General features: G+C 72.6%; 41 protein-coding genes, 3 tRNA genes and 1 pseudogene. 23 read left to right on the top strand and 22 right to left on the bottom strand.

What is annotated here, in order from left to right; genetic code table 11:
• Nucleotides 1-138: 138 nt before the first annotated feature.
• The 5 genes and pseudogenes from ACFYM6_RS00225 to ACFYM6_RS00205 form a co-directional block, all read right to left on the bottom strand.
• Nucleotides 139-321: pseudogene (locus ACFYM6_RS00225) on the bottom strand (DUF5701 family protein); the annotation flags it as partial.
• Between the two features lie 19 nt (nt 322-340).
• Nucleotides 341-1,102: a LytR/AlgR family response regulator transcription factor gene (locus tag ACFYM6_RS00220; RefSeq protein WP_387270803.1), complete on the bottom strand. Its 762-nt coding sequence runs from the start codon at nt 1,100-1,102 to the stop codon at nt 341-343.
• A 34-nt stretch (nt 1,103-1,136) separates the two neighbouring features.
• The gene (locus ACFYM6_RS00215) at nt 1,137-2,360 is read right to left on the bottom strand and encodes a sensor histidine kinase (protein WP_387270801.1); all 1,224 of its coding nucleotides are present in this window, start codon (nt 2,358-2,360) and stop codon (nt 1,137-1,139) included.
• Nucleotides 2,361-2,400: 40 nt separating this feature from the next.
• Nucleotides 2,401-3,915: a sugar transferase gene (locus ACFYM6_RS00210; RefSeq protein WP_387270799.1), complete on the bottom strand. Its 1,515-nt coding sequence runs from the start codon at nt 3,913-3,915 to the stop codon at nt 2,401-2,403.
• A gap of 324 nt (nt 3,916-4,239) precedes the next feature.
• On the bottom strand, nt 4,240-5,100 hold the full coding sequence (locus ACFYM6_RS00205; protein ID WP_387270797.1) for an Fpg/Nei family DNA glycosylase: 861 nt from the start codon (nt 5,098-5,100) through the stop codon (nt 4,240-4,242).
• 24 nt (nt 5,101-5,124) lie between these two features.
• On the opposite strand from ACFYM6_RS00205, the gene ACFYM6_RS00200 reads away from it, so the two are divergent.
• Nucleotides 5,125-6,408, top strand: a complete 1,284-nt coding sequence (locus ACFYM6_RS00200; protein WP_387270795.1) for a glycosyltransferase — start codon at nt 5,125-5,127, stop codon at nt 6,406-6,408.
• Between the two features lie 107 nt (nt 6,409-6,515).
• On the opposite strand, the gene ACFYM6_RS00195 is transcribed toward ACFYM6_RS00200, so the two are convergent.
• From ACFYM6_RS00195 to ACFYM6_RS00185, 3 genes are read right to left on the bottom strand one after another with little or no spacing between them, the layout of a single operon-like run.
• The gene (locus tag ACFYM6_RS00195; RefSeq protein ID WP_387270793.1) at nt 6,516-7,241 is read right to left on the bottom strand and encodes a CDP-alcohol phosphatidyltransferase family protein; all 726 of its coding nucleotides are present in this window, start codon (nt 7,239-7,241) and stop codon (nt 6,516-6,518) included.
• The gene (locus ACFYM6_RS00190; protein WP_073837057.1) at nt 7,216-8,283 is read right to left on the bottom strand and encodes an iron-containing alcohol dehydrogenase family protein; all 1,068 of its coding nucleotides are present in this window, start codon (nt 8,281-8,283) and stop codon (nt 7,216-7,218) included. Before ACFYM6_RS00190 ends, ACFYM6_RS00195 begins: the two co-directional genes overlap by 26 nt.
• Nucleotides 8,271-9,002 (bottom strand): sugar phosphate nucleotidyltransferase, encoded by a 732-nt coding sequence (locus tag ACFYM6_RS00185; RefSeq protein WP_073837058.1) that lies wholly within the window; start codon nt 9,000-9,002, stop codon nt 8,271-8,273. The genes ACFYM6_RS00190 and ACFYM6_RS00185 overlap by 13 nt, the downstream gene beginning before the upstream one ends.
• A gap of 314 nt (nt 9,003-9,316) precedes the next feature.
• Here ACFYM6_RS00185 and ACFYM6_RS00180 point away from each other — a divergent pair, with 314 nt between their 5' ends.
• The 3 genes from ACFYM6_RS00180 to corA all read left to right on the top strand — a co-directional run bounded on the left by ACFYM6_RS00180 (nt 9,317) and on the right by corA (nt 12,563).
• Nucleotides 9,317-9,709 carry a cyclic nucleotide-binding/CBS domain-containing protein gene (locus ACFYM6_RS00180; RefSeq protein ID WP_387270791.1) on the top strand — a complete coding sequence of 131 codons (393 nt, stop codon included), beginning with the start codon at nt 9,317-9,319 and terminating at the stop codon, nt 9,707-9,709.
• Nucleotides 9,710-9,964: 255 nt separating this feature from the next.
• Nucleotides 9,965-11,059: a PLP-dependent aminotransferase family protein gene (locus ACFYM6_RS00175; RefSeq protein WP_387270789.1), complete on the top strand. Its 1,095-nt coding sequence runs from the start codon at nt 9,965-9,967 to the stop codon at nt 11,057-11,059.
• A 355-nt stretch (nt 11,060-11,414) separates the two neighbouring features.
• A complete protein-coding gene (corA, locus tag ACFYM6_RS00170) occupies nt 11,415-12,563 on the top strand; it encodes a magnesium/cobalt transporter CorA (protein WP_387270787.1) in 1,149 nt (382 codons plus the stop codon).
• Between the two features lie 61 nt (nt 12,564-12,624).
• Here corA and ACFYM6_RS00165 read toward each other — a convergent pair whose 3' ends face one another.
• Nucleotides 12,625-13,413, bottom strand: coding sequence for a hypothetical protein (locus ACFYM6_RS00165; protein ID WP_387270785.1), 789 nt, complete (start codon nt 13,411-13,413; stop codon nt 12,625-12,627).
• 84 nt (nt 13,414-13,497) lie between these two features.
• Between ACFYM6_RS00165 and ACFYM6_RS00160 the strand changes: the two genes are divergently transcribed.
• Together ACFYM6_RS00160 and ACFYM6_RS00155 are read left to right on the top strand one after the other, a co-directional pair.
• Nucleotides 13,498-14,028: a peptidylprolyl isomerase gene (locus ACFYM6_RS00160; protein ID WP_387270784.1), complete on the top strand. Its 531-nt coding sequence runs from the start codon at nt 13,498-13,500 to the stop codon at nt 14,026-14,028.
• A 70-nt stretch (nt 14,029-14,098) separates the two neighbouring features.
• Nucleotides 14,099-14,998: a rhomboid family intramembrane serine protease gene (locus tag ACFYM6_RS00155; RefSeq protein ID WP_387271815.1), complete on the top strand. Its 900-nt coding sequence runs from the start codon at nt 14,099-14,101 to the stop codon at nt 14,996-14,998.
• Nucleotides 14,999-15,032: 34 nt separating this feature from the next.
• Here the strand turns inward: ACFYM6_RS00155 and ACFYM6_RS00150 are convergent, their stop codons facing one another.
• Entirely contained in the window at nt 15,033-15,470 is a 438-nt protein-coding gene (locus ACFYM6_RS00150) for a PH domain-containing protein (protein ID WP_387270782.1), read from the bottom strand.
• Between the two features lie 114 nt (nt 15,471-15,584).
• Between ACFYM6_RS00150 and ACFYM6_RS00145 the strand changes: the two genes are divergently transcribed.
• From ACFYM6_RS00145 to ACFYM6_RS00125, 5 genes are all read left to right on the top strand, one after another.
• Nucleotides 15,585-16,757: an acetyl-CoA C-acyltransferase gene (locus tag ACFYM6_RS00145; protein WP_073837066.1), complete on the top strand. Its 1,173-nt coding sequence runs from the start codon at nt 15,585-15,587 to the stop codon at nt 16,755-16,757.
• Nucleotides 16,758-16,955: 198 nt separating this feature from the next.
• The gene (locus tag ACFYM6_RS00140; protein ID WP_387270780.1) at nt 16,956-17,468 is read left to right on the top strand and encodes a hypothetical protein; all 513 of its coding nucleotides are present in this window, start codon (nt 16,956-16,958) and stop codon (nt 17,466-17,468) included.
• Between the two features lie 68 nt (nt 17,469-17,536).
• Nucleotides 17,537-18,229: a response regulator transcription factor gene (locus tag ACFYM6_RS00135; protein WP_387270778.1), complete on the top strand. Its 693-nt coding sequence runs from the start codon at nt 17,537-17,539 to the stop codon at nt 18,227-18,229.
• Nucleotides 18,222-19,673 (top strand): sensor histidine kinase, encoded by a 1,452-nt coding sequence (locus tag ACFYM6_RS00130; protein WP_387270776.1) that lies wholly within the window; start codon nt 18,222-18,224, stop codon nt 19,671-19,673. The genes ACFYM6_RS00135 and ACFYM6_RS00130 overlap by 8 nt, the downstream gene beginning before the upstream one ends.
• Before the next feature lie 58 nt (nt 19,674-19,731).
• Complete coding sequence (locus ACFYM6_RS00125) at nt 19,732-20,334, top strand: hypothetical protein (protein ID WP_387270774.1); 603 nt, start codon at nt 19,732-19,734, stop codon at nt 20,332-20,334.
• Nucleotides 20,335-20,394: 60 nt separating this feature from the next.
• Here ACFYM6_RS00125 and ACFYM6_RS00120 read toward each other — a convergent pair whose 3' ends face one another.
• A complete protein-coding gene (locus ACFYM6_RS00120) occupies nt 20,395-21,993 on the bottom strand; it encodes a ricin-type beta-trefoil lectin domain protein (protein WP_387270773.1) in 1,599 nt (532 codons plus the stop codon).
• 263 nt (nt 21,994-22,256) lie between these two features.
• On the opposite strand from ACFYM6_RS00120, the gene ACFYM6_RS00115 reads away from it, so the two are divergent.
• On the top strand, nt 22,257-22,955 hold the full coding sequence (locus tag ACFYM6_RS00115) for a glycosyltransferase family 2 protein (RefSeq protein WP_357434323.1): 699 nt from the start codon (nt 22,257-22,259) through the stop codon (nt 22,953-22,955).
• A gap of 71 nt (nt 22,956-23,026) precedes the next feature.
• Here the strand turns inward: ACFYM6_RS00115 and ACFYM6_RS00110 are convergent, their stop codons facing one another.
• Entirely contained in the window at nt 23,027-23,905 is an 879-nt protein-coding gene (locus ACFYM6_RS00110) for a transketolase family protein (RefSeq protein WP_387270771.1), read from the bottom strand.
• Between the two features lie 2 nt (nt 23,906-23,907).
• Entirely contained in the window at nt 23,908-24,600 is a 693-nt protein-coding gene (locus ACFYM6_RS00105) for a transketolase (protein ID WP_387270769.1), read from the bottom strand.
• Between the two features lie 46 nt (nt 24,601-24,646).
• Between ACFYM6_RS00105 and soxR the strand changes: the two genes are divergently transcribed.
• The gene (gene soxR, locus ACFYM6_RS00100) at nt 24,647-25,108 is read left to right on the top strand and encodes a redox-sensitive transcriptional activator SoxR (RefSeq protein ID WP_357434320.1); all 462 of its coding nucleotides are present in this window, start codon (nt 24,647-24,649) and stop codon (nt 25,106-25,108) included.
• A 4-nt stretch (nt 25,109-25,112) separates the two neighbouring features.
• Here soxR and ACFYM6_RS00095 read toward each other — a convergent pair whose 3' ends face one another.
• Nucleotides 25,113-26,087 carry an NAD(P)H-quinone oxidoreductase gene (locus ACFYM6_RS00095; protein ID WP_387270767.1) on the bottom strand — a complete coding sequence of 325 codons (975 nt, stop codon included), beginning with the start codon at nt 26,085-26,087 and terminating at the stop codon, nt 25,113-25,115.
• Nucleotides 26,088-26,096: 9 nt separating this feature from the next.
• Nucleotides 26,097-26,636, bottom strand: a complete 540-nt coding sequence (locus tag ACFYM6_RS00090) for an AAA family ATPase (protein WP_387270765.1) — start codon at nt 26,634-26,636, stop codon at nt 26,097-26,099.
• A gap of 97 nt (nt 26,637-26,733) precedes the next feature.
• Between ACFYM6_RS00090 and ACFYM6_RS00085 the strand changes: the two genes are divergently transcribed.
• Nucleotides 26,734-26,822, top strand: a tRNA-Ser gene (locus tag ACFYM6_RS00085).
• Between the two features lie 244 nt (nt 26,823-27,066).
• The gene (locus tag ACFYM6_RS00080; protein WP_387270764.1) at nt 27,067-27,600 is read left to right on the top strand and encodes a YbhB/YbcL family Raf kinase inhibitor-like protein; all 534 of its coding nucleotides are present in this window, start codon (nt 27,067-27,069) and stop codon (nt 27,598-27,600) included.
• A 65-nt stretch (nt 27,601-27,665) separates the two neighbouring features.
• Here the strand turns inward: ACFYM6_RS00080 and ACFYM6_RS00075 are convergent, their stop codons facing one another.
• On the bottom strand, nt 27,666-28,376 hold the full coding sequence (locus ACFYM6_RS00075; RefSeq protein ID WP_387270762.1) for a class I SAM-dependent methyltransferase: 711 nt from the start codon (nt 28,374-28,376) through the stop codon (nt 27,666-27,668).
• Nucleotides 28,377-28,586: 210 nt separating this feature from the next.
• On the opposite strand from ACFYM6_RS00075, the gene ACFYM6_RS00070 reads away from it, so the two are divergent.
• Nucleotides 28,587-30,398 (top strand): hypothetical protein, encoded by a 1,812-nt coding sequence (locus tag ACFYM6_RS00070; RefSeq protein ID WP_387270760.1) that lies wholly within the window; start codon nt 28,587-28,589, stop codon nt 30,396-30,398.
• A gap of 29 nt (nt 30,399-30,427) precedes the next feature.
• Here the strand turns inward: ACFYM6_RS00070 and ACFYM6_RS00065 are convergent, their stop codons facing one another.
• Nucleotides 30,428-31,210 carry a hypothetical protein gene (locus ACFYM6_RS00065; protein WP_387270758.1) on the bottom strand — a complete coding sequence of 261 codons (783 nt, stop codon included), beginning with the start codon at nt 31,208-31,210 and terminating at the stop codon, nt 30,428-30,430.
• Between the two features lie 375 nt (nt 31,211-31,585).
• On the opposite strand from ACFYM6_RS00065, the gene ACFYM6_RS00060 reads away from it, so the two are divergent.
• Complete coding sequence (locus ACFYM6_RS00060; RefSeq protein WP_387270756.1) at nt 31,586-33,109, top strand: peptide deformylase; 1,524 nt, start codon at nt 31,586-31,588, stop codon at nt 33,107-33,109.
• 128 nt (nt 33,110-33,237) lie between these two features.
• Here the strand turns inward: ACFYM6_RS00060 and ACFYM6_RS00055 are convergent, their stop codons facing one another.
• Nucleotides 33,238-34,359, bottom strand: coding sequence for a globin domain-containing protein (locus ACFYM6_RS00055; RefSeq protein ID WP_387270754.1), 1,122 nt, complete (start codon nt 34,357-34,359; stop codon nt 33,238-33,240).
• A 173-nt stretch (nt 34,360-34,532) separates the two neighbouring features.
• Between ACFYM6_RS00055 and ACFYM6_RS00050 the strand changes: the two genes are divergently transcribed.
• Nucleotides 34,533-35,306 (top strand): CPBP family intramembrane glutamic endopeptidase, encoded by a 774-nt coding sequence (locus ACFYM6_RS00050; RefSeq protein ID WP_387270753.1) that lies wholly within the window; start codon nt 34,533-34,535, stop codon nt 35,304-35,306.
• Nucleotides 35,307-35,432: 126 nt separating this feature from the next.
• On the opposite strand, the gene ACFYM6_RS00045 is transcribed toward ACFYM6_RS00050, so the two are convergent.
• A complete protein-coding gene (locus ACFYM6_RS00045; RefSeq protein ID WP_387270751.1) occupies nt 35,433-36,722 on the bottom strand; it encodes a hypothetical protein in 1,290 nt (429 codons plus the stop codon).
• A gap of 595 nt (nt 36,723-37,317) precedes the next feature.
• On the opposite strand from ACFYM6_RS00045, the gene ACFYM6_RS00040 reads away from it, so the two are divergent.
• The 3 genes from ACFYM6_RS00040 to ACFYM6_RS00030 all read left to right on the top strand — a co-directional run bounded on the left by ACFYM6_RS00040 (nt 37,318) and on the right by ACFYM6_RS00030 (nt 38,462).
• Nucleotides 37,318-37,408, top strand: a tRNA-Ser gene (locus ACFYM6_RS00040).
• A gap of 36 nt (nt 37,409-37,444) precedes the next feature.
• Nucleotides 37,445-37,517, top strand: a tRNA-Arg gene (locus ACFYM6_RS00035).
• Between the two features lie 210 nt (nt 37,518-37,727).
• Nucleotides 37,728-38,462, top strand: coding sequence for a VOC family protein (locus tag ACFYM6_RS00030; protein ID WP_387270749.1), 735 nt, complete (start codon nt 37,728-37,730; stop codon nt 38,460-38,462).
• Between the two features lie 105 nt (nt 38,463-38,567).
• Here ACFYM6_RS00030 and argS read toward each other — a convergent pair whose 3' ends face one another.
• The 3 genes from argS to ACFYM6_RS00015 all read right to left on the bottom strand — a co-directional run bounded on the left by argS (nt 38,568) and on the right by ACFYM6_RS00015 (nt 42,406).
• Nucleotides 38,568-40,286, bottom strand: a complete 1,719-nt coding sequence (argS, locus tag ACFYM6_RS00025; protein WP_387270747.1) for an arginine--tRNA ligase — start codon at nt 40,284-40,286, stop codon at nt 38,568-38,570.
• 283 nt (nt 40,287-40,569) lie between these two features.
• Nucleotides 40,570-41,628 (bottom strand): tryptophan--tRNA ligase, encoded by a 1,059-nt coding sequence (gene trpS, locus ACFYM6_RS00020; RefSeq protein WP_387270745.1) that lies wholly within the window; start codon nt 41,626-41,628, stop codon nt 40,570-40,572.
• A 337-nt stretch (nt 41,629-41,965) separates the two neighbouring features.
• Entirely contained in the window at nt 41,966-42,406 is a 441-nt protein-coding gene (locus tag ACFYM6_RS00015; protein WP_387270743.1) for a PRC-barrel domain-containing protein, read from the bottom strand.
• Nucleotides 42,407-42,688: 282 nt separating this feature from the next.
• Here ACFYM6_RS00015 and ACFYM6_RS00010 point away from each other — a divergent pair, with 282 nt between their 5' ends.
• Nucleotides 42,689-43,159, top strand: a complete 471-nt coding sequence (locus ACFYM6_RS00010; RefSeq protein ID WP_387270741.1) for a hypothetical protein — start codon at nt 42,689-42,691, stop codon at nt 43,157-43,159.
• A gap of 151 nt (nt 43,160-43,310) precedes the next feature.
• Complete coding sequence (locus ACFYM6_RS00005) at nt 43,311-43,625, top strand: SCO4848 family membrane protein (RefSeq protein ID WP_387270740.1); 315 nt, start codon at nt 43,311-43,313, stop codon at nt 43,623-43,625.
• Nucleotides 43,626-44,200 lie beyond the last annotated feature (575 nt).

Genomic DNA, 44,200 nt, shown 5'->3' with positions numbered 1-44,200 from the left:
GGGGTCGTGTATGGGGGCTGTCCGGGCCGACCCTTTGTGCTACCCCCCGCGTTGGGGGTGCTCATTAAAAAAAAAAAAAACCCCAAAAGGGGGGGGGGGGGGGGGGGGCGGCCCCCCCCCCCCCCCCCCGCCGCGGACTCACGCCAGGCCGACTCGGACCGGGCGGGCAGTCGCGGAGCCGAGCCAGGTGTGCGGGTTGCCGTACCAGCACCAGCCGAGCTTCGGCGCGCCCTGGCTGATCCAGAGCGCCGGCACCCGCTTGTCGCCACACCGCGAGCCGACCAGCGAGAAGCAGCGGTTGCTGGCCAGCGCCGGCGGATGGAGGGTGACGAAATTTCGGCTAGCGGTTCCAGTCCTGTTTCGCCGCCCGGACCAGCTTGTCCTTCAGCTCCCGCGTGTGCCGGCGGCTGACCGGCAGCTCCGTCCCGTCGATCACCACCACGTAGCCCGAGTTGACCAGCCGCAGCTCCGCGATCAGCTTCAACTGCACCAGGTACGACCGGTGGATCCGCACGAAACCGGCGTCCGCCCAGCGCTCGGCGAGGGTGGCCAGCGAGACCCGGACCAGGTGGGAAGCTTCCGCGGTGTGCAGCCGGGCGTAGTCGCCCTGCGCCTCCACCCAGCGCACCGCCGAGCGGGGCAACATCCGGGTCGTCCCGGCCAGCTCGATCGGGATGGTCGGGTCCTCCTCCGCCCGGGCCAGGGCCGCCGGGTGCGACGGCACCACCCGGGAGCCGATCACCCGGCGCAGCGACTCGGCCAGCCGCTCGGCGCGTACCGGCTTGCGCACGTAGTCGGTGGCGCCCAGGTCGAAGGCGTCGACCGCGCCGTCGTCGTACGCGGTGACGAAGACGATCGCCGGCGGCCGGGCGAACCGCCGCAGCACCCGGGCCAGCTCCATCCCGTCCAGCCCGGGCATCCGGATGTCCAGGAAGACGACGTCCACGTCGGCGTCGCGGAGCACCCGCAGCGCCTCGGTGGCGTCCCCGGCCGTGTGCAGCCGGGCCACCCGGGGATCGGCCCGCAGGTGGTACGCCAGCTCGTCCAGCGCCGGCGGCTCGTCGTCCACCGCCAGCACTCTGAGAAAACCGGATGCCGTCACTGTGCTGACCCCGCCGTTCGCTCGCTGCGCTCGCTCACGAACCCGCCCGTACCCCGGGATGGAACTTCGGCACCCGCATGCTCACCTTCGTACCCGAGCCCAGGCCGGTCTCGACGGTCAGGCCGAACCGGTCCCCGAAGACCGACCGCAGCCGCTCGTCGACGTTCGACAGGCCCACGTGCTGCCCCGCGTCGTCGGTCGGGTCGCCGCCCGCGGCGGCCAGCTCGGCAATGCCGGCGGTGAGCGTGGTCGGATCCATCCCCACTCCGTCGTCCTCCACCGTGATGTGGCACTCGGCGCCCGCGTCCCGGGCCTCGATGCTCACCATGCCGGTGCCCGGCTTGCGGGACAACCCGTGCCGGACCGCGTTCTCCACGAGCGGCTGGAGGCAGAGGAACGGCAGGGTCACCGGCAGCACCTCCGGGGCGATCTGCAGGCGCACCTGGAGCCGGTCGCCGAACCGGGCCCGCTCGATGGTCAGATACCGGTCGATCGAGCGCAGCTCCTCGGCGAGGGTGGTGAACTCGCCGTGCGCCCGGAACGAGTACCGGGTGAACTCGGCGAACTCGAGGATCAGCTCCCGGGCCCGCTCCGGGTCGGTCCGGACGAACGAGCCGATCGCGGTCAACGCGTTGTAGATGAAGTGCGGGCTGATCTGGGCGCGCAGGGCGCGTACCTCGGCCCGGGCCAGCCGCTCCCGGGACGAGTCCAGCTCGGCCAGGGCGAGCTGGTCGCCGGCCCAGTGCGCGGTCTCCAGGGTCGCCTGCACCAGCCCCGGGGCCGGCTGCTCGTCGGCGATCGCCACCAGCGCCCCGACCACCCGCCCGTCCGCGCTCAGCGGCGCCACCACCGCGCCCCGCACCTGGCAGTCCACCAGGTCGCAGCGCAGCTCCGACTCCCGCAGCACGGTCGACCGCCCGGCGGACGCCGCCCGCCGGGCCGCCGCGAGCAACTGGTCGCCGTGGTGCGCGCCGCGCCCGTCGAGGGCGAGCAGGGCCTCCCGGTCCGTCAGGGCCAGCCCGGCCGCGCCCACCAGCGCCCGCAGATGGCGTACGGCCTTCGCCGCGCCCGTGCTGCTCAACCCGGCCCGCAGCGGCTCGGCGGCGAGGCCGGCAGTGTGCAGCACCTCGTAGGTGGCCCGCTGGGTGGCCGTGGCGATGCCCCGCCGGGCGCGCAGCCGCAGCACCGCCCAGAGTGCCGCGGCGAGCGCGGTGACCAGCGAGACGACGCCGAAGACGGCGGAGAGGTTGCCACCCACGGCCCAGATCCTCGCGGCTCGGCGGCCGCCCGCCAAGGGGTCAGTACGCGCCCTTGCGGGCCACCACCACCCCGATGGTCCGCCACAGGATGCTCAGGTCGTACGCCAGCGACCAGTTGTCGACGTAGTAGAGGTCGAGCCGGACCGCCTCGTCCCAGGAGAGGTCGGAGCGACCGGAGACCTGCCAGAGCCCGGTGATGCCCGGCCGGACCAGCAGCCGGCGGCGGACGTCGCCGAGGAAGTCACCGTCGTCGGCCGGCAGCGGACGCGGCCCGACCAGCGACATCTCGCCCCAGAGCACGTTGATCAGCTGGGGCAGCTCGTCCAGCGAGGAGGCGCGCAGGAAGCGGCCCACCGGGAACACCCGCGGATCCTGCTTGATCTTGAACAGCATGCCGTCGGTCTCGTTCTGGTCGACCAGGCTGGCCAGCCGCTCCTCGGCGTCGGTGTACATGGTCCGGAACTTCCAGACCCGGAAGGTCCGCCCCTCGTGCCCGACCCGGGGCTGCCGGAAGAAGACCGGCCCGGGATCGGAGATCCGGATGGCGACCGCGATGGCGAGGAAGAGCGGGATCAGCAGCACCAGGCCCAGCCCGGCGGCCATCCGGTCCATCAGGTTCTTGACCAGCAGCGCCGGGCCCGACAGGGTCGGCTCCTCGACGTGCAGCAGCGGCAGGCCCTCGATCGGGCGGATGTGCACCCGGGGGCCGGCGATGTCGGTGAGCTGGGGCGCGACCACCAGGTCGACGCCGGAGCCCTCGAGCTGCCAGGCCAGCCGGCGCAGCTCGCCCGGCTCGGCGCTGGCCGAGCCGCAGACCGCGATGGTGTCCCCGCCGACCTCCCGGACCAGGGCGAGCACGTCCCGGCCGGCGTAGACCGGCACCGGGGTCTCGATGCCGCGCGCGGCGGCGTACCCGTCCGTCAGGTGGATGGCTACCGGCACCAGGCCGGCCCCGGGGCTGCGGGTGACCGTGGTGTAGACCTCCAGGCACTCCGGCAGGGTGCCGACCAGCACCATCCGGTGCCCGGCCTGACCCGCCCGGCGCCGGACGACGTGCAGCAGGAAACGGGCGACGAGGCGCTCCAGCAGGATCAGCACCAGCGCCCCGAGCAGGGCAGTGCCGACCGTCCACCGGGACAGCCCGGTCGTCTTCGTGGCGAAGGCGAGGAAAGAGACCGTCGCGGCGACCGCGACGCCGCCGCGGACCACCCGTTTGAACTCGTCCGGGCCGAGCCCCAGGTAGCGGCGGTCGTACGCCCGGTTGCCCCAGAGGATGACCAACCAACCGAGTGGCAGCAGCAGGAACGCGACGGTGTAGAACCAGGTCGGGTCCTCGTCGGCACCGTAGAAGCCGGAGGACGCCTGTTGGAAGCTCTGGATCGAGATGAAGCTCGCCAGCGCCGCCGCCGCGAAGTCGAGCAGGAGCAGGATCGCGGTGTAGGGGCGGTGCCAGCGGGACACCCGGCGACGGGCGCGGGCCCACGCCGACCGGGGTACGCCGTTGTGCGACGGCGGAGTCGGCGGCTGGATCTCGAAGCTGTCGACGTGCCGCACGCTCTTGCTCCGGCCTGTGTTGGTTACCGGGCGCTGGAGGCTTGTCGTCACCTCAACCCATGTCCTCCCGCATGACACGCGCCCTCACTCGCCGTGAGGACCCGGGTCGCCCACCGTCCCAGTCTCCCACGCGGGCCCGGTCGGGACGGCCCCCCGAAGGAGATGCCGTCCGTCGGTGCTCGTAGGGATCTGGCCGGCTCCGTATCGGTTGTGAAGCCGGGGACCGAGCCACTATACCGATGGATGGCGGCCCCGGTAGAGGCGCGAGTGGGACGTTCGGCGATCCGCGGCCCATTCCTCTCCGTAGTCATCCCGTGTGATTACTCACCGTACGAGGCGGGACAACCTTCGGTCAGCGAGCGGCTTGCCGCCGGTCTGGCAGGTCGGGCAGTACTGGAGGCTGGAGTCGGCGAACGAGACCTCGCGGACGGTGTCGCCGCAGACCGGACAGGGCAGCCCGGACCGGGCGTGCACCTTGAGGCCCGAGCGCTTCTCCCCCTTCAGCTCGGCGGCCCGCTGCCCCATCGAGCGCCGGACCGCGTCGCCGAGCACCGCGCGGGTCGCCGCGTGCAGCGCGGCGAGCTGGTCGTCGGTGAGCCGGTCGGTGATCGCGAACGGGGACAGCTTCGCCGCGTGCAGGATCTCGTCCGAGTACGCGTTGCCGACCCCGGCCAGCACCGCCTGGTCGGTCAGCACCCCCTTGACCTGGCCCCGCCGGCTGCGTATCCGCTCGGCGAAGGTGGCCAGGTCGGCGTCGAACGCGTCCGGGCCCAGCTTCGTCACCCCGGGCACCTGCGCCGGGTCGGTCACCAGGTACGCGGCCAGCTTCTTCTGGGTGCCGGCCTCGGTCAGGTCGAAGCCGGAGCCGTCGTCGAGGCGTACCCGCAGGGCGATCGGACCCTTGCCGGGGCGCAGGGGGGCGGTCGACGGGAACGCCTCCCGGTAGTGCAGCCAGCCCGCGCGGGCCAGGTGGACCACCAGGTGCAGCCCGCCGTCGAACCGGACGTCCAGGAACTTGCCGTGCCGGCCCGCGCCGACCACCGCCTTGCCCGCCACCGCGCTCGGCGGCGGGTCGTACGTCTTCAGGGCACTGATCGCGGCGAGCTCGACGCGCTCGACGCGCCGGCCCACCGCCCGCTCGCGCAGGTAGCCGGCGAGCGCTTCCACCTCCGGTAGTTCGGGCACCGTTCAACGGTAGCCTTCTTTCCCGTGAGAATCGTGGTGGCGCACAACCGGTACCGGGAAGCCCAGCCCTCCGGCGAGAACACGATCGTCGACGCGGAGATCGCCCAGCTCACCGCGGCCGGGGTGGAGGTGCTGCCGTTCCTGCGCAGCTCCGACGAGATTCCCACCATGTCGAAGCCGGCCAAGGCGCTGCTGCCGATCTCGCCGATCTGGGCGCCGCAGGCCCAGCAGGACCTGGACCGGCTGCTCGCCGAGCACCGTCCGGACGTGCTGCACCTGCACAACCCGTACCCGTTGCTCTCGCCCTGGGTGGTGCGGACCGCGCACAAGCGCGGCGTGCCGGTGGTGCAGACGGTGCACAACTACCGGCAGGTCTGCTCCTCCGGGCTCTATTTCCGGGACGGGGTGATCTGCCAGGACTGCCGAGGGCGGGCGCTGGGCGTGCCGGCGATCGTGCACCGCTGCTACCGGGGCTCGCGGGCGCAGAGCGCCCTGATGGCCACCACCCTCGCCGTGCACCGCCCGACCTGGCGGTCGGTGGACCGGTTCATCGCGCTCACCACCGCGGTCGCCGACCACCTGCGGGACTACGGCATCCCGGACGAGCGGATCGTGGTCAAGCCCAACGCCGTCCCCGATCCGGGTACGCCGGCGCCGCTCGGCGACGGGTTCCTCTTCATGGCCCGCCTCACCCCGGAGAAGGGGCTCGACCTGCTGCTGGAGGCGTGGCGGCGGCACCCGGTGGGGGCCCTGGGCACGCTGCGGATCGCCGGCGACGGCGAGCTGCGCCCGCTGGCCGAGGCGGCCGCCGCCGACCGCCCCGACGTGGTCTACCTGGGCCAGCTCGACCGGGCCGGGGTGCGCGCCGCGATCGAGGCGAGCGCCGTGGTGCTGGCGACCTCCACCTGGCACGACGTGCTGCCGACCGTGATCATCGAGGCGCTGGCCAGCGGCCGGCCGGTGCTCGGCACCGCGCTCGGCGGGATCCCGTACCTGGTCGGCGCGGACACCCCACGGGAGCCCGCGGGCACCGGGCCGGCCGAGGTGGCCTCCGCCGTCGCCGGGGACTCCGCTGGCCCGGCCATCCCCGACGGTGTCCAGGTGGGCGAGGCCGGCTGGGTGGTGGCCCCGGACCCGGCCGCGCTGGCCGCCGCCCTGCCGGTGGCGCGGGCCGGTGCGGCGCGGCTCGCCCCGGCGGCCCGGGCCCGCTACGAGCGCACCTTCCACCCCGACGTGGTCACCAGGCGCCTCATCGACATCTACGCGGATGTCGCGCGGAGTCGGACGGCGGTCGCCGGGGACCGCTGACCCCCGCGAGTGGGGTGGTTGGGTGCGACCGCTTGCGGAAGGTCACTGACCGTTGGGACTGCTGGGCGTGGCGCCGGTCGGGGCGCGGCCGGTCCCAGCCGCGGTCGTCAGCGGAGGGAGGTGCGGGCGGAGAACGTGATGCTGGCGAGCAGGAAGCCGCCGTTGACGATCGTGAAGGCGACGACCAGCCAGATGGTCAGCGCCGGGGCGACGGCCAGCACCAGACCGGCCAGGAAGATCACTGCGCCGTAGTCCCGGACCAGCTTCACCAGGCGTACCGGGAACGAGGACGAGGTGACCATGCTGGCCGCGTTCGGGCCGGCCTGCATCACCGAGGTGACCAGGTTGACCATCCAGGTGCCGGCGAAGACGACCATCAGCCAGGTCGGCGTCGACGGGCGCTGCGCCACGGCGGTCGCCCCGAGGGCGGCGACCAGGGCGATCTGGGCGGCCACGTCGCAGAGCACGTCGACCCGGGCACCCGCCGCGCTGCCCTGACCGGTGACCCGGGCGAGCTGCCCGTCCGCGCAGTCCAGCGCGTACGCGAGCTGCCAGCCGACCAGGGCGACCAGTCCGACCGCCCAGGCCGGGACGTCGTTGGCGGCCACCGGGCCGGCCAGCGCGACCACGGTGACCGAGGTGGCCAGGCCGAGCACCAGGTTGGTGAGGGTCAGCGCGGTGGGGCGCAGCCCGAGCCGCTGGGCGGCCAGCGCGAAGACCGCCCCGATCCACTGGCTGACCGACTCGCTGAACAGGCCGCCGCCCCGGTTGACCCGGTGGAAGTCGGCGACGGCGGGCCGGGACGGGTCAGCCAAGGTCATCGCGAAGTTCATCGGCGTAATCTCCCAGCCGCCGGCGGGTCTCGTCGGGCGACATCGCAAGGTGTTCGAGGATGGTGTAACGGCCCGGCCGGGTGGCCGGCGCATACTGCACCGCCTCGACGAACTGCTCGTCGGTCAGGCCCAGCTCGGCCGGCGTGGTCGCCAGGCCGTGCCGGTGCAGACAGCGGACGAGCTGCCGGAAGCGCTCGGTCTCCCCGCGCAGGAAGGTGCAGAACAGCGCGCCGAGGCCGACCTGCTCGCCGTGTGAGCCGGTGCCGGGGTAGAGCTTGTCGATGGCGTGCGAGATCTCGTGGTCGCCGCCGCTGGCCGGTCGGGTCGACCCGCACACCGAGCTCGCGATGCCGCCGAGGATGAGCGCCTCCGCGAGGGTGGTGAGGAAGCCGTCGTCGGTGATCTTGCCGGGATGGTTGAGCAGCGCCTCGGCGCCCGTCCGGGCGAGGGTGAGGGCCAGGCCGTCGATCGGTTCGCCGCGTACCTCGTGCGCCAGCTCCCAGTCGGCGCAGGCGCTCAGGTTGCTCACCGCGTCGCCGATGCCTGCCTGGGTCTGCCGGTCCGGCCCGCTCTCCACGAAGTCCAGGTCCACGATCACCGCGATCGGGATGTGCACCCCGTAGGAGCCCTTGCCGCCCTCGTGATCGAGCGAGGCGGTGGGCGAGGCGATGCCGTCATTCGCCAGGCTGGTCGCCACGGTCACCATCGGGATGCCGTAGCGGGTGGCGGCGTACTTGGCGGTGTCGATGGTCTTGCCGCCACCGATGCCCACCACGGCGTCGTACTGGCGGCGGCGCAGCCGGTCACCGAGCTGGTTGGCCGCGTCGATGGTGCCGCCGGTGACGGTGAACACATCGGCCGCGCCGAGGGACGGCCGGCACAGCTCGACGATCTTCTCGCCCTGACCGGGGCCGACCACCACCGCCACGTCGCCCCCGGTGGAGATCCGCCGGTCGGCGAGGAGCGGACCGAGGTCGGCGACCGCACCGCGGCGGACCTCGATCGCCAGCGGGGTGTTGACGGTCCGGGCTAGTAGCGGCACGCGATCTCCCACGCCCGAGCCAGGTCGGCGTGGTTGTCGACCTCGACCCAGGAGACGTCGCCGATCGGCGCTGCCCGCACCTCGCCACCCCGGTCGGCGAACTCCTGGTAGCCGTCCTCGTAGTAGAGGTTCGGGTCGCGCCGCCAGGTCGCCTCCAGGGCGTCGGCGAGCGCGTCGGCCACCTGCGGCTCGATCAGCGTCGCGCCGATGTACTCCCCGTACGCCTCACCCGGGTCCATCAGCTTGGTGATCCGGGTGAGCTGACCGGCCGCGTCGAAGGTGGTCTTCATCTCCTCCTCGGCCAGCGGCTTGAGCGTGTCGACGGCGAGCAGGATGGCCGGCCCGCGCTCGGCCAGCAGGGTCTTCTCCACGCTCACCGGGTGCACGGTGTCGCCGTTGACCAGCAGCACGCCCCTGGAGAAGTGCTCCCGGGCCAGCCAGAGCGAGTACGCGTTGTTCCACTCCTCGGCCTTGTCGTTGAACACGAGGGTGATCTTGACGCCGTACTTCTCCTCCAGCGCCGCCTGCCGCTGCCGGACCGCGTCCGCCGCGTAGCCGACCACGATCACGATCTCGGTCAGGCCCACCTCGGCGAGGTTGCGCAGCGCGATGTCGAGGATGGTGATCTCCCCGTCCACCGGCACCAATGCCTTCGGCAGGGTGTCGGTGTACGGGCGCAGCCGACGCCCCGCACCGGCTGCCAGTACCATCCCGATCATGCCGACGCCTCCCCACGACTGACACATGGTCATCGTGGAGAATAGCGTCACCGCCCGGCAGTGCTCCGGCCAACTGGTGTTAGCCGGTCGTTCAGCCAGGAAGTGCCCTGAATTCGGCTATAATGCGCGGCCGTTTCCGCAGCTCAACGGCGTCGGTCACCGGCTGATCGAATGCCGGGCGGCGAAGGCGTCCTCGGCGATCAGCCCGTCGTTGACGTCGCGACACGCTCGTGGCGGTGACGGGCTTGTCCCGGTACGCATCGATGGCCCACCATGTCCGTACCGAGGCCGCCGTCCCACAGGGGTGATGCGTGATGCAGGTTCGGGAAGCGATGTCCAGTGAGGTTCTCGTGGTCGGCCCGGAGCACACGCTCCGCGAGGCGGCCCGGATGATGTCGGCCCGCCGGGTCGGGTCGGCGGTCGTGATCGACCCGGACTCCGAAGGGGTCGGGATCATGACCGAACGCGACGTACTCAAGGCGATCGGCGCCGGGCTCGACCCGGATGTCGAACGCACCGGAGCCCACCTGACCTGGGACGTCGTCTACGCCGGCCCGGACTGGACGGTGGAGGAGGCGGCGGTCGCCATGGCCCGCGGCGGCTTCCGGCACCTGGTCGTGCTCGACGGCCGGGAGGTGGCCGGGGTGATCTCGGTACGCGACCTGATGCGGGTCTGGGCGCGCGAGCACACCGCCGCGAGGGTCTGAGCCGACGGCGGAAGTGACGATCGCCCGGCCGAACCGGCCGGGCGGTCGTCGTACGGTCGTCAGATCACGGGCCGGCGAAGGCCGCCGAGGCCCGCCAGTCCACCTTGTCCAACCCGGCGGAGCGTCCGAGGTACGACAGCTCACGAGCCCGGTTCGGATCTCCGGTGCCCCTGGTTGGACGGATCGACCGCCCGCATGTTGAACTTCGCGTGTATGCCGGTCGGAGCGGCCGGACCAGGCCCTAGGCTCGTGCGCATGACCGCCGAGCAGCTGATCTCTTTCGCCCGTGGCGCTCCCTCGTTGGACATCGTCGATGTCGAGGGGCTCAAGGCCGCCGCCGTCCGCGCGTTCGACGCCGATCCCGCCGGGATCACGGCGTACGGCACCTCCGTCGGTTACCCGCCCCTGCGAAAGTGGATCGCGGACAAGCACGGCGTCGAGGCCGACCAGGTGCTGATCACCAACGGCTCCCTCCAGGCCGACGCCTTCCTCTTCGACCACCTGGTCCGCCGCGGCGACGCGGTGGTGGTCGAGCGCCCCACGTACGACCGGACGCTGCTCAACCTCCAGCAGATGGGCGGCGAGATCCACGGCGTGTCGATCCAGCCCGACGGTCTGGACACCGCCGAGCTGCGCAAGCTGCTGGAGTCCGGGGTGCGCCCCCGGCTGGCCCACGTCATCCCGAACTACCAGAACCCGGCGGGCGTGACCCTCTCCCTGGAGAAGCGCCGCGAGCTGCTGGACCTGGCCGCCGAGTACGGCTTCACGATCTTCGAGGACGACCCGTACGCGGACATCCGGTTCCGCGGCGAGCCGCTGCCGTCGATGCTGTCGATGGACACCCGGGGCGTGGTGGTGCACGCCTCCAGCTTCACCAAGACGGTCTGCCCCGGGGTCCGGGTCGGCTACCTGGTCGGCCCGCCGGAGTTGATCGCCGGGATCGCGAAGCGGGCGACCAACCTCTACATCTCGCCCGGCATGGTCTCCGAGGCGATCGTGCACCAGTTCTGCGTCTCCGGCGACATCGAGCGGTCGATCCAGACCGTGCGGACCGCCCTCGGCGAGCGGGCCCAGGTGCTCGCGGAGTCGCTGCGCCGGCATCTGCCCGAGGCCCGGTTCGTCGAGCCGGACGGTGGCTACTTCCTCTGGGTGGAGCTGCCGGAGGACGTCGAGGTCGACCGGGTCGCCCCGGCCGCCGCCGAGCGCGGGGTGGCTGTGGTCAAGGGCAGCGACTTCATGATCGACGGCGGTCGGCATGCGCTACGGCTGGCGTTCTCCGCAGTGACCGCGGATCGGATCGACGAAGGTGTCCGGCGGCTGGCCCAGGCGGTGGCGGCCGTCCGGGGCTGAATTTCTGTCGGGTTTCTGACAAAAAGGCGATGCCGGCCGGTTCAGCACTCCCGCTGGGCCGGCCGGCGGCTCACAATGCTGCGAGCGCCGTTCGCCTGTCGTTGACGGGTCCGTTGCCCGGGGAGCCGCACCCGGCCCTCGTCCGGACCACCGGCGCGCGCAGCACAACTCCCGCCCCCAAGGGTGCCGGGTGGGCCGTGTCGCCCCTCACCCCCCTGACGCGGCCGGCCCGCCCGGCGCCACCTTCGCGGCGTGACGCCGGTCGCAGCGCTGCCGCCGCTGCCGGCCGCTCGGGCTGCGATTCGCCCCGATCGGCGTAACCTGCAAGCCGCAGCACCGTCGGAAGGGGGGCGAGATGACGGACCGGGTGGCACGCGAGCGCACCGCCGGGCAGAACGGCGGGCGGATGATCAGACCACGGGCCTGGGCGGCACCGGTACGCGCCATGTCCCGCATCCTCAACGCCGACGGCTCCCCCCGGACGCCCGAGCCGGTCGACACCGGCCGCAGCGGGATCGTCGACTGCGGCCTCTACGTGGACGGCAAGCGCCAGTCGGGCGAGTGGGGTTACGCCGACGCCCTGGCGGCGGCGCGCAAGGAGCGCAACGCCTTCGTCTGGCTCGGCCTGCACGAGCCGGAACTGGACGAGATGAGCGCGATCGCCGCCACCTACGGCCTGCACGAACTCGCCGTGGAGGACGCGGTCAAGGCCGAGCAGCGGCCCAAGCTGGAGCGCTTCGGCGAGGTGACGTTCCTGGTGCTGCGCACCGCCCGCTACTGCGAGCACGCGGAGCTGACGGAGAACTCCGAGGTGGTGGAGACCGGCCAGGTGATGCTCTTCATCGGGCCGAACTTTCTGATCAGCGTCCGGCACGGCGACGCCTGCCGGCTCGCGCCGGTCCGGGCCGACCTGGAGGAGAAGCGGGACCTGCTGCGGCACGGCCCGTGGGCGGTCGCGTACGCGGTCACCGACCGGGTGGTGGACCTCTATCTGGAGGTCGCCGATCGGCTGGAGGACGACCTCGACGTGTTGGAGGCGGACGTCTTCGACCGGCAGGGCAGCGGGCGGATCCAGCGGATCTACCAGATGAAGCGGGAGCTGGTGGAGTTCAAGCGGGCGGTGGCACCGTTGCAGCGTCCGCTGCTCACCCTCACCTCCCAGGTCAACCGGGAGGTGCCGGAGGAGATCCGGCGCTACTTCCGGGACGTGCAGGACCACCTCAGCCGCACCGTGGAGCAGGTCAGCTCGTACGACGACCTGCTGAACTCGATCCTCCAGGCCCGGCTGGCCCAGGTCACCGTCGACCAGAACAACGACATGCGCAAGATCGCCGCCTGGGCCGCCATCGCCGCGGTGTGGACCGCGATCGCCGGTATCTACGGCATGAACTTCGATGTCATGCCCGAGTTGAAGTGGACGTACGGCTACCCGGTCGTGCTGGCGGTCATGCTCACCATCTCGCTCGCCCTCTACCGCTGGTTCCGCCGCAACGGCTGGCTGTAGCCGGTCCCGGGCAACCGGAAGCGCCGGCCCGCGCGGCCGGCGCTTCCGTGGTCGACCCGGGTCAGCGGCCGCCGCTGGACTTGGCGGAGTTCTTCCCCGCGTTCACTGCCTTGCTGACGTCGGTGGCCGGCCGGCCGGAGGTGTCCCGGGCGCCCTCGGCGACCGAGGGGACCTTGTCGGTCGGCTGTATCACCGGCTGGCTGCTGGACTTGGCGGTGGCCGCGCTGCCGTTGCCGGACATCGCCGAGCTGCCGGCACCGGTCCGGCCGGCCTCGGTCACCTTCGCGGTCGGATCGGGGGTCTCCACCACGATGGTGTCGACGTCCTCGCGCATCGGCTCCAGCGTGCCGGTCGGGTCGTACTCGGCCCACTCCTGCTGCTCGCGGCGGCGGCGCATGGCCATCGCGCCGGCCAGGCCGGCCACCGCGCCGGCGGCGAACAGGCCCGTCATCATGCCCCGCGACCGCTTCCGCTTCCTGGCGGCCTTGAGGTTCTTCGCCTTGGCCTGCCGCGTCACCGCGGCCTTCCGGGCGGCGGCCTTCCGGCCAACCACCGCCTTCTTGCCCGCGGCCTCGGCCTGCGCGTTGCGCACGGCCAGGACCAGCGGCGCGAGCGAGGCCGCCGTCGAAGCGAGCCCGTCCGACGCCCGGTCCCGGACCATGATCGCGGTGGGCGCGGCGGCAGCCCGGGCTGCCTGGACCCGCGGGCCGACACCCTTCGCGGCATGCGCCGCGGCCTGCCTCAGGTGACCGATGCCCTGGCTCAGCTCCGCCTTCGCGAGCTGCCCCTGGGTCTTACGCCGCCCGATTCCAAACACGGTCCCACCTCCTGGGAGTTGTTCCTCCGTCATCCTCCACCTTCGGATGCCTCCGCAGGGCCAGATCGGGCACATGGGAGGATCCGCATGGAACTGACCAACGAGTGAGGAGTACCCGTGGCCGAGGCTGTCTACGCCACCTTGCACACCAACGCTGGCCCGATCCGGCTGGAGCTCTTCCCCAACCACGCGCCGAAGACCGTCCGCAACTTCGTCGAGCTGGCCGAGGGCACGAAGGAATACATCGACCCGCGGACCGGCCAGCCGGGCAGCGGGCCGTACTACGACGGCACCGTCTCGCACCGCGTGATCAGCGGGTTCATGATCCAGATGGGCGACCCGACCGGCACCGGTCGCGGCGGCCCGGGCTACAAGTTCGCCGACGAGTTCCACCCGGAGTTGCGCTTCGACCGCCCCTACCTGCTGGCGATGGCGAACGCCGGGCCGGGCACCAATGGCTCGCAGTTCTTCATCACGGTCTCCCAGACGCCGCACCTGAACAACCGGCACACCATCTTCGGGCAGGTCGCCGACGAGCAGTCGACGAAGGTCGTGGACTCGATCGCGAACACCCCGACCGGCCCGAGCGACCGGCCGCTGCAGGACGTGGTCATCGAGCGCGTCGAGATCGAGCGCAAGCCGTCCTGACCACGGCCCGGGTACCTTTGCTCGCATGACTGAGCGCTCCGGGCAGACAGGTGACGCCGCCGGAGGACCGATGCCGACCACTCCGGTCTGCTACCGGCACCCCGATCGGGAGACGTACGTCCGGTGCACCCGGTGTGACCGGCCGATCTGCCCGGAGTGCATGCGGGACGCCTCCGTCGGGCACCAGTGCCCCGAGTGCGTCAGCGAGGGACGCCGTAGCGTGCGGCCGGCGCGTACCGCCTTCGGTGGCGGTGCCGCCGGCCGCCAGGGCTACGTCACGAAGGCCCTGATCGCGCTGAACGTGCTGGTCATGATCCTGTCCATCGCCTCGGACCGGGGCGGGGACGCGGCCGTCGGCGGCTCCGGCTTCGGCGGCCTGCTCGGCGGCTCTACCCCGCTGACCGACTGGGGTGCGGTGCTCGGCCAGGCCGTCTTCCCGGACGGCACCGTCGGCGGGATCGCCCAGGGGCAGTGGTACCGGCTGGTCACCGCGATGTTCCTGCACTACGGCGTGGTGCACCTGCTGCTCAACATGTGGGCGCTCTGGGTGCTCGGCCGGAGCTTGGAGGCGGTGCTGGGCCCGCTGCGCTTCCTCGCGCTCTATCTGATCGCCGGGCTCGGCGGCAACGTCGCGGTCTACCTGTTCAGCCCGGTCAACCAGCCGTCAGCCGGGGCGTCCACCGCCATCTTCGGTCTGTTCGCCGCGACCTTCGTGATCATGCGACGGCTGGGCCGGGACACCTCGGCCATCCTGCCGATCCTGGTGATCAACCTGATCTTCACGTTCACCGTGCCGGGCATCTCCATCGCCGGTCACCTGGGCGGCCTGGTCATCGGCGCGGTGATGGCGCTGGTCCTGGCGTACGCGCCGCGGATGCGGCGGACCGGGTTCCAGGCGGCGGGCGGGGCGATCGTGCTGGTCGCGCTCCTCGGGTTGATCCTCGTCCGCACCTCGATGCTCACCGGCTGAACGGGCGCCCCGGCCGGCCCTGCCGCCGGCCGGGTCAGCCGGTCTCGGCGGCACGGGCGGCGCGCAGCGCCTCGGCCACCTCTGCCGGCGGCGCGTCCAGGTCGTACCGGCCGAACAGGTGCAACGACTCGCCCGCGTCGATCTCCAGCGTCTCGGCGGTCAGCCCCCGTCGGGTACGCCGTTCCACCCGGATCGCCTCCACGGCCGGCCAGGGCAGCCGCCGGCGGCCGGCGAAGCCCTGGATCACCGTGACGCCCTCCGCGTCCACGGCCAGCCGGACCGGCGCGACCAGGTCGCGTACCCCCCAACCGGCCAGCGCGGCGGCGGCCAGCCCGGCGAGCACGAGCTGGACCCGGTCGCCGCCGGCGAAGAGCAGGCTGAGCGCGACCAGGACGAGCGCCGCGACCAGCTTGGCCACCGGCAGGACCGCCGGCACCCGCCACTGCCGGGCCGGAGTCGACTGGGGATGCACGGTCCCAGCATGCCAGCCGACCCGTCCCCGGCGCGACGGACGGGTAGCGGGGGGAGGACGCCCGGCCGGGTGAGGACGTAGGATCGGGGCAGCCCAAGTTACCGGGGAGTAAACATGAGTGACGCGGTCATCGTCGGTGCGGTACGGACCCCGGTCGGGCGGCGCAAGGGCAGTCTCGCCGGCGTGCACCCGGTCGACCTCTCGGCGCATGTGCTGCGCGCCCTCGCCGAGCGGACCGGCATCGACCCGGGCCAGGTCGACGACGTGGTCTGGGGCTGCGTGTCCCAGGTCGGCGAGCAGTCGTGGAACGTGGCGCGCAACGCCGTCCTCGCCGCCGGTTGGCCCGAGTCGGTCCCCGGCACCACTCTCGACCGGCAGTGCGGGTCGAGCCAGCAGGCGCTGCACTTCGCCGCCGCCACCGTCCTCTCCGGTCAGGCCGACCTGGTGGTCGCCGGTGGCGTCGAGTCGATGACCCGGGTGCCGATGGGCTCCAGCGTGGCCGGGGGGATGCCGTTCAGCGCGGCGATCCTGGAGCGCTACCGCGGCGTCGAGGGCGTCGCCGCGGACAGCCCGCTGCCGTTCAACCAGGGCGTCGGGGCCGAGCTGATGGCGGAGCGGTGGCGCTTCTCGCGCAGCCAGCTCGACGAGTTCGCGCTGGCCAGCCACGAGAAGGCGGCCGCCGCGCAGGACGCCGGGGCGTTCGACCCGGAGCTGGCCCCGGTGGCGCTCGCCGACGGCGGCAAGTTCACCGCCGACGAGGGTATCCGCCGGGACACCTCGCTGGCCAAGCTCGGCGAGCTGGCCACCCCGTTCAAGGCCGACGGCGTGGTCACCGCCGGCTCCGCGTCGCAGATCTCCGACGGGGCCGCGGCGCTGGCGGTCACCACCAGCGAGTGGGCCAGCCGGCACGGGCTGCGCCCGCTGGCCCGCGTACACACCGCCGTGGTCGCCGCCGACGATCCGGTCACCATGCTCACCGCCCCCATCCCGGCCACCGCCAAGGCGCTGCGCCGCGCGGGGCTGGGCATCGAGGAGATCGGCGTGTACGAGGTGAACGAGGCGTTCGCCCCGGTGCCGCTGGCCTGGCTCGCGGAGACCGAGGCGGACCCGGAGCGGCTCAACCCGCGTGGCGGGGCGATCGCCCTCGGCCACCCGCTCGGCGCGTCCGGTGCCCGGATCATGATCACGATGCTCCAGCACATGCGGGACAACGGGATCCGCTACGGCCTGCAGACCATGTGCGAGGGCGGCGGCATGGCCAACGCCACCATCGTCGAGCTGCTCTGATCGGACGATCTCCTCGCCCGCCGGTCGGGCCACCCGTCCGGCCGGACCTGGCGACCGCCGCCACCCGGCGATCACGGGCTCGCCCGCCCTGGGCGGGCTGGGCGGAGGCCGGACAACGAGTGCGATTTGCATAGGTGGAAGTTCCAGAAATCGGGGGTGACCCATATCACCCCTGCTCACATGCTCGTTGCATCTTGCATGGACGTGTTCTCGCGAACGTTCCTTCCGGCCGCCGCCGAGACCGGCCTGGCGACCCAGACCGTCAGCCGGCACATGCCGGTGTTCCGCCGGTGCGTGGGCTCCGGCGACGCCACCATCCTGGTGACCCGATGCAGCCGCCCGGACCACCCGGTCGGCGGCGAATACCTGATGCTCCTCACCCACCGCCGCCTGGTGGTGACCCAGCAGACCCGGGTGCTGCACCGGCTGCGCCTGCACCTCAACACCGAACTGCGCGAGCTGAGCAACGTGACCTGGAGCCCGGACCCCCGGTCGCACAGCGTCGAGCTGGCCGCCACCGCGATCGACGGGGTCCGCGAGCGGTTCCTCCTCCGTACCCACCACCCGAAGCAGGTGTGGCAGGTCGACGCCCTGCTCAACCACGCCTTCCGGACCCGGCTCCGGACGTCGGCGGAGCGGCTGGTCGCCACCATCGGCGAGCCGCCGGTCGGCACCCGGCCGGCGGTGTTCCGCCCGGCGCCGGTGCGCTGACCGGCTCCTTACCGAACCCGAACAATCCCTGACGTCCCGGTCGGGCGCCGGTCGGTAATCATTGGCCGGTGACCGCCGACACCGCGCCGCGCGGGCTCGTCCTCGTGGTCGAGGACGAGCCGGCCATCGCCGATCTGGTCCGGCTCTACCTGGCCCGGGACGGGTTCGGCGTACACCTGGAACGGGACGGTGCGGCCGGGCTGGCCGCCGCGCGGCGGCTGCGCCCGGTGGCCTGCGTGCTCGACATCGCGCTGCCCGGCCTGGCCGGGACCGAAATCTGCCGGCGGCTGCGCGAGGCCGGCGACTGGACGCCGGTCATCTTCCTGACCGCCCGGGACGACGAGGTCGACCGGATCGTCGGCCTGGAACTCGGCGCGGACGACTACGTGACCAAGCCGTTCAGCCCGCGCGAGCTGGTCGCCCGGGTCCGGGCGGTGCTGCGTCGGGCCGCCGGGGCACCCGCCGGGGCCGAGCAGCCCCGGGTGGTCGGCGCCGTCACCCTGGACCCGGCCCGCCGGACGGTCACCGTGGCCGGCGCCCCGGTCCAGCTCACCTCCACCGAGTTCGACCTGCTCGCGCACCTGATGGCCCGGCCCGGCCGGGTCTTCACCCGGGAGGAACTGCTGGCCGGCGTCTGGGGATACGCCGCGCACGCCGGCACCCGGACGGTGGACGTGCACGTCGCGCAGGTGCGCGCCAAGCTCGGCCCGGCCAGCGTGATCCGCACCCACCGCGGCGTCGGGTACGCGGCCGATGCCTGAGCACACCCACCAGCCCACCGTCGCGCTGCCGGTGCTCGGGCCCCGCCCGGCCCCGCCCCGGCGGCGCCTCGCGCACACCCTGACCGCCCGCGCGGTCCTGGTCACCTGCGCGGTGGCGCTGGTGTCGGTGCTGGTCACCGCGCTGGTCGCGGTCCCGCTGACGGTACGCGGCGCCGAGCGGCGCGACCAGGAGGCGCTGGCCGGCCAGGCCCAGCTCGCGGCCGGTGTGCTCCGGGTCAGCGCGGCGCGGCAGCGGGACGCCGCCGGGGAGCGGCTGATCCGCCAACTCCGCCAGCAGGACATCGACGTGTATCTCATCCGGGCCGGCCAGGTGGATCGCCCCGGCCTGCCCCGGCAGGTGGTGAGCCGGGTGGCGTCCGGGCGGGACGTCTCCGGCCGGCGGCTGGTCAACGGCGAACGGGCGCTGGTCGAGGGGCGGGCGCTGGCCGGCGGCGACGGGCTGGTGCTGACCCGGGCCACCACCAGCGGACCCTGGCGGCAGGTGCTGCGCGGCCTCTGGCTGCCGCTGCTCGCCGGGCTCGCCGCCGGGGTGGTCGCCGGCCTGCTGCTCGCCCGCCGGCTGGCCCGGCCCATCCGGACCGCCGCCCGTGCCGCCGCCCGGCTGCGCGGCGGGGACCGGGCGGTCCGCGTACCGGTGGAGCCGCCGGACGAGGTGGCCGACCTGGCGTACGCGCTGAACGGGCTGGCCGCCGCGCTGGCCACCAGCGAGGGGCGGCAGCGGGAGTTCCTGCTCTCCGTCTCGCACGAACTGCGCACCCCGCTCACCGCGATCCGGGGCTATGCCGAGGCGCTGGCCGACGGGGTGATCGAGGCGGATGCGGTGCCGGCCACCGGGCGGACCATGCTCGCCGAGGCCGAGCACCTGGACCGGCTGGTCGCCGACCTGCTGGCGCTGGCCCGGCTGGAGGCCGCCGACTTCCCGCTGGAACCGGGCCCGGTCGACCTGACCCGGCTGGCCGCCGACGCGGAACGGACCTGGTCCGACCGGTGCGCGGCGGTCGGGGTGCCGTTCCGGGTGGAGACGCCCGGCGGGCCCGTGCCCACGTACACCGATCCGGGGCGGATCCGGCAGGTCGTGGACGGGTTGCTGGAGAACGCGCTGCGGGTCGTACCGCCGGAAGCGCCGATCGTGCTCGCGGTCCGGCCGGCCGGCGCGGACCCGGCTGCGGGCGGTGTCGTCGAGGTCCGCGACGGCGGACCCGGCTTCACCGACGACGACCTGGCCGTGGCGTTCGAGCGCGGCGCGCTGCACCAGCGGTACCGGGGTGTGCGCAAGGTGGGCAGCGGCCTGGGCCTGGCGCTCGCCGCCGGGCTGGTCCGCCGCCTGGGCGGCGACATCGCCGCCGGGCACGCCCCGGAGGGCGGCGCGGCCTTCGCCGTCCGGCTGCCCGGTGATCCTTACCTGACCCGAACATCGGCCTGACGATCCGCTCGTCCGCCCCGGCGACGATGACGGCAACACGGACCAGAGAGGACAACCGATGGCACGTCAGGGAATCGTCACCGGCGTCACCGCGCTGCTCGCGGCCGCTGCGCTCGGCCTCACCGGCTGCGACCCGGCCCCGCTCGCCGCGGACCCCGCGAAGGAGACCGCGGTCGAGGTGGCCGCCGCCATGGGGGCGGACGGTCAGGCGCTCGCCGCGCTGGGCTTCGACGCCGCCGAGTTGGACGTCGACCCGGTCGCCGCCCCCTCGGCCTCCGCCCCGGCCGGTGAGCAGGCCGGTCCGCAGGACAAGCGGGGTGAGCGGGCGGAGGAGTGGCGGAAGCGGCACCGGGCCCAGGTGCTGCTCCGGAAGAACACGCTGCACGGCGAGGTCGTGGTGCGGACCAAGGACGGCGGTACGAAGACGATCGCCGTCCAGCGCGGCCAGGTGACCGCCATCGACGAGCGGTCGATGACCGTGAAGTCCACCGACGGCTTCACGATGACCTGGACCTTCGGCGACAAGCTGCGGGTCCTCGAGCGGCGCACCACCGTGCGGTCCAGCGACATCAAGGTCGGCACCACCGTCGGGGTCGCGGGTGCCAAGGACGGCGACGGTGGCAGCGCCCGGCTGATCGTGGTGCCGGTCAGGCAGCAGTGAACGGAGGGGCCCCCGCTTGCCGCCTGAGGTGGTAGCGGGGGCCCCGGTTGACCGCTCGGGTCAGTAGACGCGGGATCCGATGAAGTCGTCGTGGCCGTAGCCGACCGGGTTGGCGTACGACCGGGACTCGAAGGACCACTGCTGACGGGTGCTGGTGGAGCAGGCGGCCAGCCGTAGCCGCGGGGTCCCCAGCAGTGGGTTGTCGAAGCCGACGCAGAGGTTGCTCGCGCCGGCCGGCTTGAGCTGGTTGCCGGCGAAGACGAACTTCTGGTTGGGCCCGCCGTGGCAGTCGTAGCTGTTGACGGTGGTGCCGGCGGTCAGCGAGCCGCCGGTCACGTCCAGGCAGCGGTCGTGGGAGAGCTCGGAGTGCAGCGACTGCCGCGCCGGGTCGTACCAGAACCCCTGGTTCCGCCCGCCGTGGCAGGCGTACGACTGCTGCACCGTGCCGTTGCGCGAGTCGTACCCCTTGCCGTCCACGCAGGTGCCGGTGGCGACGTTGCGCAGCTGCCGGAACGCCAGCAGCTCGTTGACCAGCACGCCCTGCCCGGTGCTGGCCGGGTCGACGCAGGTGGCCTGCTGGAGGCCTGCGGTCCAGAACTGGGTGATGCACTGGGCGAACATGCCGTGGCCCCGGTAGTTGGGGTGGAACGACTGCCGGGCCGCGTTCTCGTCCCAGATCCCGACCTCGATGTAGAGCCCGCGGACCGAGGTGTTGTCGGTGCACACCTCGTGGCCGTGGAAGAGCCGGCTGGCGTCCAGATAGCGGGTCCCGGTGTTCGTGGCGGCCGCGCGCAGCGCCGACTCGAACAGCGGCACCGCCTTGTTCCGGGCGAACGCCATGTCGGCCAGGTAGAGCAGGCAGCCGCCGGCGTACCAGCCGGGGAAGTCGGGGTTGTCCTCGACGTCCGGGCTGGCCGGGCTCGGGTACGACATCAGCACCAGGTCGTAGTCGGAGCGCAGGTAGCCGGCGGAGGTCATGGTCTGCCGGATCGAGTTGATCGCGGCCTCGACCGCGACCCGACTGCCGTCGGTGCGGATCGTCCACTGGTCGGTGTACGTCGGCCAGCACGCCCCCTGGAAGAAGACCCGGCGGATCGCGCAGTCGGTGGCGACCGGCCCGAACTGGATGGTGCCTTCGCCGTTCGCGCCGACGACCACCCAGATCAGCTTGACGTGCGTGTTGCGCGCCTTGATCGCCAGGTAGTCGCCCTGGTTCAGCTCGTTGTGCTGGGTCGGGCCGCCGGCCATCAGGTGCCACGGGGTCGCGCCCGAGCAGGCCAGGTTGTAGCGCTCGTCGGCCGGGATGCCGGTACGGAAGACGGCCTGGTCGTACGAACGGTCGCACCAGTTGCCGGGCTGATGGGTGCCGGGGACGTAGTTGCCCACCCCCTCACCGGAGATCTCGCTGTCGCCCATGGTGACCAGGGCGGTCCGCCGCTGCTCCAGTGGCCGGAGTTCGGGGGATCCGTAGAGGGCGGTGGCCTCGGCGGCCCGGACGGTCTCGAGGGCGGCGGGGAGCGGCTGGACGGCGGGCCGATCGGTGGCGGCCGCAGGGGCGGCCGGTCCGACCAGGAGCGGCAGGGCGAGAGCGGCGGCGGACACGACGGCCAGGGCCCGCCGTCGGGTCGTCCGCCCGCGCCTGGCGGGGGTACCAAGCATCGACGCACTCCTTTCGGTTCAATCGCTCTACGTCGATTGAGTTACCGGAAGGTAACCCGAATGGAGGAGGGATGTGAATGCGTCTCGGAAACGTTGCGGGCGGGTGCGGAAGCGGACCCTTCCGACATATCGGGTCGGCCGTGCGGGCGGCAGCGGACCGGCCGGATGTTCAACCTCGTCGAATTCGCTGCCATGCTTTGGTGACCGCGGGGACCGGCCAGGTTACGCTAGGCCCGATCTGCCGTCGCCACCGTGGAGAACCCGTGAAGCTGTCGATCCTCATGCCGGTCTACAACGAGGAAGAACGCATCGCGGATGCCCTCAAGCAGGCGTTGGCAGTGGACTACCCCTGCGAGATCGAACTCGTCGTCGTCGACGACGGCAGCCGCGACGGCACCGCCGAGGTGCTCGGCCGGGTGGACGACGCCCGGCTGCGGGTCATCACCCACCAGCGCAACGCTGGCAAGGGCGCGGCGATCAAGACCGCCGTCGACAACGCCGAGGGCGACTACCTGGTCATCCTCGACGCCGACCTCGAGTACGACCCGCAGGACATCCCGCGGCTGCTCGAGCCGGTGCTCGACGGCCGGGCGACGGTCGTCTACGGCAATCGGACCTTCGGCAGCCACAGCGCCTACAGCTTCTGGTACGTGATGGGCAACAAGGGCGTCACGATGGCGGCCAACGTGCTCTTCAACTCCTACATCGGCGACCTGGAGACCTGCTTCAAGCTGATGCCGCTGGAGCTCTACCGCTCGCTGCGGATCCGCTCCCGCGGCTTCGGCATGGAGGCCGAGGTCACCGGCAAGCTGCTTCGCCAGCGCATCCGCCCGTACGAGGTGCCGATCAGCTACCGTGCGCGGGGCCGCGAGGAGGGCAAGAAGATCACCTGGAAGGACGGCGTCGAGGCGATCTGGATCCTGGCCCGTGAGCGTGCCCGCCGCCGCCCGGTCGACTCCTGATCTCTCATCGCCAGGTCGCGGATCCGGCGGTGTCCCGGGCTGATTGATCCCGCGACACCGCGACCCCCGTTTCAGACGGCGAGGAACTCCTCGACCGACCGGCGCAGGCCGGCCGCGTCCAGGCCGTGCCAGCGGTCGTGATCCTCGGGCGTGCCGTAGCGGCGCAGCTCCGACCGGCCCACCCCGAGAGCGAGCAACCGGTGCGGCCGGTCGGCCAGCGCCGCGCCGACCACCCGGGCCGAGGTGCCCGCCAGGTACGGCTCGACCAGGATCACCTCGGTGCCGGCGAGGGCCCGCAGCCCCGCCGTGTCGAAGGGCCGCGGCCGATGGGTGTACGCCACGGTGACCGGCCGGTCGGCGACCGCCGCGAGGGCCTGGTCGAGTAGCGGCCCGACCGCCACCAGCAGCGGCGCGCCCGGCCCCGCGTCGCGGACCACGCGCAGGTCACCCGCCTCCGGGTACGCCCGCGCGTTGCTCTGGGTGGACAGCCGCACGTACGCCGAATCCGACCCGCACACCACGCCGCGCAGCAGCCCCGGCACCTCGTCCCGGTGGCCGGGCACGTGGACCGTCCAGTCGTGCAGGGTGTCGATCAGCGCGACGTCCGCCGGGCTCAAATGGGTGCGGCCCGCCGCCGCCCGGTCGTACGACGCGCCGACGCTGACCAGCACCGCCCCGACCCCCTGGTGGTCGAGGTCCAGCTTGATCTGCTCGTACGCCCGCTCGACCAGGAACGGCGCGTAGCTGTGCACGATCGGGCGCTGACCGGTCAGCGCGAGCCCACCCGCCACGCCCACCATGAGCTGCTCCCGGATACCGACGTTGATGACCCGGTCCGGGTGGCGTTCGGCGGCCGGGGCGAACGCCGCGGCGGAGATGTCGGCCAGCACGATGGTGGTCCGGGGGTCGTCCAGGAAGGCGGTGGCCGTGGCCACGAAGGTGTCGCGCATGATCACTCCCCGTCGGTGACGACCGCGACGACGACGTGCGGCCGATGGTTGTCGTGCCCGGTGAGGGCGGTGTGCAGGGCCTCGTGGTCCCGGCCGGCCACGGTCGCGGCGCTCCACCCGTTGACGGTGAACCGGCTCGCCGCGCCGCCCGGCCAGCCGTGACTCGCCGACCGGTTGTCCAGCACGATCGCCGTCAGGTTGCCCAGCCCCGTCGCCCCGGCGTACGCGATCGCCTCGTGGTTGGAGCCCTCGTCCAGCTCGGCGTCGCCGAGCAGCACGTACACCCGGGGGTCGAACCGGCCCTGGGCCCGCAGCCCGAGCGCGGTGCCCACACCCAGGCCGAGCCCGTGCCCGAGCGACCCGGACCCGATCTCCACGCCGGGCACCAGCAGCCGGTCCGGATGGTCGCCGAGGCGGCTGTCCGGCCCGCCCTGGTCGTCCAGCCACTCGAGCGGGATGAAGCCCTTCGCGGCGAGCAGCGCGTAGTAACCGGCGACGGCGTGCCCCTTGGACAGCAGGAAGCGGTCCCGGTCGGGGTCGTCGACGGTCTCCGGGGTGATCCGGAGCACCCGGTCGTAGAGCACCTGGAACACGTCCAGCGTCGAGTACACGTTCGCGCCGAACTTGCGCCCGGCGCGGACCCGGTCGAGCAGCGCCCGCAGCACGGCGGGGTCGGTGGCGGTCGTCGTCGTCATGCCGCTAGCCTCGGAGTTGAAGCGCACTTCAACTCAAGGCCCTGTGATGCACGAAGCACTCACCATCGGACAGCTCGCCGCCCGCAGCGGGGTGGCCCCCTCCGCGCTGCGCTACTACGAGCGGCTCGGGCTGATCCGGTCCCAGCGCACCGGCGGCAACCAGCGCCGGTACGCCCGCACCGAGCTGCGCCGGGTGGCGTTCATCCGGATCTCGCAGCAGGTAGGTGTCTCGCTGGAAGAGATCCGGGAGGCGCTCGACTCCCTGCCGTCGTCGCGTACGCCGACCCCGGACGACTGGGCCGCCCTCTCCCGCAGCTGGCGGGACCGGCTGGACGAGAAGATCCGGCTGCTCGGCAAGCTCCGCGACGACCTGGACGGCTGCATCGGCTGTGGCTGCCTGTCGCTGCAGCGCTGCACCCTCTACAACCCCGCTGACTCGCTGGCCGCCGAGGGCCCGGGCGCGCGGCTCATGCTGCCCCGCCCCGACTCGGACCCGGCGCCGGCCTGACCGGTCACCGGACCAGCAGCACCTTGCCCAGGTGGTCGCTGGTCTCCAGCAGGCGGTGCGCGTCGGCGGCGTCGGCCAGCTTCGCCCGGGCGTGCACCACCGGCCGGACCGCCCCGGACTCCACCAGCGGCCACACCTGCTCGCGTACCCCCCGGACGATCCCCGCCTTCTCGTCCAGCGGGCGGGAACGCAGCGCCGTCGCGTGGACCGAACCGCGTTTCGCCAGCAGCATTCCCAGGTCCAGCTCGCCCTTGCGGCCGCCCTGCATGCCGATCACCACGAGCCGGCCACCGGTGGCCAGCGCCGCCACGTTCCGCGGCAGGTACGCGGCACCCATGATGTCCAGGATCACGTCCGCGCCCCGACCGTCGGTGACCCGGCGGACCTCCTCGACGAAGTCCTGCTCCCGGTAGTCGATCGCGTGCGCGGCGCCCAGCTCGCGCAACCGGTCGTGCTTCCCCGACCGGGCGGTCACCACCACCGTGGCGCCGAGCGCCACGCCGAGCTGGATGGCGAGGGTGCCGATCCCGCTGCCCCCGCCGTGCACCAGGAGCGCCTCGCCCTCGGCCAGCCGGGCGAGCTGGACCACGTTCGACCAGACCGTGCAGGCCACCTCGGGCAGCGCGGCCGCGTCGACCAGGTCGACGCCGCGCGGGACCGGCAGCAGCTGCCCGACCGGCACGGCCACCCGTTCGGCGTACCCGCCGCCGGCCAGCAGCGCGCAGACCTCGTCGCCGACCGCCCAGCCGGTCACGCCCGGGCCGAGCGCGGCGACCATCCCGGAGCACTCCAACCCCGGGTACGCCGGCGCGCCCGGCGGCGGCGGGTACTGCCCCTGCCGTTGTAGCAGGTCGGCGCGGTTCACCGCGCTCGCCGACACCTCGACGACCACCTCGCCGGGGCCGGGCTCCGGGTCGGGCACCTCCGACCAGACGAGGGCCTCGGGTCCGCCGGGTTTCGGGATCGTGATCGCGTGCATGGCCCAGTCTTACCCGATCCGGCCATCCGTCCACGCCCGAGTCAGGATCTCGTCCACCGTCTCCGCCGGGGTCTGCGCCGAGGTGTCCAGCCAGAGCCCGATCCGGGGCGTCTCGGCGCGGAACCCGGCGTCGAAGTCGGCGACCGGCCAGTCCCCGTACCCCTGCTTGGGCCGGTCCCGCTCGCGGGCGGCGACCACCTCGGCGTGTGGCGCGAGCACCACCACCGCGAGCGGCCGGTGCCGGATCCGTTCGACCATGGCCGACAGTTCGGCTCCGATCACGATGTCCTGGAGCACGACGGTGAAGCCCTCGGCGGCGTACCGGTCCGCCGCCGTGGCGGCCAGGTCGTAGCGGAGCCGGAGCTGCCGCCACGCCTCGTCCGAGAGCTGCGCGGTCATCTCCGCGCGCCCGTTCACCACCATCCGCCGGAACACGTCACCGCGCAGGTGCACCGAGCGGGGCAGCCGCCGGGCCAGCAGTTCGGCCACAGTCGACTTGCCCGCCGCCATGATTCCGGTGATCAGCACTACCGCCGGGGTTTCCCACACGGGGCCATCCTGCCAGCGAGGGTGGGACGGCGGCTCGCCCGTGGTGCGGTCCGTGGCAGACTAGGCACGGTCGCGCGCCCCGTGGGGGACGTGTCCGGGAGGGTTCGCCTAGTGGCCGATGGCGCTGGTCTTGAAAACCGGTAAGGGCAGCGATGTCCTTCGTGGGTTCGAATCCCACACCCTCCGCCTCCTGATCAGCACGAACACACCAGCTGTACCCGGCGCAGGCGGGGCCGGGTAGCGACGCCAGGTAGTCCTGCCTGCTGTCGCCCGGCAGGCCCAGGATGGGGTACAGGTCCGCCACGCCCACGGCGAAGCCGTTCGGGGGCGAGCGTCGACCGTTCCGGACACGACGTGCTTTCGGTTCGATCGCGGCCCAGGAAGGGTATGAAGGGGCGCAGGAATTCGCGCACCCGGAAGGATCCTCTCGATGACCCTGGAACGACCGATCGCCCCGGACCCGTACGAGCTGCTGCCGACGGTGCCGTCGTTCACGCTGACCAGTGACGACGTGCGTAACGGCGAGCCGATGGACGTGCGGTACGCGCACGGCAGCGTCGGCGGCGAGAACGTCTCCCCGCACCTGGCCTGGTCGGGCTTCCCGGACGAGACCAGGAGCTTCGTGGTGACCTGCTTCGACCCGGACGCCCCGACCGGCAGCGGCTTCTGGCACTGGGTGCTGGTGAACCTGCCCGCCTCGGTCACCGAGCTGCCCACCGGCGTCGAGGAGAGCGAACTCGGCGCCGCCTTCAGCGTCCGCAGCGACTACGGCGACACCGGCTACGGCGGCGCCGCCCCGCCGGCCGGCGACCGCCCGCACCGCTACGTCTTCGCCGTGCACGCGGTGGACGTGGATCAGCTCGACGTCGGCCCCACCGCCAGCCCGGCCTACGTCGGCTTCAACCTGGCGTTCCACACCCTGGCCCGGGCGGTCATCCGCCCGACGTACCAGATCGCGGAGTGACTGGCCGCGAGCCGTGACGGAGCACGGGGCCCCGCCGGCGCGGGGGCCCGTGCCCCGTAGCAGCGTCAGCCCGGTACCCGGGCGACCGCGAAGACGGACTGGCCGAACGGCGGGCGCAGCCGCTGCTCCGCCGCCTTGGTGGCGGGGAGGACCAGGCTGTCGTAGATCTTCACCATCGGGCCCTCCTTCGGCATCAGCCGGAAGACCTTGGTGGCCATGAAGTAGCCGATGAGGCCGAGCGCGTTGGCGTAGTGGATCTTCTCAACGGTGAGCCCGGCCTCGGTCATCGCCGCCGCGAGCGTCTGCTTCGTGTAGCGGCGGACGTGACCGGTGGCGACGTCCGCCGGGCTCATCGCGAACTGGAAGGCCGGCACGATGATGATCACCGCGCCGCCGGGCCGGACCAGGTCGCGCATGCTGCGCAGCGCGCCCACGTGGTCCTCGATGTGCTCCAGTACGTTGTACGACACGGCCGCGCTGTAGTCGCCCCGCTCGGAATGCGGCAGCAGCATCTGCCGTACCTCGATGGTGGGGTGCTCGGCCAGCCGCTCCTTGAGCCGGACCAGCCGGTCCGGGTCCGCCTCGGTGGCGGTGAGTCGGGGCAGGTGCGCGGACCACTCCAGGGCGTAGTCGCCCAGCCCGCTGCCGATCTCGATGGGGTTGTCACCGAGGTGGGGCACCGCCAGCTCGACGAACCATCTCCGGTGGTTGACCGCGGTCGCCAGGCCTTCGAGCACCTCCGACTGGACGCGTTGATCCCCAGTGATATCTGCCATGCGTCGATTCCTCACGATATGACTGACCCGCGCCTGGACCGACAGAGTCAACCATCCCGATGGATGGTGCGGGAATCGGGGTACCGGGAGTGGCCGAATTGTGGTCGGGGGTGGGCACGTGATCGGCGGTCGGCGAACTCGGCACATAGTACGCCAGTACCCAGAAACATGCACGGCCACCGCGATTCCCTGACTACGCTCTGAATTGTCATGACTACTCCTGAATCGGACGCCGCCCCTGGTGGCGCTGGCGAGGACGGGCCCGGCGAGGGTGGACGGCCGGCGCGGGGCAAGTGGATCGACGCCGCCGCCGTGCTCAGTTTCGTGCTGCTCGCGTTCTGGGTGACCGCTCGGTTCTGGCTGAACCCGGCGCACGGGGTGCGGGACAACCGCACCGATCAGGCGCAGTTCGAGTGGATGATGGCGCACGGTGCCCGGGTGGTGACGGATTTTGTCTACCCGTTCACCTCGGACCGGATGAATGTGCCGGACGGCGTCAATTTGATGGCAAATACGTCGGTATTATCGGTTTCATTGCCAATGACGCCGATCACCTTGCTGTTCGGGCCGCGTACGTCATTTCTGGTCTTTCTCACCCTCGGCCTGCTCGCCACCGGTGTGGCCTGGTATTTCGTCCTGTCCCGGGTGCTGATCGGGGCCCGGGGGCCGGCCTGGCTCGGGGCCGGCTTCTGCGCCTTCGCGCCGGCGATGGTCTCGCACGCCAACGCCCACCCCAACATCGTCAGCCAGTTCGTGGTGCCGCTGATCATCTGGCGGACGCTGCGGCTGACCGACCCGGGCCGCTGGCTGCGCAACGGCGTGCTGCTCGGCCTGGTGATCGTCTGGCAGGCCTTCCTCAACCTGGAGATCCTGCTGATGACGGCGATCGGGCTCGGGGTGGTGGTGGTCGCGCTCGCCCTCGGCCGGCCACACCTGCGCCGGTCGGCCCGGACCTTCTGGGCCGGGCTCGGAGTGGCCGCCGCCGTCGCCGCGGTGCTGCTGGCGTACCCGCTGTACGTGCAGTTCTTCGGGCCCGGGGCGTACGAGGGGCTGTCCCGGCTCATCCGCGGCTACCGCACCGACCTCGCCTCGTTCGTCGCCTGGTCCCGGGAGTCGGTCGCCGGGGACGCCCGGACCAGCGCCCGGCTGGTGAAGAACGCCACCGAGGAGAACGCGTTCTTCGGCTGGCCGCTCGCCGTCCTGGTGGTCGCGCTGGTGTGGTGGCTGCGGCGCAACGTCGTGGTGCTCGGCCTGGCCGCCGTCGGAGTGATCTTCGCGGCCTTCTCCCTCGGCCGGGAGATCCGCTTCGACGGGCGGGACACCGGCATCCCCGGGCCGTGGGCCGTGCTGGAGAAGCTGCCGGTGCTGCACTCGGTGGTGCCCACCCGCTGGTCGCTGGCGCTCACCCCGATCGTCGGGATCCTGCTCGCGCTCGGCGCGGACCATGTCCGGCGGGTGGCTCGGCGACACCCGGCCGCCCGCCCGCAGATCCGGTTCGCCACGGCCACCGTGCTGACCATGGCGCTGCTGCCGATCCTGCCCACCCCGCTCCCCTCGGTACGCCTCAACCCGACACCCGACTTCGTCACCACCGGCGCCTGGCGGCCCTACGTGGCCGGGGGGCACAGCGTCGTCACGCTGCCGCTGCCCGACACCGACTACGCCGACCCGCTGCGCTGGTCCGCCGAGACCCGGCTGGGCATGCCGCTGGCCCGCGGGTACTTCCTCTACCCGGACACCCGCCCCGACGGCCACCGGGTGGCCCTGTTCAGCGCTCCGCCCCGCCCCACCAGCAGCTTCTTCACCACGATCCGGCGTACGGACGGAGTGCCGCCGATCAGCCCGGCGGACCGGATGGCCGCGCTGGAGGACCTGCGCTACTGGCGGGCGGGGGCGGTGATCCTCGACCCCCGGCTGCGGCAGGCCGACGCGTTGCGCGAGGGGATGATCGCGCTGACCGGGATCCAGCCGGTGTCCACCGGCGGGGTGTGGCTCTGGGACGTCCGCCCGCTGGTCGACTGACACCGCCTCGGCGGCGGCCGGTGTGCGGGTCAGGAGGGGCGGACGCAGCAGCCCTGGCAGATCTTCGGCCGGGGCAGGGTGAAGGCCAGGCAGCAGGTACGCCGCTGCACGGTAGGCTCCCCGCCCGGGCCGGGCACCAGCTCGACCAGGTCGCCCAGGCCGAGCGCGTCCAGCAGCGTCCCGATGCTCTCGGTCGAGGAGCCGGGCAGCGCGTCCGAGGCGCGCAGCACGCCGTGCGCGATGCCGGAGGCGACCGAGCCGAGCAGCGTACGGGTGCCGATCCGGACCTCGGCCTGGATGGCCGCGATCAGCGGGGCGAAATGGGCGTCGAGCAGAGACGCGCGCAGCGCGTCGAGCAGCGCGGCCTCGTCGGCGACCACCCGTACGTGCGGGGCGCCGGCCAGCGCCAGCGGATCGCTCGGCAGCACGGCGATCGTGGTCGAGCTGCGCAGGCCCAGGGTGAGCAGCTGGTGGTGGTCCTCGAAGTGGATCAGCACGTCGGCCGGGTCCAGCAGCGGCACCCGCCGCGCCGAGGCCCAGCCGAGCACCACCGGCAGCGCGGTCCAGTAGGTGTACGACTTCCAGGCCACCGCGGCGCAGGCGTGCGGGGTGCCGCCCCAGCGCCGGGCCGCGGCGTGCAGGAATTCCGGCAGCAGGGTGCCGTCGACCAGCCGGCTGGCCGGGGCCCAGCGAGCCGCGTCGTCGGTGACCAGCAGGCCGGGCGCGAGCCCGGGCAGGTCGTCGGTGCCGAACATGGCGCGCAGGGCCGCGGTGACCGGGGCGAGCGGTGTGGCACCGTCGCGCCTCGGCATCACCGCTGTCACCTGATCCGCCCCTGTCTGCTCGCGCACCGGCCGGCGCGTCTCGTCGGCCCGAACTAAGGCTAGCCTAACCACAGCTACCGGTCGGGGGAAAGTCGCATCGAGGGGTGGCGGGAGAGGTCCCGGTCACTCCGCCGGCCTGCTCCGGCCACTCCGGCTCGGCGTGTCTGACGCCACGCCGCGACCCCGGAGCAGTCGCGTTGTACCCGCCAGGGTGAGGGGAAAACGTCACCGGGCCGGCCGGCGGACCGCGCAAGGATCGACGGGCGCCGCTGGATTGTCAAGGTGAGTGTCGAATACGAGGCAGTTTCCGTACACGTTTGGCCACCCAACGTGAAAATGGTCTTCCCGCGTCCGAGGAAGCCGATGACGACCTCACCCATCGAGCGTGCCGCCGACTCGTTCGCGGCCGAGCTCGCCCGGCACCGCACCGGTCGAGGGCTGTCCAAGAAGCAGTTGGCCACCCTGATGGGCTTCGACCCGTCGTACGTCAGCCACGTCGAGGGGCGCCGGCACCGGCCCACCGAGGACTTCGCCCGCCGGGCCGAGGCCGTCCTGGAGGCCAGCGGCGCGATCTGGCAGCGCTTCCGGGAGTACGACGAGCTGCGGCACGGCCGCTCCGGCGGGACGCACCGCGACCAGCCCGCCCCCGGCCAGTGGCTGCCCCCCGGCACAGGCCTGGTGGTCGAGCGGGAGTCCGCCACCCTCACCCACACCGGCGAGGGCTACCACTGCGCGATCCGTCGTGAGCTCTACAACGCAGGCACCGAACCGGTCACCCGCTACCTGGTCCGGGTCGCCGTCGACCGCTACCCCAACGACCCGGGCCGCTCCAACCGGCACCACCGGGAGCACCCGCTCACCTTCGCCGAGCTGCAACTGCAGGCCTACCGGGACGACGGCGGCGCGCGGGAGCCGATGCACTGGCGGGCGAAGCACGACCGGGACGCGTTCAAGGAGATCTGGCTGCTCTTCGAGAACGACGAGGGCCGCTTCCCGCTCTACCCCGGCGACCGGGTCACCATCGAGTACGCGTACCAGGTCGGCCGGGACAAATGGGGCCCGTGGTTTCAACGCGCCGTCCGCCTGCCCACCCGGCGCCTCGCCGTCCGGCTCGACCTCCCCGCCGACCTCGACCCGAAGGTGTGGGGAATGGAGACCTCCCTCTCCGCCGAGGAGGGGCCGCTGCGTACCCCCATCCAGCGGCGTGACGACGGCGGCCGGGCACGCTACGACTGGGCCACCGAAGACCCGCCGCTGAACGCCCGCTACCGGATGCAGTGGCGGTTTCGCAGCGAGCCCTCGGACACCGAGCCCGACGCTCCCCGCGGCCGGGTACGCGCCAGCGACCGGATGCGCGCCCTCGGCATCGTGCAGCGTGGCGAAGACCTGCTCCGGCAGCCCGTCCGCCAGTTCGACCTGCCTCGCGACGAACGCGCCGCCCGGGACGTCGTCGACCGGCTCTCCGCCGTCCTGGTCCGCCTCGACGAACTGCACCCGTTCAGCAAGGGCGTCGGCATCGCCGCCCCGCAGCTCGGGCTCGGCTGGGCCGCCGCGCTGGTCCGCCCCGCGGACCGGGCTGCCGAGCCGGTCGTCCTGCTCAACCCGCGGGTGGTCGACACCGCGTCCGAGACCGACGAGCAGTACGAGGGCTGCCTCTCCTTCTTCGACCACCGGGGGCTGGTGCCCCGGCCGCTGCGGATCGACGTGGAACACGCCCTGTGGGACGGCAGCCGGGTCATCACGTCCTTCGAGTACGCCATGGCGCGGCTGGTCGCCCACGAGATCGACCACCTGGAGGGGCGCCTCTACGTGGACCGAATGGCCCCCGGCGTGCCGCTGGTGCCGGTCGAGGAATACCGGGAGACCGGCAACCCCTGGCGCTACTGACGCCCCGAACGCCGGGAGAGTCCGGTACGCGGGCCGGTTGCCGGCCCGGCCCGCGTACCGGCGATCGGGGACCGGGTCGCGTGCCCCAGGGGGCAGGGGCACGCGACCCGGCTTGGGGGGAGAAACGTCTACAGGTTGCCGAACGTGTCGTACCGGATGTGCTCCGGCGGAACGTCGTCCGCGGCGAGCGCGCGCAGGGTGGCCCGGACCATCGCCGCCGAGCCGGAGACGTAGCAGTCGTGGGTCGTCCACGGGCCGTACCGGGTGACCACCTCGGAGATGTCGCCCACTTCGCCGTCGAAGTCCGGATCCGCGCTGCACGCCGGAGTCACCGACAGCCACGGGTGCGCGGCCACCAGTTCCTCCAGGCCCGGCAGGCCGTACAGCTCCTCCGGCCGGCGCGTCCCGTAGAAGATGTGCACCCAGCGGGTCCGGTTGAACCCGGTCAGTTCCTCCACCAGCGCCTTGATCGGGGCCAGCCCCACCCCGCCGGCCACGCAGAGGATGTCCCGGGTGGACGACCGGTCCAGGGTCATCGACCCCATCGGGGCGGCCACCCGCAGCAGGTCACCCGGCTTGGTCCGGCGGACCAACGCCCCCGACAACCACCCCGCCGCGCCGGCCGGCGTCCGCACGTGGAACTCGAGCACGTTGTCGTCGTTCGGGGCGTTCGCCACCGAGTACGTCCGCCACACCCGGGGGTGGTAGCGGGGTGCCTCGACGCTGACGTACTGGCCGGCCTGCCAGCGCAGCGGCTGCTGGAGAGCGCGGACGGTCAGCACCGCGGTGTCCGGGCCGTAGCGTTCGTGGGTGAGCACCTCGGCGTGCCAGAACGGCGGGTTCTCGTCCGCCGCCGCCCCGGCCAGCATCTTCTCCGAGATGCTCGCGTACGCCTCCCGCCACGCCTGGTCGTACTCCAGGTTCCAGCCGTCCCCGGCGGTGCTGCGCAACGCGTCCAGCAGGGCGACCCCCATGGTCTCGTAGTGCGCGGCCTCGACGTGGTACTTCCGGTGGTCCCGGCCCAGCGCCCGCAGGCATTCGTCGAAGCTCTCCGGGTCGCCCACCGTCTGGGTGGCGGTGACGATCGCCTCCAGGATCCGGTCGCCCTGCCCGTTCATCTGCACCGGGAAGAGCTTGCGCAGCTCCGGGTCGAGGAGGAACAGCCGGGCGTAGAAGTGACCGCTCAGCCGTTCCCGGTCCTCCTCGACCAGGGTCCAGCTCTCCTTCAGCAGCCGCGCGAAGTTCTCCACGGGGGGACGCTCCTTCTTCTGACGGCGGATCGGGCCCCCATAGAATCTCCACGCAGCGTGTACGGCGGTCGCACAGAATGTGCGACCGGCTCACCTGGGTCGCGCGAGGCCCCGCCATCCTCGTCATGCCCTGACAGGTGCCGGCCCGCCCGCGCGTGCGGCACAGTGGTCCGGTGACGGTTGACGAGCTGACCCGGCCGGTGTCCCGCCGGACCCTGGGCACCGAGACACTGCTGGTGCTCGGCCTCTCCCTCGGGCAGTCGGCGGTGTACGCGCTGGTCTCGCTGATCGCCAAGCTGACCGCCACGGGCGGGCTCGCGAAGCAGACCGCCGCGCTGAACACCTCCGCGTCGGCCCGGCCGTACCTCGACCTGACGTACCAGCTCCTCGGCATCTTCTTCGCGCTGCTGCCGGTGCTGCTCGCCGTACACCTGCTGGCCCGCGACCCCGGCGACCCGGCCCGGACGCTCGGGGTGGACCTGACCCGGCCCGGGGCGGACCTGGCCCGGGGGGCGGCGCTGGCGGCGCTCATCGGCCTGCCCGGGCTGGCGCTGGTCTGGGCGGCCGCGCAGCTCGGCATCAACGCCACCCTGGTCCCGGCCGCCCTGCCGCACCTCTGGTGGGCGGTGCCGGTGCTGATCCTCGCCGCCGTGCAGAACGCCGTGCTCGAAGAGGTGATCGTGGTCGGCTACCTGGTCACCCGGCTGCGGCAGCTCGGCTGGCGGCTCGGGGCGGTCATCGCGGCCAGCGCGCTGCTGCGCGGCTCCTACCACCTCTACCAGGGCTTCGGCGCGTTCCTCGGCAACGCGGTGATGGGCGTGGTGTTCAGCCTCTTCTTCCTGCGCACCCGGCGGGTGGCCCCGCTGATCGTCGCGCACACTCTGCTCGACGTGGTCGCCTTCGTCGGGTACGCGCTGCTGCCGAAGTCCTGGTTCGGCTGGCTCTGACCGCCCTGGCCCCGCCGCCGTCCGCTGGTTGCGGCATCTCGGGCTGTCCCCGCCTGCTGATCGCCCAACATGCCGCACCTGGTGGGCATCCCGGCGAACCTGGCGTGCCCGCCGGCGGCGGCGCGGTCATCGGCGGCGAGTTGGTCGGTAGAGGCTGACGGCACGGGCGGCCAACCGCTCGGCGGCCGCCGAGTCGCCCGCCGCGGCGGCGAGCGGCGCCGCCCCCGGCAACAGCCGGGACGCCACCCGCAGTCCCAGCCACCCGCCCGCCTGCGCGGCCAACGGCGTGGCCAGCCGCCACGCCGCCTCGGCGGCCCGCGGCCACGGGCCGTCCACCGGCGCGCCCGCCGACGCCACCGCGGCCAGCGCCGCGCGGGCGGTGCCGGCGTCCGGGTGCACCTGGGTCAGCACCAGCAGCTCGACCACCCGGTCCGGATGCCCGGGGTCGCGGCCGTAGACCGCCGCCAGGTGCAGCACCAGGTTGGCCTGGGTCCACAGCACCGCCGCCAGCTCGGCCACCGGCGCGAGGAGCCCGGCGCCCGCCGCGAGCGCCCCACCCGTCCCCGCCAGCCGGACGAACCGCCGGGTCGCCAGCCGGGCCAGCCCGTCGGCGTCCGCGTCCGGGTACCTGTCCCGGGTCCGCTCGACCCAGTCGCCGGCGCGGGGCCCGAGGGCCTCCACCGCGGCGCGGGCCAGCAGCTCCGGCGCGAAGCCGGGGTGGTCGAGCAGGCGCGCGGCCACCGCCCGCCAGCTCTCTTCAGGGGTACGCCCCGACTCCGGCTCGTCCCCGGCGAGCGGACCGGGTGTCGCCGCGGTGATCTTCGGCGTTTCCGGCGGCGGAGCAGCGGCAGGCGTCGGGTCTTCGCCGGCCGTCCTCCTCGCCGGCCCGGTCTCCTTCGCCGGGGCCGCCTTCTTGGCGGTCTTCGCGGCCTTCTTCGCGGCCTTCTTCGCCGGTCCGATCCGAGCCGGAGATTGGTCTTCCGCCCGGGCGGTCCCGGCCGGAGCTGTGCCCGCTGTCCGCGCTTCGGTGGCGCCGGCCACATCGGTCGGCCTGCCTGGTTTGACGGTCCGGGAGGCAGCCGGCGGGCTGGCCGCTGCCGTCCCATCCGTTTCGGTGGCCCCGTCGTCGGTGCCGCTCGGCACGCTGGCCGGTCCCGATACGTCCGCCTGAGCGGCCGTGACGCCGGCCGCGCCGGCTGGTCCGATCGGCTCCGCCCCGCCGGCCTGCGCCGGTGCTGCCGCCGGATCCGCTTCCGTCTCGGGGGCCCGCTTCCGGGCGGCCGGGGTGGCCTTCTTCGCCGTGGCCGCCTTCCTGGTCGTGGTGGCCTTCTTTGCTGGCGGGGTCGCTTTCCCGGTCGTGGTGGCCTTCTTTGCCGGCGGGGTTGCCTTCCTGGCCGGGGTACGGCGGGTCGACATCGGGGCCTCCTCGCCCGCCGGAGCGGCATCGGCCGGGTTCGTCGCCCGGCCGTCGGCCGGTTCGGCCGACCCGCCGTCCGCCGGGTCCGTCCGTCCGCCGTCCGCCGGGTCTGGCGTCCCGCCGTCGGCCGGGGCCGCCCCACGCCCGGCCGCGCTGTCCCGCGTACTCGAGGTCGGGCCGTCTTCTGCGGACGGGCGGGGGCGGGGCGCGGCGGCCGATGCCTCCGGCCTGCCGTCGGGGCCACCGGCGCGCGGCGCGGTGGCGGCCGGGTCGGGCGGCTGGAAGAGCACCGTGGGAGGGACCTTCGCCCGCCGTGCGCGGGGCGCTGCCCCGGCGGCGGCACCTTCCGTGGACGGTTCGGTGGTCGGCGGCGGGGTGAAGGTCGGTTTCGCGGAGCGGCTTCGCCGGGCGTCGGCGGCTGGCTCGCGACGGGGCGGATCGCTCGGCGGCTGCTCCTGCATATCGATGGAGCCTAGTCCGGAGCGTGGCGTCGCACACGGGGGAAAGGCAGCGGACGGGTCCTTCCCGGTAGTCGCTTTGCCCCGGGCGGGTGTGGGCCTGTATCCTCGGGCGCGGTGGTCTCCGGGCCACCGGGGAGACTTCGCCTAGTCTGGTCTATGGCGCCGCACTGCTAATGCGGTTGGGGTTTTAAAGCCCCTCCCGGGTTCGAATCCCGGAGTCTCCGCGCGAAAGCCGGGTGTGTAGACTGGCCGAGCAACAAGCGCCCGTAGCTCAACGGATAGAGCATCTGACTACGGATCAGAAGGTTAGGGGTTCGAGTCCCTTCGGGCGCGCAGCGGTTGAGCAGGGAAAACGCCCTTCTGGCGATCGAAAATGATCGACCAGAGGGGCGTTTTTCGTGCATCCATGGATGCACGCCCCGCCGCTGAGGATGCTTGATCGCAACGGGGAGTCGCCGAGGGCAATGGTTGGCGATGGTCGACCTACCTCGGCGGCTAGTTCGGGCCCACCGCCGACTCGACACAGGCCCTAGCATCGTCGGCATGGCAACGCGGCTCGTTCAAATCAACATGAAGGCTCGGGACGACTCCGCGCTGGGCGGTTTCTGGGCGGAGGCGCTCGGCTGGGGAGTCTCCAGCGAGGGACCCGGCGTGACCAACCTCGAACCCGAGGGCTTCGTCTACCCCGATCCCGTCGCCGTCTGCCTCGACCTCATCGCCTCCCCGGAACCCAAGACGGTGAAGAACCGCGTGCACGTCGACCTCGCCACCACCTCGGCGGCCCATCAGGCGGAGGTGGTCACGCGCCTGAAGGATCTCGGCGCAACACCCGCCGACGTAGGCCAGGGCGACGTCCCATGGACGGTCATGGCCGACCCGGAGGGCAACCAGTTCTGCGTGCTGGACCCCCGACCGCTCTACCGAGACACCGGACCGATCGCCGCGGTCGTGGTCGACTGCGCGGATCCGCGAGCCATGGCTCGCTTCTGGGGCAGGGCCATGGACTGGACCCTGCACGAGGTGACCGACCACAACGCGGTACTGCGCTCCGCCAAGGGCGTCGGCCCATATCTGCAGTTCATCCGCACACCCGACGTGAAGACCGTGTGGAACCGCGTCCATCTCGACGTCCGCCCATACCCGGGTGACGACCTGGAGGCCGAGGCGGCCAGACTGCGGATGCTCGGCGCCACCGCCATCGACCTGGACCACGATGTCCCGTGGACGGTCCTCGCCGACCCGGAAGGCAACGAGTTCTGCCTCCTCACCCCAGCCTGACCCAAACCCTCGTCATCCGCGCACTACGGCCACCAGCCCGGGCTTTGCGACGCCGCCCTAGGCGTTGCCGCCACGCTCAGATGCGGGTACGGCGTACGGCTCCGGTCACAGCCGCTCCGGGGTCCGGATGCCCAGCAGATACAGCCCCTGCCGGAGCACCCGCGCGGTCAGGTCGCAGAGCAGCAGCCGGCTCTCCCGCAGCTCACCCCCGGCCCGCAGCACGGGGCAGCGCTCGTAGAAGGCGCTGAACGCCGCCGCCAGCCGGTACAGGTACGCGGCCAGTTGGTGGAAGTCCAGACTCCGCGCCACCTCGGCGACCACCCCGGAGAAGCCGAGCAGCTCGATGGCGAGGGCCCGCTCGGCCGGCTCGACCAGCGAGACCGCCGCGTCCGGCCGGGCCGCCGTCCCGGCCCGCCGGAAGATCGACCGGATCCGGGAGTACGCGTACTGCAGGTAGGGTGCGGTGTTCCCGTCCAGCGAGAGCATCCGTTCCCAGTCCAGCACGTAGTCCTTGTGCCGGTCGCTCGACAGGTCGGCGTACTTGATCGCGCCGATGCCGACGGCCCTGCCCACCTCGGCCGCCTCGGCCTCGCCCAGGTCCGGGTTGCGCTCCCGGGCCAGCGCGGTGGCCCGGGCCACCGCCTCCTCCAGCAGGGCGACCAGCTTCACCGATTCACCGGACCGGCTGCGCAGCATCCGCCCGTCCGGGCCGAGGATCGACCCGAACCCCACATGCTCGGCGCGGGCCGGGGGGACCAGCCAGCCGGCCTGCGCCGCGGCCGCGTACACCAGCTCAAAGTGCCGGCGCTGCGGCAGGCCCACCACGTAGAGCAGCCGGGTCGCGCCCAGCGACCCGGTCCGGTGCCGGATCGCGGCCAGGTCGGTCGCCGGGTAGCCGTACCCACCGTCGGACTTGCGCACGATCAGCGGCAGCGGCTCACCGTCCCGGCCGGCGAAGCCCGGCGGGAAGACGCAGGCGGCGCCGTCGCTCTCCCGCAGCAGGCCGGCCCGGTCCAGGTCCGCCACCACCGGGGCGAGCAGGTCGTTGTAGCTGCTCTCGCCCTGGAAGTCCCGCGCGGTCAGGGTCACGTCGAGCAGCTCGTACACGGCGAGGAAGTAGCGTTCGGACTGCTCGACCAGCAGCCGCCACAGCCGCAGCGTCGCCTCGTCGCCGCCCTGCAGCGCCACCACCCGCTGCCGGGACCGCTCCCGGAACGCCTCGTCCGCGTCGAACTTGGCCCGGGCCGCCTTGTAGAACGCGTCCAGGTCGCCCATGGACAACTCCTGTGCCGCCTCGGCCTCGCCCAGGTCGGCCAGGTGCTCGATCAGCATGCCGAACGGCGTACCCCAGTCGCCCAGGTGGTTGGCGCGGACCACCCGGTGGCCCAGCCACGCCAGAAGCCGGGCCGCCGCGTCGCCGATCACCGTCGACCGCAGGTGCCCGACGTGCATCTCCTTGGCCACGTTCGGCCCGGAGTAGTCGACCACCACGGTCTCCGGCTCGGCCGCGACCGGCACGCCGAGCCGGGGGTCGGTGGCCAGTGCGGCGACCAGGCCGCCCAGGGCACGGTCCGCGACGGTCAGGTTGAGGAAGCCCGGCCCGGACACCTCCGCCACGGCGCACAGGTCGCCGAGCTCCGCGCGGTCCAGCACCTCCGCCGCGATCGACCGCGGCGGCCGGCCGAGCCGCCGGGCCAGCGCCAACGCCGCGTCGGACTGGAAGTCCGCGCGCTGCGAGCGCCGCACCACCGGGTCCACCGGTAGGCCGGCCACCTTCTCGAACGCCGGCGCCAGCCGGTCGGTCAGCAGTTTCTCCAGATCCATGGGTACGCCGATCTCGCTCGGATCCGTCTCACGCGGATCTCCGGACGGGAATGCGGGCGGACCGAGGACGATCGGCGATGACCGGCGGCTCGATCCGCCGGTCGCAAGAGATGGTGCTCAGCGCAGGCGGGCGCGGGACCGCCGGCGTCGCAGCGCGCCGACCTGGACGTCGGGGGACGTCGGCTGGTGGGCGTGCGCGCTGGTCATGTCAGCAGCCTAACCGGCCGGCCCGGGGGCGGCGCAAGCGCTCTTCCGGGCCGGCCGGCAGGTCGTACGCGGAAGCTCAGGCCGGCGTGGCGACGGCCTTGCGGTACCGCTCGGCCCGCCGCCGCACCTGGGTGTACGCGCTGGTCAACCCCATCGCCCGGCGGACCTCGACCAGGGTGCGGTGCACCTCGGCCCGAGTGCGCTCAGTGCCCTCGACGATCAGCTCGTCGACCCGGCCGCGGTCGGCCTCGAAGCGGGCCCGCCGCTCGCGGATCGGGTCGAGGAACCGGTTCAACGCGGTGGCCAGTTCGTCCTTGACCTCGACGTCACCGACCCGGCCGGCCCGGTACCGCGCCTTCAGCTCCTCGACCTTCGCCCGGTCCGGGTTGAATACGTCGTGGTACGCGAACACCGGGTTGCCCTCCACCGTCCCGGGCACGTCGGCGCGCACCCGGTTCGGGTCGGTGTACATCCCCATCACCTTGCGGCGGACGGTCGCCGGGTCGTCGGCGAGGCCGATCGCGTTCCCCTTGCTCTTGCTCATCTTCCCCTGGCCATCGGTGCCGACCAGGGCGGGCGTCTCGGACATGATCAGTTCCGGCACCGGGAAGACCTCGCCGTAGAGGTGGTTGAAGCGCCGGGCGATCTCCCGAGTCACCTCGACGTGCGCGGCGTTGTCCCGGCCCACCGGCACGACCTGCCCCTTCACGCAGAGGATGTCGGCGGCCTGGAGGACGGGATAGCCGAGCAGGCCGTACGGCATCTCCTCCTTGCCGGCGTCCCGGGCCATCTCCTTGAGTGACGGGACGCGCTCCAACCGGGGCACGGTGATCAGGTTCTGGAGGAGGGTGTTCAGGTCGCCGACCTCGGGGATCGCCGACTGGAGGTAGAAGGTGGCGCGGTCCGGGTCGACGCCGGCGGCGAGGATGTCGGTGACCATCTCACGGGCGTTTCCGGCCACCTGCTCGATGTCCTCACGGGTGTTCTTCGTGGTGAGCATGTGCAGGTCGGCGATGATGAAGAAGCTCTCGTACCGCTGGTGCAACTGCACCCGGTTGGCGATGCTGCCGACGTAGTGGCCCAGGTGCAGTCGCCCGGTCGGGCGGTCGCCGGTGAGCATCCGTGCTGCGGACATGGTGGTACGCCTTTCGTGCCGAGAGAACGGTGGAAGGACGCGCGGGCGCGCGGGAAGAGACCCGGGGCGGCCCCGGATCAGTGGAGGCGGCTCGTCAGAGCGCGAACCGCCATCGCCCGCCGGCGCGGAACCGCAACCCACCGGCACGGAGTACGTCGAGGATCTGCTCCCGACCGTCATCGACACGGGCCGGAAGAACCGGAGCAGCAGCCGCCGGGAGACCGTTCTCGGTCTCCGGGGCGAGGGCGCTCGGCCGGACCATGCCGACAGGTTAGCCGGTCGGCGATGGTCCTCGCCGCCCCGGCTGACCGAGGTCACCGGATCACCCGGGTTCCGCTCAGCGCTCGCGGTAGCTCTCCGCGTAGTAGCTGCCGACCTGCTCCTGGTACTCGGGGCGGCCGAAGTCGTCTGGCTCGAAGGCCCGCGAGTGCTTCACCTGCTCCCGGGTACGGTCCACGTGCACCGCGCGCGCCAAGTGGTCGACCCGGGCCACCGTGCCCACCGGCAGCAGCACCTTCCGGCCGAAGATCCAGGGCCCGGTGTCCACCACGAGATAGCGGGCCCCGGCTTCCTCGCTCGCCTGGTCGACCGACCCGATCCGGCCGTCGGTCGCTTCCACCCGGTAACCGGTGAGGTCGATCGGGGTGCCCGGGCCGGGTGCGTCGGGGCCGCCGGCGTCCGCCGACCGCTGCCGCGGCACGTCGTCCGGGCCGGTCTCGTCGTAGCCGCCGGCGAGCGCGGCCGGGTCCCGCCAACTCCACGGATTGAACGGCTGCATGGTCCACCTCCGCTGTCGTCGTCGACGGAAACTCTGCCCGCACGTCGAATCGCCGAAACATCAACGCAATTTTCGGTTCATCATTTCCGGTTTCTGCGAGATACCTCATAATCGACGCCCATTCCCCCGGCAGCGGGCTCCTCCGCAGGTGGCACCGGGTGAACCTGACCGTCAGCACACCCGGAAAGGGTTCGGAGTGTTCGTCGGGCACATTCGCTCCGGCCGACCGTTCCGACGATTCTGGTCCCGCGTCCCAGGTGTTGAGGAAAGAAGGAAGCGCAGATGCAGCGGGCAATTCGACGAATCGGAATCGGGGCGGCCGCGGTGGCCGTACTGGTCGGGCTGGCCGGGACCGGGGCGCGGGCCGCCGCGGGCAACCCGTACACCGCCCAGGGGCTCTGCGGGCCGGGCTTCGTCAGCGTCGACCAGGACCCCATCCGGGACGCGACCACCGGCGAGCGGCTCGGCACCGTCCACCTGCTGCGCAACCCCTTCACCGGGTACGGGTGCACGGTCACCCTCAAGTCGGCGTACCTCGGAAGCCTCACCAGGACCCAGGTCTACCTGGACCCGGAGCTGATCTCCTCCTTCTCGGTCGACGACGGCAACCGGCTCTACGCCGCCGGCCCGGTCTACGGGTACGTCGGCACTGGTTGCGCGATCTGGGGCGGTGCCATGGCCGACGCCTCGGGCACCCTGCACCGCCACGACCGGGCGAACCCGGCCATCGGCGGTGCCGTCACCTGCTTCTGACGCCTGTCGTGGCGCGGACCCCTTCCGGGATGGCCGCCTGTCGGGTGGGGCGGGCCGGGTGCCCGCCCTCACCCAGCGCGGGCCGGCACGCAGCTGGTCCCCGCGCCGGACCGGGCCGCAGGCCATGGCGACGCTGGCATACTGGCCTGCCATGGTGCTGTCGCGTGGCTGGTCGCTGTTCCTGCTCGGGGTCGGGGTGTGGACCTGGGTGATCTGGCCGAGGTTCGCGGTCGCCATCTGGAACGACCCGCGGTCCTGGTCGACCGGCACGATCGGCGAGGGCACCCCGACGAGCTTCCTCTGGGTGCACGCCCTGCTGATCGCGGCCTCGCTGGCGATCGGCACCACCGTCGGGGTGCTCGGCATCAGGGGCTGGCTCGCGGCTCGCCGGGGTCGTTCCACCGCCCGAAGCGCCGGTGCGGCTCGGGATGTCCCGCCCGGAACCCGGGTTGGGCAGGGAAGATAGCCGCACGGTGATGATGTGACGCGGGACGCCACCCACGGATTTGACGATCAAAGGCGAAGACGCGTAACTTTCTCTCTGCCAGCGCGGAACGGACGAAGCAGGGCGAAAGTCCTGAAGGCCGGAGCGCAGGAACGACGACCAGGCTCGGATGGTTGACACCATCGGACCTGGACCGGGCGGGGCTCGCCGGAAACGCCGCAGGGCGGATTTGGCGGAGCGGAACCGACCGGGTAAGGTTGTCGACCGGCAGGGCACCGGGCGAGTTCGCGGTCACCGCGACGGCCGGCCTGCCAAATCCGATGATCGAGCGCAGCGGTTCGGTGCTGCGTAAGTTCAGCGGGCCAACCCGTACGAAGCACGACAGACCGGGACACACGGTTTGACACGGCGGAGACGGTGAGGTAACGTAGTAAAAGTGCCCGGCGCGAGAGTGGCGGTCGCGGTGAACGAAATGCCCCGGATGGTGGCTCTGCGGATGTGGGGTTGCTGGATGGTGTGTGGTTGTTCTTTGAGAACTCAACAGGGTGCTTGATAAGCCAGTGCCAAATTGATTTATACCCCGGATTGGTCAGGCC

Origin of the sequence: Micromonospora sp. NPDC006431, assembly GCF_042870725.1 — a bacterium.
Lineage (GTDB): Bacteria > Actinomycetota > Actinomycetes > Mycobacteriales > Micromonosporaceae > Micromonospora.
The sequence above is the reverse complement of the archived record's forward strand: the minus strand, read 5'-3'. Positions and strand labels throughout refer to the sequence as shown.

Excerpts from the sequence above, each read along its gene's own strand:
- ACFYM6_RS00195 (WP_387270793.1), bottom strand. The coding sequence starts at position 7,241 with ATGAACTTCGCGATGACCTTGGCTGACCCGTCCCGGCCCGCCGTCGCC.
- ACFYM6_RS00185 (WP_073837058.1), bottom strand. The coding sequence starts at position 9,002 with ATGATCGGGATGGTACTGGCAGCCGGTGCGGGGCGTCGGCTGCGCCCG.
- ACFYM6_RS00180 (WP_387270791.1), top strand. The coding sequence starts at position 9,317 with ATGCAGGTTCGGGAAGCGATGTCCAGTGAGGTTCTCGTGGTCGGCCCG.
- ACFYM6_RS00175 (WP_387270789.1), top strand. The coding sequence starts at position 9,965 with ATGACCGCCGAGCAGCTGATCTCTTTCGCCCGTGGCGCTCCCTCGTTG.
- corA (WP_387270787.1), top strand. The coding sequence starts at position 11,415 with ATGACGGACCGGGTGGCACGCGAGCGCACCGCCGGGCAGAACGGCGGG.
- ACFYM6_RS00165 (WP_387270785.1), bottom strand. The coding sequence starts at position 13,413 with ATGACGGAGGAACAACTCCCAGGAGGTGGGACCGTGTTTGGAATCGGG.
- ACFYM6_RS00155 (WP_387271815.1), top strand. The coding sequence starts at position 14,099 with ATGCCGACCACTCCGGTCTGCTACCGGCACCCCGATCGGGAGACGTAC.
- ACFYM6_RS00145 (WP_073837066.1), top strand. The coding sequence starts at position 15,585 with ATGAGTGACGCGGTCATCGTCGGTGCGGTACGGACCCCGGTCGGGCGG.
- ACFYM6_RS00140 (WP_387270780.1), top strand. The coding sequence starts at position 16,956 with ATGGACGTGTTCTCGCGAACGTTCCTTCCGGCCGCCGCCGAGACCGGC.
- ACFYM6_RS00130 (WP_387270776.1), top strand. The coding sequence starts at position 18,222 with ATGCCTGAGCACACCCACCAGCCCACCGTCGCGCTGCCGGTGCTCGGG.
- ACFYM6_RS00125 (WP_387270774.1), top strand. The coding sequence starts at position 19,732 with ATGGCACGTCAGGGAATCGTCACCGGCGTCACCGCGCTGCTCGCGGCC.
- ACFYM6_RS00120 (WP_387270773.1), bottom strand. The coding sequence starts at position 21,993 with ATGCTTGGTACCCCCGCCAGGCGCGGGCGGACGACCCGACGGCGGGCC.
- ACFYM6_RS00110 (WP_387270771.1), bottom strand. The coding sequence starts at position 23,905 with ATGCGCGACACCTTCGTGGCCACGGCCACCGCCTTCCTGGACGACCCC.
- ACFYM6_RS00105 (WP_387270769.1), bottom strand. The coding sequence starts at position 24,600 with ATGACGACGACGACCGCCACCGACCCCGCCGTGCTGCGGGCGCTGCTC.
- soxR (WP_357434320.1), top strand. The coding sequence starts at position 24,647 with ATGCACGAAGCACTCACCATCGGACAGCTCGCCGCCCGCAGCGGGGTG.
- ACFYM6_RS00095 (WP_387270767.1), bottom strand. The coding sequence starts at position 26,087 with ATGCACGCGATCACGATCCCGAAACCCGGCGGACCCGAGGCCCTCGTC.
- ACFYM6_RS00080 (WP_387270764.1), top strand. The coding sequence starts at position 27,067 with ATGACCCTGGAACGACCGATCGCCCCGGACCCGTACGAGCTGCTGCCG.
- ACFYM6_RS00075 (WP_387270762.1), bottom strand. The coding sequence starts at position 28,376 with ATGGCAGATATCACTGGGGATCAACGCGTCCAGTCGGAGGTGCTCGAA.
- ACFYM6_RS00070 (WP_387270760.1), top strand. The coding sequence starts at position 28,587 with ATGACTACTCCTGAATCGGACGCCGCCCCTGGTGGCGCTGGCGAGGAC.
- ACFYM6_RS00065 (WP_387270758.1), bottom strand. The coding sequence starts at position 31,210 with ATGCCGAGGCGCGACGGTGCCACACCGCTCGCCCCGGTCACCGCGGCC.
- ACFYM6_RS00060 (WP_387270756.1), top strand. The coding sequence starts at position 31,586 with ATGACGACCTCACCCATCGAGCGTGCCGCCGACTCGTTCGCGGCCGAG.
- ACFYM6_RS00045 (WP_387270751.1), bottom strand. The coding sequence starts at position 36,722 with ATGTCGACCCGCCGTACCCCGGCCAGGAAGGCAACCCCGCCGGCAAAG.
- ACFYM6_RS00030 (WP_387270749.1), top strand. The coding sequence starts at position 37,728 with ATGGCAACGCGGCTCGTTCAAATCAACATGAAGGCTCGGGACGACTCC.
- argS (WP_387270747.1), bottom strand. The coding sequence starts at position 40,286 with ATGGATCTGGAGAAACTGCTGACCGACCGGCTGGCGCCGGCGTTCGAG.
- trpS (WP_387270745.1), bottom strand. The coding sequence starts at position 41,628 with ATGTCCGCAGCACGGATGCTCACCGGCGACCGCCCGACCGGGCGACTG.
- ACFYM6_RS00015 (WP_387270743.1), bottom strand. The coding sequence starts at position 42,406 with ATGCAGCCGTTCAATCCGTGGAGTTGGCGGGACCCGGCCGCGCTCGCC.
- ACFYM6_RS00010 (WP_387270741.1), top strand. The coding sequence starts at position 42,689 with ATGCAGCGGGCAATTCGACGAATCGGAATCGGGGCGGCCGCGGTGGCC.
- ACFYM6_RS00005 (WP_387270740.1), top strand. The coding sequence starts at position 43,311 with ATGGTGCTGTCGCGTGGCTGGTCGCTGTTCCTGCTCGGGGTCGGGGTG.